The 56591-nt window shown below is 64.8% G+C and carries 51 protein-coding genes, 1 tRNA gene and 1 pseudogene (2 of these 53 only partly in view); 24 read left to right on the top strand and 29 right to left on the bottom strand.

What is annotated here, in order from left to right:
- Together K3F49_RS19005 and K3F49_RS19000 are read right to left on the bottom strand one after the other, a co-directional pair.
- On the bottom strand, nt 1–1113 hold the 5' portion of the coding sequence (locus tag K3F49_RS19005) for a CaiB/BaiF CoA transferase family protein (RefSeq protein WP_234682468.1). It extends 90 nt beyond the left edge of the window; 1113 of the gene's 1203 nt are visible here — the first part of the coding sequence; it begins with the start codon at nt 1111–1113; the stop codon falls past the left edge of the window.
- Nucleotides 1114–1284: 171 nt separating this feature from the next.
- The gene (locus tag K3F49_RS19000; protein WP_027531600.1) at nt 1285–1710 is read right to left on the bottom strand and encodes an organic hydroperoxide resistance protein; all 426 of its coding nucleotides are present in this window, start codon (nt 1708–1710) and stop codon (nt 1285–1287) included.
- A 156-nt stretch (nt 1711–1866) separates the two neighbouring features.
- On the opposite strand from K3F49_RS19000, the gene K3F49_RS18995 reads away from it, so the two are divergent.
- Nucleotides 1867–2325 carry a MarR family winged helix-turn-helix transcriptional regulator gene (locus tag K3F49_RS18995; protein ID WP_234682467.1) on the top strand — a complete coding sequence of 153 codons (459 nt, stop codon included), beginning with the start codon at nt 1867–1869 and terminating at the stop codon, nt 2323–2325.
- A gap of 3 nt (nt 2326–2328) precedes the next feature.
- On the opposite strand, the gene K3F49_RS18990 is transcribed toward K3F49_RS18995, so the two are convergent.
- The 3 genes from K3F49_RS18990 to K3F49_RS18980 all read right to left on the bottom strand — a co-directional run bounded on the left by K3F49_RS18990 (nt 2329) and on the right by K3F49_RS18980 (nt 3288).
- Nucleotides 2329–2571 (bottom strand): GIY-YIG nuclease family protein, encoded by a 243-nt coding sequence (locus tag K3F49_RS18990; RefSeq protein WP_234682466.1) that lies wholly within the window; start codon nt 2569–2571, stop codon nt 2329–2331.
- 142 nt (nt 2572–2713) lie between these two features.
- Nucleotides 2714–2789: transfer RNA gene (locus K3F49_RS18985), tRNA-Ala, on the bottom strand.
- A gap of 91 nt (nt 2790–2880) precedes the next feature.
- Nucleotides 2881–3288 (bottom strand): TIGR02300 family protein, encoded by a 408-nt coding sequence (locus tag K3F49_RS18980; protein ID WP_234682465.1) that lies wholly within the window; start codon nt 3286–3288, stop codon nt 2881–2883.
- A 111-nt stretch (nt 3289–3399) separates the two neighbouring features.
- Between K3F49_RS18980 and aroA the strand changes: the two genes are divergently transcribed.
- The 13 genes from aroA (at nt 3400) to K3F49_RS18915 (ending at nt 15910) form a co-directional block, all read left to right on the top strand.
- Nucleotides 3400–4785 carry a 3-phosphoshikimate 1-carboxyvinyltransferase gene (aroA, locus tag K3F49_RS18975; RefSeq protein ID WP_452101108.1) on the top strand — a complete coding sequence of 462 codons (1386 nt, stop codon included), beginning with the start codon at nt 3400–3402 and terminating at the stop codon, nt 4783–4785.
- Nucleotides 4782–5420, top strand: coding sequence for a (d)CMP kinase (gene cmk, locus K3F49_RS18970; protein ID WP_234682463.1), 639 nt, complete (start codon nt 4782–4784; stop codon nt 5418–5420). The genes aroA and cmk overlap by 4 nt, the downstream gene beginning before the upstream one ends.
- A 264-nt stretch (nt 5421–5684) precedes the next feature.
- Entirely contained in the window at nt 5685–7391 is a 1707-nt protein-coding gene (gene rpsA / locus K3F49_RS18965) for a 30S ribosomal protein S1 (RefSeq protein ID WP_234682462.1), read from the top strand.
- Between the two features lie 184 nt (nt 7392–7575).
- Nucleotides 7576–8556 (top strand): signal peptide peptidase SppA, encoded by a 981-nt coding sequence (gene sppA, locus K3F49_RS18960; RefSeq protein WP_234682461.1) that lies wholly within the window; start codon nt 7576–7578, stop codon nt 8554–8556.
- Nucleotides 8557–8739: 183 nt separating this feature from the next.
- On the top strand, nt 8740–9045 hold the full coding sequence (locus K3F49_RS18955) for an integration host factor subunit beta (protein WP_007598410.1): 306 nt from the start codon (nt 8740–8742) through the stop codon (nt 9043–9045).
- Nucleotides 9046–9116: 71 nt separating this feature from the next.
- Nucleotides 9117–9509, top strand: coding sequence for a LapA family protein (locus tag K3F49_RS18950; protein ID WP_234682460.1), 393 nt, complete (start codon nt 9117–9119; stop codon nt 9507–9509).
- Between the two features lie 64 nt (nt 9510–9573).
- Nucleotides 9574–10233 (top strand): phosphoribosylanthranilate isomerase, encoded by a 660-nt coding sequence (locus tag K3F49_RS18945; RefSeq protein ID WP_234682459.1) that lies wholly within the window; start codon nt 9574–9576, stop codon nt 10231–10233.
- Nucleotides 10230–11447 (top strand): tryptophan synthase subunit beta, encoded by a 1218-nt coding sequence (trpB, locus tag K3F49_RS18940; RefSeq protein WP_234682458.1) that lies wholly within the window; start codon nt 10230–10232, stop codon nt 11445–11447. The genes K3F49_RS18945 and trpB overlap by 4 nt, the downstream gene beginning before the upstream one ends.
- Entirely contained in the window at nt 11444–12280 is an 837-nt protein-coding gene (gene trpA, locus K3F49_RS18935; RefSeq protein ID WP_234682457.1) for a tryptophan synthase subunit alpha, read from the top strand. Before trpB ends, trpA begins: the two co-directional genes overlap by 4 nt.
- 110 nt (nt 12281–12390) lie before the next feature.
- A complete protein-coding gene (accD, locus tag K3F49_RS18930; RefSeq protein ID WP_234682456.1) occupies nt 12391–13332 on the top strand; it encodes an acetyl-CoA carboxylase, carboxyltransferase subunit beta in 942 nt (313 codons plus the stop codon).
- Complete coding sequence (locus K3F49_RS18925) at nt 13329–14672, top strand: bifunctional folylpolyglutamate synthase/dihydrofolate synthase (RefSeq protein WP_234682455.1); 1344 nt, start codon at nt 13329–13331, stop codon at nt 14670–14672. Before accD ends, K3F49_RS18925 begins: the two co-directional genes overlap by 4 nt.
- Before the next feature lie 37 nt (nt 14673–14709).
- The gene (locus K3F49_RS18920) at nt 14710–15450 is read left to right on the top strand and encodes a metallophosphoesterase family protein (protein ID WP_234682454.1); all 741 of its coding nucleotides are present in this window, start codon (nt 14710–14712) and stop codon (nt 15448–15450) included.
- A 37-nt stretch (nt 15451–15487) separates the two neighbouring features.
- Nucleotides 15488–15910 (top strand): SRPBCC family protein, encoded by a 423-nt coding sequence (locus K3F49_RS18915; protein WP_234682453.1) that lies wholly within the window; start codon nt 15488–15490, stop codon nt 15908–15910.
- Nucleotides 15911–15984: 74 nt separating this feature from the next.
- On the opposite strand, the gene trxA is transcribed toward K3F49_RS18915, so the two are convergent.
- The 11 genes from trxA to ubiE form a co-directional block, all read right to left on the bottom strand.
- Complete coding sequence (gene trxA, locus K3F49_RS18910) at nt 15985–16305, bottom strand: thioredoxin (RefSeq protein ID WP_007598398.1); 321 nt, start codon at nt 16303–16305, stop codon at nt 15985–15987.
- A 69-nt stretch (nt 16306–16374) separates the two neighbouring features.
- The gene (gene addA / locus K3F49_RS18905) at nt 16375–19887 is read right to left on the bottom strand and encodes a double-strand break repair helicase AddA (protein WP_234682452.1); all 3513 of its coding nucleotides are present in this window, start codon (nt 19885–19887) and stop codon (nt 16375–16377) included.
- Entirely contained in the window at nt 19881–23027 is a 3147-nt protein-coding gene (addB, locus tag K3F49_RS18900; RefSeq protein ID WP_234682451.1) for a double-strand break repair protein AddB, read from the bottom strand. Before addB ends, addA begins: the two co-directional genes overlap by 7 nt.
- Nucleotides 23028–23243: 216 nt before the next feature.
- The gene (locus K3F49_RS18895; protein ID WP_234682450.1) at nt 23244–23966 is read right to left on the bottom strand and encodes a nucleotidyltransferase family protein; all 723 of its coding nucleotides are present in this window, start codon (nt 23964–23966) and stop codon (nt 23244–23246) included.
- A 124-nt stretch (nt 23967–24090) separates the two neighbouring features.
- Entirely contained in the window at nt 24091–24408 is a 318-nt protein-coding gene (locus K3F49_RS18890; RefSeq protein WP_234682449.1) for a PilZ domain-containing protein, read from the bottom strand.
- 87 nt (nt 24409–24495) lie between these two features.
- Nucleotides 24496–26016, bottom strand: a complete 1521-nt coding sequence (tsaE, locus tag K3F49_RS18885) for a tRNA (adenosine(37)-N6)-threonylcarbamoyltransferase complex ATPase subunit type 1 TsaE (RefSeq protein WP_234682448.1) — start codon at nt 26014–26016, stop codon at nt 24496–24498.
- The gene (locus K3F49_RS18880) at nt 26013–28517 is read right to left on the bottom strand and encodes a sensor histidine kinase (protein ID WP_234682447.1); all 2505 of its coding nucleotides are present in this window, start codon (nt 28515–28517) and stop codon (nt 26013–26015) included. The genes tsaE and K3F49_RS18880 overlap by 4 nt, the downstream gene beginning before the upstream one ends.
- 352 nt (nt 28518–28869) lie before the next feature.
- Entirely contained in the window at nt 28870–29328 is a 459-nt protein-coding gene (gene dut, locus K3F49_RS18875; RefSeq protein WP_234682446.1) for a dUTP diphosphatase, read from the bottom strand.
- Entirely contained in the window at nt 29325–30773 is a 1449-nt protein-coding gene (gene coaBC / locus K3F49_RS18870) for a bifunctional phosphopantothenoylcysteine decarboxylase/phosphopantothenate--cysteine ligase CoaBC (RefSeq protein ID WP_234682445.1), read from the bottom strand. Before coaBC ends, dut begins: the two co-directional genes overlap by 4 nt.
- A 73-nt stretch (nt 30774–30846) precedes the next feature.
- Nucleotides 30847–32421, bottom strand: a complete 1575-nt coding sequence (ubiB, locus tag K3F49_RS18865; RefSeq protein ID WP_234682444.1) for a 2-polyprenylphenol 6-hydroxylase — start codon at nt 32419–32421, stop codon at nt 30847–30849.
- Complete coding sequence (gene ubiE / locus K3F49_RS18860) at nt 32418–33179, bottom strand: bifunctional demethylmenaquinone methyltransferase/2-methoxy-6-polyprenyl-1,4-benzoquinol methylase UbiE (RefSeq protein ID WP_234682443.1); 762 nt, start codon at nt 33177–33179, stop codon at nt 32418–32420. The genes ubiB and ubiE overlap by 4 nt, the downstream gene beginning before the upstream one ends.
- Nucleotides 33180–33260: 81 nt before the next feature.
- Here ubiE and mutM point away from each other — a divergent pair, with 81 nt between their 5' ends.
- From mutM to ggt, 3 genes are all read left to right on the top strand, one after another.
- A complete protein-coding gene (mutM, locus tag K3F49_RS18855) occupies nt 33261–34142 on the top strand; it encodes a bifunctional DNA-formamidopyrimidine glycosylase/DNA-(apurinic or apyrimidinic site) lyase (protein WP_234682442.1) in 882 nt (293 codons plus the stop codon).
- 6 nt (nt 34143–34148) lie between these two features.
- On the top strand, nt 34149–34703 hold the full coding sequence (locus K3F49_RS18850) for a GNAT family N-acetyltransferase (protein WP_234682441.1): 555 nt from the start codon (nt 34149–34151) through the stop codon (nt 34701–34703).
- A gap of 134 nt (nt 34704–34837) precedes the next feature.
- A complete protein-coding gene (gene ggt / locus K3F49_RS18845; RefSeq protein ID WP_234682440.1) occupies nt 34838–36517 on the top strand; it encodes a gamma-glutamyltransferase in 1680 nt (559 codons plus the stop codon).
- Nucleotides 36518–36596: 79 nt separating this feature from the next.
- Here ggt and K3F49_RS18840 read toward each other — a convergent pair whose 3' ends face one another.
- Nucleotides 36597–37958 (bottom strand): serine protease, encoded by a 1362-nt coding sequence (locus tag K3F49_RS18840; RefSeq protein ID WP_234682439.1) that lies wholly within the window; start codon nt 37956–37958, stop codon nt 36597–36599.
- Between the two features lie 91 nt (nt 37959–38049).
- Between K3F49_RS18840 and K3F49_RS18835 the strand changes: the two genes are divergently transcribed.
- A complete protein-coding gene (locus tag K3F49_RS18835; protein WP_234682438.1) occupies nt 38050–38853 on the top strand; it encodes a HesA/MoeB/ThiF family protein in 804 nt (267 codons plus the stop codon).
- A gap of 9 nt (nt 38854–38862) precedes the next feature.
- On the opposite strand, the gene K3F49_RS18830 is transcribed toward K3F49_RS18835, so the two are convergent.
- A complete protein-coding gene (locus K3F49_RS18830; protein ID WP_234682437.1) occupies nt 38863–39870 on the bottom strand; it encodes an aldo/keto reductase in 1008 nt (335 codons plus the stop codon).
- A 119-nt stretch (nt 39871–39989) separates the two neighbouring features.
- Between K3F49_RS18830 and K3F49_RS18825 the strand changes: the two genes are divergently transcribed.
- Nucleotides 39990–40892 (top strand): LysR family transcriptional regulator, encoded by a 903-nt coding sequence (locus K3F49_RS18825; protein ID WP_234682436.1) that lies wholly within the window; start codon nt 39990–39992, stop codon nt 40890–40892.
- A gap of 3 nt (nt 40893–40895) precedes the next feature.
- On the opposite strand, the gene K3F49_RS18820 is transcribed toward K3F49_RS18825, so the two are convergent.
- On the bottom strand, nt 40896–41897 hold the full coding sequence (locus tag K3F49_RS18820) for a 2-hydroxyacid dehydrogenase (protein WP_234682435.1): 1002 nt from the start codon (nt 41895–41897) through the stop codon (nt 40896–40898).
- Nucleotides 41898–42224: 327 nt separating this feature from the next.
- Here K3F49_RS18820 and K3F49_RS18815 point away from each other — a divergent pair, with 327 nt between their 5' ends.
- Nucleotides 42225–42755, top strand: coding sequence for an SH3 domain-containing protein (locus K3F49_RS18815; protein WP_234682434.1), 531 nt, complete (start codon nt 42225–42227; stop codon nt 42753–42755).
- Between the two features lie 125 nt (nt 42756–42880).
- Here the strand turns inward: K3F49_RS18815 and irrA are convergent, their stop codons facing one another.
- Nucleotides 42881–43372 (bottom strand): iron response transcriptional regulator IrrA, encoded by a 492-nt coding sequence (irrA, locus tag K3F49_RS18810; protein WP_234682433.1) that lies wholly within the window; start codon nt 43370–43372, stop codon nt 42881–42883.
- Nucleotides 43373–43723: 351 nt separating this feature from the next.
- On the opposite strand from irrA, the gene fabA reads away from it, so the two are divergent.
- The 3 genes from fabA (at nt 43724) to fabI (ending at nt 46423) form a co-directional block, all read left to right on the top strand.
- Nucleotides 43724–44245 (top strand): bifunctional 3-hydroxydecanoyl-ACP dehydratase/trans-2-decenoyl-ACP isomerase, encoded by a 522-nt coding sequence (fabA, locus tag K3F49_RS18805; protein ID WP_234682432.1) that lies wholly within the window; start codon nt 43724–43726, stop codon nt 44243–44245.
- A 41-nt stretch (nt 44246–44286) separates the two neighbouring features.
- Complete coding sequence (gene fabB, locus K3F49_RS18800) at nt 44287–45510, top strand: beta-ketoacyl-ACP synthase I (RefSeq protein ID WP_234682431.1); 1224 nt, start codon at nt 44287–44289, stop codon at nt 45508–45510.
- 112 nt (nt 45511–45622) lie between these two features.
- Nucleotides 45623–46423: an enoyl-ACP reductase FabI gene (fabI, locus tag K3F49_RS18795; RefSeq protein WP_234682430.1), complete on the top strand. Its 801-nt coding sequence runs from the start codon at nt 45623–45625 to the stop codon at nt 46421–46423.
- On the opposite strand, the gene K3F49_RS18790 is transcribed toward fabI, so the two are convergent.
- The 4 genes and pseudogenes from K3F49_RS18790 to K3F49_RS18775 form a co-directional block, all read right to left on the bottom strand.
- Nucleotides 46420–47016, bottom strand: coding sequence for a glutathione S-transferase family protein (locus tag K3F49_RS18790; protein WP_234682429.1), 597 nt, complete (start codon nt 47014–47016; stop codon nt 46420–46422). The genes fabI and K3F49_RS18790 overlap by 4 nt on opposite strands.
- 91 nt (nt 47017–47107) lie before the next feature.
- Nucleotides 47108–47935 carry a hypothetical protein gene (locus K3F49_RS18785; RefSeq protein ID WP_234682428.1) on the bottom strand — a complete coding sequence of 276 codons (828 nt, stop codon included), beginning with the start codon at nt 47933–47935 and terminating at the stop codon, nt 47108–47110.
- Between the two features lie 91 nt (nt 47936–48026).
- Nucleotides 48027–48482 (bottom strand): annotated as a pseudogene (locus tag K3F49_RS18780) (N-acetyltransferase family protein).
- A gap of 78 nt (nt 48483–48560) precedes the next feature.
- A complete protein-coding gene (locus K3F49_RS18775; RefSeq protein ID WP_234682427.1) occupies nt 48561–49487 on the bottom strand; it encodes a hydrogen peroxide-inducible genes activator in 927 nt (308 codons plus the stop codon).
- A gap of 114 nt (nt 49488–49601) precedes the next feature.
- On the opposite strand from K3F49_RS18775, the gene katG reads away from it, so the two are divergent.
- On the top strand, nt 49602–51767 hold the full coding sequence (gene katG, locus K3F49_RS18770) for a catalase/peroxidase HPI (RefSeq protein WP_234682426.1): 2166 nt from the start codon (nt 49602–49604) through the stop codon (nt 51765–51767).
- 77 nt (nt 51768–51844) lie between these two features.
- Here katG and pnp read toward each other — a convergent pair whose 3' ends face one another.
- The 5 genes from pnp to infB form a co-directional block, all read right to left on the bottom strand.
- Nucleotides 51845–54001, bottom strand: a complete 2157-nt coding sequence (pnp, locus tag K3F49_RS18765) for a polyribonucleotide nucleotidyltransferase (protein WP_234682425.1) — start codon at nt 53999–54001, stop codon at nt 51845–51847.
- 378 nt (nt 54002–54379) lie between these two features.
- Nucleotides 54380–54649, bottom strand: a complete 270-nt coding sequence (rpsO, locus tag K3F49_RS18760) for a 30S ribosomal protein S15 (protein ID WP_234682424.1) — start codon at nt 54647–54649, stop codon at nt 54380–54382.
- Between the two features lie 2 nt (nt 54650–54651).
- Nucleotides 54652–55770 (bottom strand): tRNA pseudouridine(55) synthase TruB, encoded by a 1119-nt coding sequence (gene truB, locus K3F49_RS18755; protein WP_234682423.1) that lies wholly within the window; start codon nt 55768–55770, stop codon nt 54652–54654.
- On the bottom strand, nt 55767–56198 hold the full coding sequence (gene rbfA, locus K3F49_RS18750; RefSeq protein ID WP_234682422.1) for a 30S ribosome-binding factor RbfA: 432 nt from the start codon (nt 56196–56198) through the stop codon (nt 55767–55769). The genes truB and rbfA overlap by 4 nt, the downstream gene beginning before the upstream one ends.
- A 155-nt stretch (nt 56199–56353) precedes the next feature.
- A protein-coding gene (gene infB, locus K3F49_RS18745; RefSeq protein WP_234682421.1) for a translation initiation factor IF-2 crosses the window boundary here: on the bottom strand, nt 56354–56591 show its 3' end. It continues 2444 nt past the right edge of the window; 238 of the gene's 2682 nt are visible here — the last part of the coding sequence; its start codon lies off the right edge, out of view; its stop codon occupies nt 56354–56356.

Raw genomic sequence — 56591 nt, 5'->3', positions numbered from 1 at the left:
CTGGGAGTGCTGGCTGAACTTCGGCGGCAGGCGGCGCAGGCTCGGCTTGCTGCGATCGAGCCGGATCGGCGAGGCCACGCCCTTGTACCAATCCTTCTCGATGACATCGCCGCGCGCGATCGTGTGCGGGTTGGTCAGCGCCTGGTCGATCTTCTGCACGGGACCTGCGGGCAGGCCCGCGGCCAGCAGGCGATTGCACAGCGGCTCGGCCTCGTGCTGGCTGAACACCGCGGCAAGCTCGGCGCGCAGCGCATCACGATTGGCGATGCGGTCCTTGTTGCGGGCAAAGCGCGGATCGGTGCCGAGCTCGGGCTTGCCGATTTCCTTGGCGAGCTTGCGGAACGTGCCGTCATTGCCGACGCCGATGAAGATGTTGTCGGTCTTGGTCGGGAAGATCGCGTAAGGCACGAGGTTCGGATGCTCGTTCCCGGTGAGGCCGGGCGGCTTGCCATGCATGAAATAATTCGCGGTGTGCGGATGCATGATGGCGAGGCCGGTTTCGTACAGCGTCGTCTCCAGGAACTGGCCTTTGCCCGAGCGCTGCCGCTCGGACAGCGCCATCAGGATGCCGATCGCCGCATAAAGTCCGGTGGTGATGTCGACCAAGGGCACGCCGATCCGCATCGGACCGCTTTCCGGCGAGCCGGTCGCCGCGATCATGCCGGTCATGGCCTGGATGATCGCGTCATAACCGGGATTGCCGCCGCGCGGGCCGTCGGCGCCGAAGCCGCAGATCCGGCAGTGCACGAGACGCGGATATTTCTTGCTGAGCACATCGTTGCCGATGCCCCATTTCTCCAGTGTGCCCGGCTTGAAATTCTCGATCAGGACGTCCGCCGTTTCCAGCATCTTGAGCAGCACGACACGACCGCCATCGGAAGCGAGGTCGAGGCCGATCGAGCGCTTGTTGCGGTTGATGCCGACGAAATACGCCGCGTCGTCCTCGTGGAAGGGAGGCCCCCAGTCGCGCACCTCGTCGCCCGCGGGCGGCTCGACCTTGATCACGTCGGCGCCATGGTCGGCGAGGATCTGGGTGCAGTAGGGACCGCCGAGCACGCGCGTGAGATCGATCACACGCAGTCCGCTCATTGCGCCGGTTGCGGCTTCAGTCATGCCTTCGCTTCCCCTGTGTCGATCGTCGACCACAGGCCTAGCGAGGTTCGCCCAGGCCAGCAATGGCTTGTCGCGTGGGGGCGTATGCGTCGCCGCGCAATCCCGCGGCGTGGCAAATCAAGCGGAAGCGGCCGGCCCGAGGGAGATCTCGGGCCAGCCGATCCACCGAGATCAGACGACCGTCAGGCGGACGTCGACATTGCCGCGCGTCGCGTTGGAGTACGGGCACACCTGGTGCGCCTTCTCGACAAGCGCCTCGGCGTCGGCGCGGGACAGCCCCGGCAGCGAGACGGCCAGATCGATGTCGAGGCCGAAGCCACCGGCCGAGCGCGGGCCGATGCCGACAGTCGAGGTGACGGAAGCGTCGGCGGGGACCTTCGGGCCACCCTGCGAGGACACGAACTTCATCGCGCCGATGAAGCAGGCGGCATAGCCGGCCGCAAACAGCTGCTCGGGATTGTTGCCGGCGCCGCCGCCACCGCCGAGCTCCTTCGGCGTGGTGAGCTTGACGTCGAGTGCGCCGTCGAGGGTCGCAGCATGGCCGTCACGGCCGCCGGTGGCCTTTGCGCTGGTCTTGTAGAGGACGTTCACGGACATTTTCGTCTCCTCAGGGTTTTGGGGTTGGGGTGCCACCTCTATCGCAAACAATTAGATTGTGCGCAATTGAAATTTGCATGCCTCACATTTAATTGTTCGCAATTGAATGTCGGCCCGCCCGGTCCCACAATGCGGGTCAATCTCGTGAGATTCTCTATGGCCCGGAAATTATCGACCCTGGATCCGCAACGCCTCGACAACCAGATCTGCTTCGCCGTCTATTCGGCCGCGCATGCCTTCAACCGCGTCTACAAGCCGCTGCTCGACCGGCTCGGCCTGACCTATCCGCAATATCTGGTGATGCTGGTGCTATGGGAGCGCGACGACGTGCCGGTCAAGGATATCGGCGAAAAGCTGTTTCTGGATTCGGGCACGCTGACGCCGCTGCTCAAGCGGCTCGAAGCCGCACACCTCGTCAAGCGCACACGCTCGAGCGAAGACGAGCGTCGGGTCCTGATCGCGCTGACGCCGCATGGGCACGCGCTGAAGGACAAGGCGCGCAGCGTCCCGCAGTCGATCCTGGCCGCGTCGGATTGCACGGTGCCGGAGCTGGTCGCGATGAAAGACGAGATCGTCGCGCTAAGGGATCGGCTGAATGCGGTGATCGGGGAGTAGGGGCTAGCAGAGCCGCTTTTTCGAGAAGGCGCGGCCCGAGTGCGATTTGAGATATTTATCGAATGCCAGGGCCTTCATCTTGTCAGGGAAGGCGCAATACCAAACCAGCTTCCACGGCTTGAACTTGGCGGTATGGGCGGATTTACCGGCGTTGTGCTCAGGCAGCCGTCGCTTCAGATCTTCCGTGGCGCCGATATATTCTTGGTCGGGAAATTCGATGCTGCTGAGGATGTAGACGTACCACATTGACGGCTCGCGTCTGGGCAGTCGGATGGGAGGGAGTAGGAAAACCACCAGTCCGTCTTCGCCCTGCGGGCTTCGCCGGACACCAGGCTTCGCCCTTCAGGCTACGCGTGGCGCAGCCACGGGGAGCCCGAAGGGCGAAGCGTGGTGGAGCCAGGCGGGATCGAACCGCCGACCTCTTGCATGCCATGCAAGCGCTCTCCCAGCTGAGCTATGGCCCCTTAAGTCTTGGGACGATCCTTGTGGATCACTCCCGACCGGCGAGCCTGGTGACTCGCGCGGTGCACCCTTTTTCACAGATCAGGGCTGATCTCAAGTCTCTTCATCACCTCCGACATCACCAATGATGTCGGTCACGTCCTCATCGCCCTCTTCTTCGTCGGCAATGAAGGTCGAATCATCGTCATCGTCGTCGTCGAGGGTCTCGTCGACCTCGATATCGTCCTCGGATTCGGGGACGACGGCCTTGACCTTGCCGGTGTTCTCTTCGGCATCGGCCTCCTCGAGCGAGACCTCCTCGACCTCGGCCGGCTCCGGCGTGGTGTCCGCGGCAGCCGCGTGACGGGCTTCGGCGCCGCGGGTCGCGCGGGCCGGCGCCACAGGCGCAATCGGGACCACTTCGCCGGTATAGGGCGAGATCACCGGATTCTTGTTGAGGTCGTAGAACTTCTTGCCCGTGGTCGGGCAAATACGTTTGGTTCCGAGTTCGGACTTGGCCACGGCAGAGGAATCCTGGGATGTCTGAAAAGCGGTGTTTCACTTGGCTAGTTGGCGGCCCGCTGTCAATAGCGCATTACGAGAGAAAGACATGCTCGTGACGGCGGGGAGACCATGTGGTACCTGCCCGCAGCCTCTTCGGACGCATTCAAGGACACAATCTTGACCCATTCCGACAAGCCGACGCCGCTGAAGTCGCGCGCAAGCGGTCCCCTGACCGGAAAAGTACGGGTGCCCGGGGACAAGTCGATCTCCCACCGCGCCCTCATCCTGGGCGCGCTTGCTGTCGGCGAGACCCGGATTGCGGGCCTTCTCGAGGGCGAGGACGTCCTCAACACCGCCCAATCCATGCGGGCGCTCGGCGCCAGGGTCGAACGCACCGGCGATTTCGCCTGGAAGGTGCAGGGCGTGGGCGTCGGAGGCTTTGCCCAGCCCAAGGCCGCGCTGGATTTCGGCAACTCCGGTACCGGCTGCCGGCTCGTCATGGGCGCCGTCGCCGGCTGCCCGATCTCGGCGATCTTCGACGGCGATGCCTCGCTGCGCAGCCGTCCGATGCGCCGAATCCTGGATCCGCTGGAAAAAATGGGCGCCAAGGTCGCTTCTGCCGCCGAGGGTGGCCGGCTGCCGCTGACCGTTCAGGGCGCGCGCGATCCGCTGCCGATCACCTACAAGACGCCGGTTGCCTCGGCCCAGATCAAGTCGGCGGTGCTGCTGGCGGGGCTGTCTGCGCCGGGCGCCACCACTGTGATCGAGAGCGAGGCCAGCCGCGACCACACCGAGCTGATGCTGAAGCATTTTGGTGCGGATATCATCTCGGTGGCGGAGGGCGCTCACGGCCGCCGCATCACGCTGGCCGGCCAGCCCGAGCTGCGTGGTGCCACCGTCATCGTGCCCGCCGATCCGTCCTCAGCGGCCTTTCCCGTCGTTGCGGCGCTGATCGTCGAAGGTTCCGATGTCGTCCTATCGGACGTGATGACCAATCCGCTGCGCACCGGCCTTTTTACGACGCTGCGTGAGATGGGCGCGTCCATCGAGGAAAGCGACGTACGCGGTGACGCCGGCGAGCCGATGGCGCAGCTGCGCGTGCGCGCATCAAAGCTGCGCGGCGTCGAAGTGCCTCCGGAGCGCGCGCCGTCGATGATCGACGAATATCTCGTGCTCGCGGTCGCGGCTTCGTTCGCCGAAGGCACGACCATCATGCGTGGTCTGCAGGAGCTGCGCGTCAAGGAATCCGATCGGCTCGAGGCGACCGCGGACATGCTCCGCGTCAATGGCGTGAAGGTCACTGTTTCCGGCGACGATCTGATCGTCGAAGGCCGCGGCCACGTCCCCGGCGGCGGCACTGTCGCCACGCATATGGATCACCGCATCGCGATGTCGGCGCTGGTGATGGGCTGCGCGTCCGATCAGCCGGTGACAGTCGACGACACCGCCTTCATCGCCACCAGTTTCCCGGACTTCATTCCGATGATGCGGTCGCTGGGAGCCGAGTTTTCATGATCATCGCCATCGATGGACCCGCGGCCTCGGGCAAGGGCACGCTCGGCAAGCGCCTCGCCCATCATTACGGCTATCGTCACCTCGATACCGGCGTGATCTACCGCGCGGTCGCTTACGCCTTGATGCAGTCCGGCCATGATCTCCGGGACGAGGCGGCTGCGGTGCAGGCCGCGCTGGAACTCGATCCCGAAAAGTTCGGCAATCCCGCCCTCAAGACCCAGACGGCCGGCGAGGGCGCCTCGATCGTTTCGGCGATCCCCAGGGTTCGCGAGGTCCTGCTCAATTTCCAGCGGCAATTCGCTGCCGATCCGCCCGGCGCGGTGCTGGACGGCCGGGACATTGGAACCGTGATCTGCCCTGATGCCGACGTGAAGATTTTCGTCGTGGCCGACCCAAGAGTTCGCGCCCGCCGCCGCACCATGGAGGCGAGGGCACGGGGCGAGGAGGCGGATGAGGCGGCGGTGCTCGCCGACATCATCCAGCGCGACGAGCGGGACAAGAACAGGCCGATTGCGCCGCTCAAACCGGCCGCGGATGCTTACTTGCTTGATAACTCCCAACTGGATATAGAAGGCGGCGTCCGGGCCGCCATCGACATTATCGAGGCCGTCCGAGCGGGCCGGTCGCGGGGTTAAGCCGCAGCCGTCATTGGAGGAAGCGCCCGCTCCCGCTCTTTGAGGTCGATACTCTCGATCCCTGTTTGGGGTCGACGCGATCCAGGCTCCGGACAAAGATTTTCTCGTATCGAACGTGCGGGCCCAGCCGGCCCGCTTCCGCTGTTCCGGTCGCAAATCGGAGCAACGAGCGGTCGCTAGAAGGTTTTGTGGACCTTCCGACACTGCGCGTCCGATACGCCCAAAAACCCAACGGCCGGCAAGACATCCGCAACTGGAGAACAAATGGCTTCGACTTCCGCTGATACTTATAGCCCCTCGCGCGACGATTTCGCCGCGATGCTCGACGAGTCCTTCGCAGGTGGCAACCTGCAGGAGAGCTCGGTCGTCAAGGGCAAGGTGGTTGCAATTGAAAAGGACATGGCCGTCATCGACGTCGGCCTGAAGACCGAGGGCCGCGTCGCCCTGCGCGAATTTTCCGGCCCCGGCCGTGAGAGCGAGATCAAGGTCGGCGACGAGGTGGAAGTGTTCCTCGATCGCATCGAGAACGCCCTCGGCGAAGCCGTGCTGTCGCGCGACAAGGCGCGCCGCGAAGAGAGCTGGGGCAAGCTGGAGAAGGCGTTCCAGAACAACGAGAAGGTCACGGGCGTCATCTTCAACCAGGTCAAGGGCGGCTTCACCGTCGACCTCGACGGTGCCGTTGCCTTCCTGCCGCGTTCGCAGGTCGACATCCGTCCGATCCGCGACGTTGCGCCGCTGATGAACAACGCGCAGCCGTTCCAGATCCTCAAGATGGACCGCCGCCGCGGCAACATCGTCGTGTCCCGCCGCACGGTTCTCGAAGAGACCCGCGCCGAGCAGCGTCAGGAGCTGGTGCAGAACCTCGAAGAGGGTCAGGTCATCGACGGCGTGGTCAAGAACATCACCGATTACGGTGCGTTCGTTGACCTCGGCGGCATCGACGGCCTGCTGCACGTCACCGACATCGCGTGGCGCCGCGTCAACCACCCGACCGAGGTGCTCTCGATCGGCCAGACCGTGAAGGTCAAGATCATCAAGATCAACCACGAGACGCACCGCATCTCGCTGGGCATGAAGCAGCTGCTGGACGATCCGTGGCAGGGCATCGAAGCCAAGTACCCGCTGGGTGCCCGCTTCACCGGCCGTGTCACCAACATCACCGACTACGGTGCGTTCGTCGAGCTCGAGCCGGGCATCGAAGGCCTGATCCACGTCTCCGAGATGTCGTGGACCAAGAAGAACATGCACCCCGGCAAGATCGTGTCGACCTCGCAGGAAGTCGATGTGCAGGTGCTGGAAGTCGATTCCGTCAAGCGCCGCATTTCGCTCGGCCTCAAGCAGACCATGCGCAACCCCTGGGAGGTCTTCGTCGAAGGTCACCCGACCGGTTCGACCGTTGAGGGCGAAGTCAAGAACAAGACCGAGTTCGGTCTGTTCCTGGGTCTCGAAGGCGACGTCGACGGTATGGTCCATCTCTCCGACCTCGACTGGAAGCAGCCGGGCGAGCAGGTGATCGACAACTACAAGAAGGGCGACGTGGTGAAAGCCGTGGTGCTCGATGTGGACGTCGAGAAGGAGCGTATCTCGCTCGGCATCAAGCAGCTCGAAGGCGACCCCTTCGCCGAGCCGGGCGATGTCAAGAAGGGCGCGGTCGTGACCTGCGAAGTGCTCGAAGTGAAGGAAAGCGGCATCGAGGTGAAGATCGCCGGTACCGACTTCACCACCTTCGTCAAGCGCTCGGAGCTCGCGCGTGACCGCAACGACCAGCGCGCCGAACGCTTTGCCGTCGGCGAGAAGGTCGATGCCCGCGTGATCCAGTTCGACAAGAAGGCCCGCAAGGTCCAGGTGTCGATCAAGGCGCTCGAAGTCGCCGAAGAGAAGGAAGCCATCGCGCAGTACGGCTCCTCGGATTCGGGTGCGACGCTTGGCGACATCCTGGGCACCGCGCTCAAGAACCGCGACAGCAAGTAAACGAAACGTTCGTTTCGCAAGCATCAAAGCCCCGGCGCGAGCCGGGGCTTTTTTGTTGCGGCTCCGTCCGGGCTGCGCGGGGCCTTGTTTTCTTCAAATTGCGCCGCAATTGATGTATCCAGACAAGCCATTGGTCACGTTGTGACGGCACAACGCCCGCGGCCCTTCATTTGGAGATATTCCGATGTCGCTCGATTCGGACATCATCGTCGATCGCCGCAGGATCCGCCGCAAGCTGACGTTCTGGCGCGTGATGGCTGCGCTGATCGCGATCGCGGCGATCGCGGGCTTCGCGCTGATCGCGACACCCGGCGCGCGCGGCAGCTTCGCCTCCGCAGGCTCGATCGCGCGCGTCCAGATCGACGGCCTGATCCGCAGCGATTCCGAGCGGACGCGGGCGCTGGAGCGGCTGGAGAATTCGCAGGCCGCCGCCGTGATCGTTCACGTCAACTCGCCGGGCGGCACCACTGCCGGGTCCGAGCAGCTCTACGATTCCTTGACGCGCCTGAAGGCGAAGAAGCCGCTGGTCGTCGTGGTTGAGGGGCTTGCGGCGTCGGGCGGCTACATCACCGCGATTGCGAGCGATCACATCATCGCCCAGCAGAGCTCGCTGGTCGGCTCGATCGGCGTACTGTTCCAGTTTCCGAACTTTTCGGAGCTGCTGAAGACCGTCGGTGTCAAGGTCGAGGAAGTGAAGTCCACGCCGCTGAAGGCCGCGCCCAACGGTTTTGAGCCGACCAGCCCCGAGGCCCGGGCCGCGCTGGATGCGCTGGTGAAGGATTCCTATGCCTGGTTCAAGGATCTGGTGAAGCAGCGGCGTGGCATGGATGACACGCAGCTCGAAAAAGTCGTCGATGGCCGCGTCTTCACCGGACGCCAGGCGATCGATCTAAAGCTGATCGATCAGCTCGGCGACGAGAAAGCCGCCGTGACCTGGCTCGAGGAGCAGAAGGGTGTCAAGAAGGGTCTCAGCGTGCGCGATTACAAGCTCGAGCCCCGCTTTGGCGACCTGCCGTTCCTCAAGACCGCCGCTGCCGTAACGCTGGAAGCGCTTGGATTCGGCTCGATTGCGCACCAAATCGCACAAACCGGCGTCGTGCAGGCGGTCGATCGCGTCGGGTTGGATGGAATGCTGGCCCTGTGGCAGCCGGCTGCGTCGAATTGACCGGGAATAAGCGGGAACAACGCGAGCCCAGGACCTTTTTCCCGTCCGGCGGGTAGCCGTGCAGCCCGCTTTTTCGGCAAATGTCACGCATTTTCACGACGCTCAACCTTCATTTAGCGTCTTGACAGATCAAGGCATTTTCACGGAAATGGTCATCCGCACGCTCCCGGGTCCTATCTCTCGATGATCAAATCCGAACTTGTTCAGCGTATCGCCGAGCACAACCCGCATCTGTACCAGCGGGATGTCGAGAACATTGTGAATGCGATTCTCGAGGAGATCGTAGCGGCACTCGCGCGCGGTGACCGCGTCGAGCTGCGCGGCTTCGGTGCTTTCTCGGTGAAGCACCGCCCTGCACGCGCCGGCCGCAATCCGCGCACCGGCGCCCATGTCCCCGTCGATCAGAAGAGCGTTCCGTTCTTCAAGACCGGCAAGGAAATGCGCGAGCGGCTGAATCGCGATCATCCGGATCCGGGCGCCCCGGACTAACGCTGTGGTCCGGGCTTGACCGAATGGCCGCATGATGCGGCAACGAGCTTGATTCAAGACGAGCGATCGCGATGCGAAAATTCCTGACCGCGCTGATCGTGATTCCGCTGGGCCTGATCCTGGTGACCTTTGCGGTGGCCAACCGCCACTTCGTCACCGTCTCCTTTGATCCCTTCATGGCGGCCGATCCGGCGCTGTCGATCACGCTGCCGCTGTTCCTGCTGCTGATCCTGGTGGCTGCCGTGGGCGTCATCGCCGGTGGGTGCGCCGTCTGGTTCGGCCAGCGGCACTGGCGACGCGCCGCCCGCCGGAATGAGGCGGATGCCCGGGCTGCCCGGGGTGAGCTGGCCGATCTGCGGGCCCAGACGGCTCCGGCCAAGCCCGAGCCCCGGCACCTCCCGGTGCCCTCCGGGGTGGGCCTCTACGGGCCCGTTGGGCGAGACAAGCAGCGCGCGACGTTGTAGAAGCGGCCCGACTGAAAAACCCGTTTCCCGGCCGCCGCTTGCGGCCTCCACCTGCTTTGTGACCATGTCCCTGCTCGTCAAAATCTGCGGCCTGTCCACGCGCGAGACGCTCGAAACGGCGCTCGACGCGGGCGCCGACATGGTGGGGTTCGTGTTCTTTCCGCCCTCGCCCCGGCATGTGTCGCTGGAGACGGGTCGCGATCTCGGCCGGCAGGTGAAGCGGCGCGCGCTCAAGGTCGCGCTCACGGTCGATGCCGACGATGCCACGCTCGACAACATCATGGATGCGCTGTCGCCCGATATTTTTCAGCTTCACGGCAAGGAGAGCGTGGCGCGGCTGCGCGACATCAAGCAGAGATTCGGCCGCCCCGTCATGAAGGCGGTGCCGGTCGCGACATCGGCCGATCTCGCCGTGCTGCCCGGCTATGCCGCGATCGCCGACCGCATCCTGTTCGATGCGCGTGCGCCCAAGGATGCGACCCGGCCCGGCGGCCTGGGGGCGCCCTTCGACTGGCACCTGCTGGAAAATCTCGACCTGAAATTGCCCTACATGGTCTCGGGCGGGCTTCACGCCGACAACGTCGCGGAAGCCCTCCGCGTCACCGGCGCCGGTGGTGCCGACGTGTCCTCGGGTGTCGAGAGCGCCCCCGGCGTCAAGGACCCCGAGCTGATCAAGGCCTTCATTCGCGCCGCGCGCGCCACTCAAGAGTTGAGCGTTCGATGAACATCGCCAAACCAAATTCCTATCGCAGCGGCCCCGACGAGCGCGGCCATTTCGGCATCTTCGGCGGACGCTTCGTCGCCGAAACCCTGATGCCGCTGATCCTCGATCTGGAGAAGGCCTACACCGCGGCCAAGGCCGATCCGGCCTTCCAGGCCGAGATGAACGGCTATCTCAAGAATTATGTCGGCCGTCCCTCGCCGCTCTATTTCGCCGAGCGCCTCACCGAGCATCTCGGCGGCGCCAAGATTTACCTGAAGCGCGAAGAGCTCAACCACACCGGCTCGCACAAGGTGAACAACGTGCTCGGCCAGATCATGTTGGCGCGGCGCATGGGCAAGAAGCGCATCATCGCCGAGACCGGCGCCGGCCAGCACGGTGTCGCCACCGCGACGCTGTGCGCGCGCTTCGGCCTCGAATGCGTGGTCTATATGGGCGCGGTCGACGTCGAGCGGCAGCAGCCCAACGTGATCCGCATGGAGATGCTGGGCGCGACGGTGGTCCCGGTGCAGTCGGGCACGCGCACGCTGAAGGACGCGATGAACGAGGCGCTGCGCGACTGGGTCACCAACGTGCACAACACCTTCTACTGCATCGGCACGGTGGCAGGGCCGCATCCCTATCCGACGCTGGTGCGCGACTTCCAGTCCATCATCGGCAACGAGACCAGGACGCAGATGCAGGAGGTCGAAGGCCGCCTGCCGGACTCTCTCGTTGCCTGCATCGGCGGCGGCTCGAACGCGATGGGCCTGTTCCATCCGTTCCTCGACGATTCCACCGTCGAGATCTTCGGCGTCGAAGCCGCGGGCCATGGGCTGACGCAGCTGCACGCCGCGTCGATTGCAGGCGGCCGTCCCGGCGTGCTGCACGGCAACCGCACCTATCTCCTGATGGATGCCGACGGCCAGATCCAGGACGCGCATTCGATCTCGGCCGGCCTCGACTACCCCGGCATCGGCCCCGAGCATTCCTGGCTGCACGAAATCGGCCGCGTCAATTATCTCTCCGCGACCGACGACGAGGCGCTCGCCGCGTTCCAGCTGCTTTCGAAGCTCGAGGGCATCATTCCGGCACTCGAGCCCGCGCACGCCATCGCCAAGGTGATGGAGCTCGCGCCGAAGCGGCCGAAAGACCACCTGATGGTCGTCAATCTCTCCGGCCGCGGCGACAAGGACGTCCCCCAGGTCGGCGACATCCTGAAGGGCAAGACCAAGTGACCACGCGTATCGACACCCGTTTCGCCGCATTGAAGAAAGAGGGCCGCGCGGCCTTCGTCACCTATGTGATGGCGGGCGATCCCGATCCGGCGACGTCGCTCGAGATCGTCAAGGCGCTCTCGAAATCAGGCGCCGACATCATCGAACTCGGCATTCCCTTCACCGATCCGATGGCGGACGGTCCCTCGATTCAGGCGGCAGGTCTGCGCGCGCTCAAGAACGGCATGACCTTGAGGAAGACGCTGGAGCTGGTGCGCGGCTTCCGCAAGGACGACAACGGCACGCCGCTGGTGCTGATGGGCTATTACAATCCGATCTACATTTACGGCGTCGACAAGTTTTTGGCTGATGCCAAGACGGCCGGCGTTGACGGCCTGATCATCGTCGATTTGCCGCCGGAGGAAGACGACGAGCTCTGCATTCCCGCGCTGAAGGCGGGCCTGAACTTCATTCGCCTCGCGACCCCGACCACCGACGACAAGCGCCTGCCCGCGGTGCTCGCGAACACATCAGGCTTTGTCTATTACGTCTCTATCGCCGGCATCACCGGTGCAGCGGCGGCGGACGCGAATGCCGTCGGTGAAGCTGTCGCGCGCATCAAGCGGCATACCAAGCTGCCGATCTGCGTTGGTTTTGGCATCCGCACGCCGGAGGCGGCGCGCGCCATTGCCGAGAAGGCCGATGGTTCGGTGGTCGGCACCGCGCTGGTCGATGCGCTCAAGAACAGTCTCGATGCCGAGGGCCGCGCAACCGCCAAAACCGTTAACGCCGTGGCCGAGCTGACGGCGGCGCTGGCCCAGGGTGTGAGGGCAGCGAAACAAGCGGCCGAATAGGCCATAATTCCGCTCTAGGGGCGGACGACATGGCGGCTTGCCGGGCAAGGGCCCGGCCGCCATATAGTTCTTCAGGCGATCCCCTGCGGGATCGCACATCGGAGCAAACCATGAACTGGCTTACCAATGTGGTCCGGCCGAAGATCCGCAACATGCTGCGGCGGGAGACGCCGGAGAATCTGTGGATCAAGTGCCCGGATTCCGGACAGCTCGTGTTCTACAAGGACGTCGAGGCCAACCAGTTCGTCATCCCCGGCTCGAACTACCACATGCGCATGGGCGCGGTGGCGCGGCTGAAGTCGATCTTCGACAACGAGACCTGGTTCGACGTCGCTCTGCCGGACGTCACGCCCGATCCGCTCAAGTTTCGCGACGAGAAGAAATACGTCGACCGCGTCAAGGACGCGCGCGCGCGCACCAATCTGAACGACGCGGTCAAGGTCGGCTACGGCAAGCTCGAAGGCGCCGGTGTCGTCATCGCCGTGCAGGATTTCGATTTCATGGGCGGTTCGCTCGGCATGGCTGCCGGTGAAGCCCTCGTGCGCGGGCTCGAGCTGGCGGTCGAAAAGAAGTCGCCGTTCATCGTGTTCGCCGCGTCCGGCGGCGCCCGCATGCAGGAAGGCATCCTGTCGCTGATGCAGATGCCGCGCACCACGGTCGGCGTGCAGATGCTGCGCGAAGCGAAACAGCCCTACATCGTCGTGCTGACCAACCCGACCACGGGCGGCGTCACCGCGTCCTATGCGATGCTCGGCGACGTGCAGATCGCCGAGCCCGGCGCGCTGATCGGCTTTGCCGGCGCGCGCGTGATCGAGCAGACCATCCGCGAAAAGCTGCCCGAGGGTTTTCAGCGTGCCGAATATCTGAAGGAGCACGGCATGGTCGACATGGTCGTGCATCGCCACGAGTTGCGTCCGACCTTGGCAAGGCTCTGCCGCCTGCTCACCAAGGCGCCGGCGCACGAGGGCGCCTCGAAATCGGTACAGCCTGTCGTCAGCCCGGCACAGATCGTATCGGCCGCTGAGACGGCGCCGGCTGCGCCCCACGCGTGAACGAATCCTCTGACAGCGCAAAGCTGCTGCTCGATGCATTGATCGGGCGGCTGTCGGCCCTGCATCAGAAACGCATCGATCTCGGGCTGACGCGGATGCATCGCCTGCTCGAGCGGCTCGGCCATCCCGAACGCAAGCTGCCGCCGGTGATCCATGTCGCCGGCACCAACGGCAAGGGCTCGACGGTTGCCTATCTGCGCGCGACGCTGGAGGCGGCCGGCCTGCGCGTCCACGCCTACACCTCGCCCTATCTGGTCCGCATCAACGAATGTTTTCGCATCGGCCGCGTCGGCGGCGGCGTGCTCGTCTCCGACGACGAATTGCGCGCGGCGCTGGAAGAGGTCGAGCGCGTCAATGCCGGCGAGCCTGCGACGGTCTTTGAACTGAAGACCGCCGCCGCCTTGGATCTGTTCGCGCAAAATCCTGCCGACGCCGTGCTGCTCGAAGTCGGCCTCGGCGGCCGGCTCGATTCGACCAATGTGGTCGATACGCCTGCGGCCTGCGTGATCACGCCGATCAGCATGGATCACATGGATTTCCTCGGTGACACGCTGACATCGATCGCCGGCGAGAAGGCCGCGATCATCAAGCGCGGCGTGCCCGTGGTGTGCGCGGAGCAGACACCTGCAGCGATGGCCGTGATCGAGGCCGAGGCCAAGCGCATGCGCGCGCCGCTGTTTGCCGCGAACGAAAGCTGGCATGTCAATGTCGAGCATGGCCGTCTGGTCTATTCCGACGAGCGCGGCTTGATGGATCTGGCGGCGCCGCGCCTGTTCGGCCGGCATCAGTTCGACAATGCCGGCCTCGCCATCGCGACGCTGCGGGCGATTCCGAACTTCAAGGTCAACCAGGCGGCCTTCGAGGCCGGCATCGTCAGCGCCGAATGGCCGGCGCGGATGCAGCGTCTCACCTCGGGCGAGCTGCTCTCCTGGGGGCCGCAGGGCAGCGAGATCTGGCTTGACGGCGGGCACAATGCCGATGGCGGCCGCGTCGCAGCCGCTGCGCTCGGCGATCTCGAAGAGCGCGTGTCGCGGCCGCTGGTCGTGATCTCGGGCATGATGGCCAACAAGGATGCGCAGGCGTTTCTGGCCAATTTCGCCGGCCTCACCCGCCACATCATCGCCGTGCCGATTCCGGACATCGAAAACGCGATGCCGGTCGATCGTCTTGCGGACGCGGTGCGCAGCCTCGGCATGCGCGTCGAGATCGCCCCCGGCGTCGAGGCCGCCCTGCGAGCTCTGTCGAAGCTCGCCTACGAAGTGCCGCCGCGCATCCTCATCACCGGCTCGCTCTATCTCGCCGGCCACGTGCTGAGGCTCAACGGCACGCCTCCTGCATAGAAAGTCTCGTGTCCTCCATGCGAGATTGGAAATGCCAATGCGTTTTGCCGCGATTGCCGACGTCCACGGAAACTATCTCGCGCTGGAGGCGGTGCTGGCCGACATTCGCGCGCACGGCATCTCCGACATCGTCAATCTCGGCGACATGCTGAGCGGCCCGCTCGATGCACGCCGTACCATCGAGATCCTGATGGAGCTCGATGCCGTGCATGTGCTCGGCAACCACGACCGCTATCTGCTCGATCGTGCTCCGGAGAAGATGGGCTCGTGGGACCGTCCCGCGCATGCGCAGCTCAATGCGGCGCAGCTCGACTGGCTGCGTGGGCAGCCGATGATTCGGGTGTTTCGCGACCAGGTCTTCCTCTGCCATGCGACGCCCGAGGATGACGAAGTCTACTGGCTCGACACTGTGCATCCCGACGGCACGGTGGCGCTATCGCCGCTCGACCGGATCGAGCAATTTGCGCAAGGCGTCGCGCAGTCGCTGATCCTCTGCGCCCACACCCATCTTGCCCGTGCCGTGCGGCTTCGCGACGGCCGCCTGATCGTCAATCCCGGCAGCGTCGGCAGCCCCGGCTATCGCGACGTGCATCCGTTTCCGCATCTGGTCGAAGCCGGTACGCCGCACGCGCGCTATGCGATCCTCGAATTCGTTGACGCTGCCTGGCAGGTCACGTTCCGCCAGATCGCCTACGACCATGAAGCGATGGCCGCGCTCGCACGCCGCAACAATCAGCCGGAGCTCGCCAACGCGCTGGCGACGGGCTGGATCGGGTAGCGTACGATATTAGCGCACATATCAGCAGGAGCGCGCGATGGATGACGGACGTGCCTGGAGAAGCGAATACGCCATCGAGACGTCGGCATCCCCGGAGACGATCTGGAGCATCTTTCGCGATGTCCCCGGCTGGAAGCACTGGAACGCGGGGATCGAACAGATCGTGATCGACGGGCCGTTCGCGGCCGGCATCTGGTTCACGATGACACCGCCAGGCGAGGAGGCGCTGCGCTCGCAATTGATCGATGTGCGCGAGAACGTGTGCTTCGTCGACGAAACCCGGGTCGGCGATCTCGCCATCAAGGTCGCCCATCGCATCGAGCGGCTTGGACCGGCCCGCACGCGCATCGTTTACGCCGTCGATGCCCAAGGCCCGCAGGCTGCCGAGATCGGTCCGGCGGTTTCCGCAGATTTTCCTGAGGTACTCGCGAGCCTGGCCAAGCTCGCGGAGGAGAAATAGGCCCCTTGCCGGGCTGCGCGCAAACAAAACGGCCGGCTATTCGCCGGCCGTTGCACAAACTCAAACGGCGTGGATCAGACCGCGGAGGTGATCCACTGCTGCAGCTTCGCCTTCGGCGCCGCGCCGACCTGACGGGAGGCCATCTCGCCGCCCTTGAAGATCATCAGGGTCGGGATCGACATCACGCCGTACTTCGACGCGGTCTTCGGGCTCTCGTCGACGTTGAGCTTCACGATCTTGACCTTGTCGCCCATCGCGCCGGCGATCTCGTCGAGAGCGGGTGCGATCATGCGGCAGGGGCCGCACCATTCGGCCCAGAAATCGACGACGACGGGGCCGTTCGCCTTGAGTACTTCGGCTTCGAAATCGGTGTCGGAAACCTTGCCAACGGCCATTGGAGTACCTCACTCGGTTGAAAGAGAATCGGCGCGACATGGAATCGCGCCCTGGATCATGGCCTCAACCTATGAACGGCCTCTTGCTGGGTCAAGGACGCTCACACTGAGATGAAGGGATGCCAGCGCCGCGTCCAGCGCGGGGGCTGAAATCTCCATATATTCAAGGGCCTCGGTCCAGAGCAGGACGGCTCGAACCGGCTTTTGGGGATAAAGCCGCGCCAGCACCGCCCGGTACAGCGCAAGCTGCCGGACATAGGCGGCGGGGGCATCCGCGGCGCTTTTGGGGGCGGTCTGGTTGGTCTTGAAATCGACGATCAAAACCTCGTCCGGACGAACGACCAGCCGGTCGATCTGCCCCGACACCAGCGCCGGCGGGTGGCCCGGCCGGTCGAGTTTCCCGACGATGGCGACTTCCGCCCGGCTGCCGGCGGCAAACACGGCTGCGAATCGCGGCTCGGCGATCAGGGCGAGCACCTTGTCGGCTAGCGCAACGCGATCGGCCTCAGTCCAGTCGCCGGCATTGCGGGTCATGAAGCCCAGCGCGGCCTCGCGCCGGCGGTCGGGTGCGATCTCGGGCAGAGACTGCAGCAATCGGTGCACCAGCGTGCCGCGCTGCAGCGCCAGTGCGCGCGACTGGACTGATTCGCCGGCCCGTACGCTGCGGCCGTCTTCGGTCGACTGGCCGGAGGGACGCACCGGATCGTCGTCGATGGTCTCACGCGGCGCCGGCGTCCGCAGCCAGTCCGGCAGCGTGATCGTCCGGTCCACGCTTGTCGCGGGCGTGCCCAGCGCTGCGACATCCTCCGGCCGGGCGAATCGGGTGACCTTGCCGAGCGGCGTTTCGATCGTCTGCTTGTCCAGGCCGGAGCCGGTGAGCCCGGTGTCGACGAGGTCGTACCAGCTCAGCTTGCGGACCGTCCTCATGTTGCCGGGCAGGCAGCCGCCCACGACCAGCCGGTCGGCCGCGCGCGTCATCGCGACATAGAGCAGGCGGCGATATTCGTCCTCGGTCTCCTCCAGCATCGCCTTGCGCGCGTCGGCGACCGGCTTTGGGTCATCGGCCTTGCGCCCGGCCCAGACCACGACCTCGCCGCCATTGCCGTGCGGCACGGGGATCAGCCGCACCCGCTGCGAGTCCGCGGGCGACGAGGTGGTGTCGACCATGAACACGACCGAAGCCTCGAGACCCTTGGCGCCGTGCACGGTCATCACCCGCACCTCGTCGCGCGTGATCTCCATGTCGCGCTTCACCTCGGTGTCAGCCGAGCGCAGCCAGGCCATGAAGCCCTGCAGCGAGGCCGGTGCCTTGCGCTCGCAGTTCAGCGCCAGCTCCAAAAATTCGTCCAACGCGTCATTGGCCTCGTGGCCGAGCCGGCGCAGGATGCGCGCGCGCCCGCCATCACCGCCGAGCAGCCAGGCATAGAAGGCGAACGGCGTCTCCTCGCGCGCGCGGATTTCGCAGGCCTCAAGGCGTCGCAGCGCTGTCGCGAACTTCTCGCTTTCGGCTGCGTGCTCGCCGAGCGCGCGGCGCAGCGATCCCTTGCGGTCATGGGCAAGCCTAAACAAATCGTCGTCGTCGAGACCGAACAGCGGGCTCTTCAGCGCCACCGCGAGCGCGAGATCGTCCTGCGGCAGCAGCAGTGCATCTGCGAGGTTCATCAGATCGATGATCGCGATGTGCTCGGTCAGCTTGAGCCGGTCGGCACCGGCGACGGGAACGTTGGCGTGCTTCAGCGCCTGGATCACTGCGTCGAATGCGTTGCCGCGCCGGCGCACCAGGATCAGCATGTCTCCATAGCGTAAGGGACGCCGCTCACCTTCGTGTCCCGTCAGCGTGCCGCTCTCGACCAGCCGCTTGATCTCGGCCTGGATGCGGCGGGCGAGCTTGACCTCCGGACTGGTGACGGCGACGCCGTCGAACGGCGCGCGCCAGCCCTCGATCTCCTGCCTGTCATCGGCCTCGGCAAGATCCCACAGCTCGATCACGCTCGGACCGGCATCGGCGAGTGCATTGTGCAGGGGATGGCCGATTTCGGCCGAATGGATGCTCTTGTAGATCGCGGGCTCGCGAAAGACGTGGTCGACCGAATGCAGGATCGCGGCGCCGGAGCGGAACGAATAGGTGAAGGCGACCGGATCGAATTTCAGCCCGGCCGCGGTGAACTTGCGGTGCAGCTCGCGGCGGCGCGCGTCGAATTCATGCGGGGCTGCGCCCTGAAATGAGAAGATCGACTGCTTCTCGTCGCCGACGGCGAACACCGTGCGGTTCAGCCCCTCGCGCGCGCCCTCGCCGGCCGTGAACTCCGAGATGATGTGGGCAACGATGTCCCATTGCCGCGGGCTGGTGTCCTGGGCCTCGTCGATCAGCACATGATCGACACCGCGGTCGAGCTTGTAATGCACCCAGCCTGCGGAGATGCGGTTCAGCATCGCCAGCGTCTTGTCGATGAGATCGTCGTAGTCGAGCAGCCCGCGCTCCTGCTTCTCGCGGCGGTAATTTGCGGCGGCGGCGGTGGCGATGTGCAGGAGAGCCGCGGTGCGGTCGCGTACGGTCAACGCGCGGCGCCTCTCGATCAGTACGTCGAGCCGCCGTGCTTCATTATCGAACAGGTGAGCGACGGATGGATGATCCTTGCAAAATTGCTTGGTCAACAACGTCTTACGCGGTTGCTTCTTATCATCAGTCAAGAACACGCCAAGATAGACATCAACTTGCGCGCCCCCCGAGAATGCCTTCGCCGACCTTAAGCAATCGGCTTGATCCTTTTCAGTCTTATTCCCATCATCAAGCGCAAACGCAATGTCGTCCCAGCGCCAGCGCGGCAGGAACGGGCCATCGAGAATCTCCGTCTCGACATCCTCGATGCGGTCGCTTGCATCGACGCCCAGCACGGTCGCCATTTGTTCGGCGGCCTCCCCTGGGTTGCCGGCCTCATCGGTCCAGGCCATGAAATGGTCGCGGCTTAAGCACGCCTCGCGCACGACCTCCTTGAAGGTGACGTCGGCGGCGCTCGCCATTGCGGTCAGCAGCGCGCGGCCGGTGACGGTCTCCGGATCGCGCGCGGCCTCCAGCAGAACCTTCAGATTGGCGCGCTCCATCATGTCGGTCTGGTCGCGGTCGTCCATCACGGCGAAGCGCGCCGGCACGTTGGCCTCGAACGGAAATTGCTGGAGCAGGCGCGTACACAGCGCGTGGATCGTCTGCACCTTCAATCCGCCCGGCGTCTCCAGCGCGCAGGCGAACAGTTTTCGCGCTTCGCGGCGCAGTTTTGTATTGGGGTGCGGAATGCCGACCGCGCGGATCGCCGCATCGAGCGCGGCGTCATCAAGCGTCACCCAATGACCAAGCGTGGTGAACACGCGCTCGGCCATGTTGGCGGCGGCAGCCTTGGTGAAGGTGATGCAGAGAATCTTCTCCGGCGGTACGCCTGACAGCAGCAGGCGGATCACGCGCTGCACCAGCACATGGGTCTTGCCCGAGCCGGCATTGGCCGACACGAAAGCCGAGGCGGTCGGATCGGAGGCACGCGCCTGCCGCGCGCGCACTTCATCCGGAATGGGGCGGGGCGCCTTCACCATTCCTCGATCCCCAGGCCGCCGGCCGCGGACCATTCCTTGATCCGGGCGAGATCGTCATAGGCGCCGTAGCGGTTGGTCCACATCGGCAGGTTCAGCGACGTGTAGGGCTGGTTCTCGTCGTCGAAGGCGCGGATCAGCGCCTCCAGCTTGGCCCGCGCTTCCGCTGCCGCAGTGTCAGGCGGCTGCGGCTCGTCGCCTTGCTTGTACTTGAGCTCGAGAATGCGCTCCTCGCCCGGTGGATTGTTGCCGCTCAGGCGGACATAGACGAGCTGGCTCACGGACGCGCCGGCGTCGATGTCGGGGAAGCCGCCCTCGCGCAGGATCGCGGCTTCCAGCGTGAGCTGCGGCGACAGGCCCATGCGGACCTGCTTGCCGGTCGGCGGCTGGCCGGTCTTGTAGTCGAGAATGGCGTAGCCGCCGCCCTGGCGCCGCTCGATGCGGTCGGCACGGGCGGAGAGAACGAAGCTGCGTTCGTTGTCGAGCCTGATCGAGATCTCGCCGCGGGTCTCCGCGGTGATGGCCTCGATGACGTCACGCCGCGCCGTTTCCCATTCGCCAAACCAGCGCGCGATGCGCTGGAAGCGCGGCCACCACAGCGCGCGTGCCTCGGGCCGCTCCATCAGCGGGGCAAAATACTTTTCGCCGATCGCGCGCAGCACGCGCGTGGGATCGTCGGGCAGGTGCGCGGCATAGGTCTCCGTGAATTCGCCAAGCGCATCGTGGATCGCCGAGCCGCGATCGGCGGCCGAGAGCGGCATGTCGACGGGATCGAGCGCATCGAGCTTCAGGATGCGTTTGGCGTAGATCGTGTAGGGATCGCGCAGCCAGTCCTCGATCGCGGTCACCGACATCTTCAACGGCCGCATCGCGCGCGGCGGCCGTGGCTCCGGTTGCTTGATCGGCGTGACTTCGGCGGGCTGGTCCAGAGCGCCGGCGAATTGCACGTATTTCTCGCCGGCGCGAATGGCGGTCTTCCAGAGCTCGTCGCCGGCGACAGCTTCTAGCCGGTGCAGGAAACGCGAAGCCACCGCCGGTGCGCCGCCGGCCTTGGCGGAATGGGTGAGGATCACCTCGTCGCCGCCGAGCAGTTGCGCGAAGTCGTGGGCGGAGAGGCCGATGCGGCGCTCCGGCAGATCGAGACCAAGCTCGTGCCGCATCGGGCGGCTGAGCCAGGGATCGATTCGCGGGGCTGGCGGCCAGACGCCTTCGATGAGGCCGCCGATGATGATTCGGTCGGTCTGCATCAGGCGCGATTCCAGCGGGCCGTAGATCTGCAGCCGCGCGCCTGGCTTGTCCCGTCGCCGCACCGCGCGGTCGCTGAACGCGGTCTGGAACAATTCGGCGTAGTCGGAGAGTGTCACCATCAATCCGCTGGTCGTGCCGCCGCGCAGGAGATCGTCGAAGGCGCCAGCGAGCGCGAGGCCTTCGCGCTCCTCGAAGGCGAGCGGAATGCCCTGCTCGTCGCGCGACAAGTCTATCAGGATCTCGCGATGGCGATGTGCAGGCTCGGCAAAGTCGAACGGCTTTGACGACACCAGGCTCTCGATCGGCGCCAGGGCCTTTTGCAAGGCATTGAGCAATGCCTGGATGCGATCGAGGTCATCCGCCTTCAGACGCGCGCGGGGCTCGGCGTGATGCAACGCGGAGACCTCGCTGCGCCACAGCTTTGCCAGCTCCTCGCGAAAGCGATTGAACTCACGCAACAGGCCGCCGGTGCCTGCAGGCGGACGCGTGCCGCGTAACACGGCGAGCTCCAGCCCCTCGATGGCGGTCTTCCAAGCACCCGGCGCGCGGCCGAGCCGGCACAACGGGTGTTTCAGCATCGCCAGCAGCGTCGGCGGCTCCAATCCCTTGGTCGCTGCCTCTGCCGCAAGGCGCGCAAATACGCCGGCGGAGGTTTCCATTAGGACGTCGCCGCCGGAATCGTCGAAGGCGAGATCCCATCGGGTCAGCGCGGCCATCACCCGTCGCGCCAGCGCGCGATCCGGCGTCACCAGCGCCGCCGATTTGTCGAGATGGCGCGCCTCGCGCATCGCAATCGCAATGGCGAGCGCTTCCATCTCGGGATTGGGAGCTTCGACCACCGCGAGATTGTTCATCCCGCCGACGATCTTTGTGGCGACATCGGGCTGCTTCAACCGGTCGTGCCAGACTTCCGTCTTGGCGGAGGGCCGCATCGATTCCGACGCCAGCAGATCGCGGCCGCCGTCGGCCGGCGGCTGAAGGATCTCGACGTCGCTGCGCTTGATGCCAAAACGATCCAGCAGCGCGTGCATGGCATATTGCGGATGGTTCGAGGCCGGATGCTCCGCGAACTTGCCGAGCGAATCGCGCACGCCGCCGATGCTTCGCCACGCGTCGTCGTCGAGATCGGTGTCGAGGCCCGGCAGCACCACGGCGCCATGCGGCAGCGAGGCGACTGCGTGCAAAAACTTGGCGGTGGCCGGCATCGAGCCGGTCGAGCCGGCTGCGATCACAGGGCCATGGGGATGCGCGGTCAGGCGCTTGGCTTCTGCAGCGATCAGGAGATCGCGCCGTGCCGCGGGCTCGATCCGGTTGATCTCGGCGAGATGACTGGGCCAGGCGATGCGGGCGATGCGCAAGAATTCGAGCGAGTGCTGCCAGTAGCGATCGAGCTGGTCGGGCACGAGGCCATCGAGCGCGCTCCAGTCGACGCCGCGCGTCACCATGTCGTCGATCAGGCGGGCGAGGTCGCCGGCCAGCGCCAGCGTCGAGGCGGGACCGCCGACCACCAGCGGCGCCAGCACCGGACCCTTGGCCCAGGCGGCAACGAGCTGCGCCAGCGTCAGCCGCCGTTCGAGCTCGCCGAGCCGCGGCGGAATCTCGAGCGGCGTTGTGCCGGAAAACTGTTCGCCTTCGTCGGTGAAGGCCAGCTCGTCCTCGTCGATGTCGCCGAGCGCGACGATGCGCGGCAGCACCACGGCGTCCGCCTTCATCTCGTCGAGGAATATCTCCCTGACGACGCGCATGGCACGGCGGGTCGGCAGATAGAGCGTGGCGTCCGCGAGTCGCGCCGGTTCCTTGCGTGCCTCGAACCCGTCGACCAGCCGGCCGTCGAGCAGGGCGGTGACGATGGTGCGCAGGAACGGAACTGAGAGGGGAACGCTGAAAACGCGCATGGGCCGCCTGATTCGGGAATCAGGCGCCAATATAGGGAGGCGTGCTCAAATGGATATGGGCCGGGACGAAATCGTCCCCGCTGTTCGCGGGGCTAGGACGGTTTCGTAGGGTGGGCAGAGCGAAGCGTGCCCACGCATTTTTTGCGATCGGGAGAGATGGTGGGCACGGCGCAAGTGCGCCTTTGCCCACCCTACGGCACCGTGTTGGGGTTGGCCCTACGCCACGCTCTCCAGAAACGCCTCTTCGGCGGCGTGGACCGCGTCGGGCGTGCCGACATGCATCCAGACGCCGTCGAGGCGGAGGCCGAACAGGCGCTCCTGGTCGTTGGCGCGGTCGAACATTTTCGTCAGCGAGAACTCGCCCTGCGGCGCATCGGCGAAGATCGTCGGCGACAGGATGGCCGCGCCCGCATAGACGAACGGGACGATCTCTTTTTCCTTGCGCTTGCGCAGCGCGCCGTCGGGCAGCATGCCGTAATCGCCGCGGCCGCCATAGCCGATGCTGGTGGCGGTCGGCGCCATCAGCAGCAGGATGTCCATGCGCTCGGGGTCGAAGTTTTCCGCAAGCCGCGTCAAATTGGAGCGCACGCCGTCGATCCACAGCGTGTCGGAATTGACGTGGTAGAACGGCGCATCGCCGAGCAGCGGCAGCGCCTTGACCACGCCGCCGCCGGTGCCGAGCACCTGGTCGCGCTCGTCCGAGATCGTCACGCGCGGATGCTGGCGCGTTGCGGTGTGGTCGATGATCTGGTCGGGCAGATAATGAACGTTGACCACCGCCTCGGTGACGCCGGCTTGGGCGAGCTTGTCGAGCACGTGGTCGAGCAGCGGCTGGCCGGCCACCGGCACCATCGGCTTCGGCATCTTGTCCGTCAGCGGACGCATGCGCAGGCCGAACCCTGCGGCGAGCACCATGGCTTTGGTCGGTTTGACGGACATGCTTCGCTTTCTCGAACCTCTGAAATTCGCGTTTGCAGCAATCCTAGCACGGGCCGGACTCGACCGCACCGCATCTCAACGGCCTTAACCACCCGCCGTGACGGTTGTACGACGTGTGTTGCCGTCACGCCCTGACGGCTGTGGAACGCATCTTTTTCTTCTTGTCGCCTTGCTTGAGGAAATTGACCCCGATCTGGTCGCCATTGACCCAGGCCAGTTCGCAGCGCCGGTACGCTAATCCGGTGGATGACAAGACGAGAAAAAATTCCTTCAGGTGCAGACCTTCGATCGAGCCATCGATGGTCAGCTTGGCGCCGCTCTCGGAGACGTCCTCCATCGTGCATTCGCGCCGCCAGGTGCCGTCGATCCCCATCATCTGGGCCGGCACCCCACGTTCGAAAACAACCCGACTGTTCCCGCGATGGTCCGTCTTGACCGCCATATGCCCTTGCTCCAGCCCCTATTCGCCCGGCTGCCTGCGGGCGATGATACCGGTGCGATGGCTAACAGCCGGTAAACCGGTTTCGGCTCAGCTTTGAGGCGGCGGGACGTTCGCGAGATACCAGTCGCGCAAATGCGCGAGCGCCGGATGTGCCAGCGAGCGCTGCAGATAGGTCCAGATCCGCGGCTGGTGCCGCAGATAATGCGGCTTGCCGTCGCGGCGGTTGAGCCGGGCGAAGGTACCGAGCAGGCGCGTGTTGCGCTGTGCCGACATGATGGCATAGAGCTCGGCAAAGCCGGCCGGATCGAAGCTTGCATCGTCAACGCGGCGCGCCTTGATGTAGCGCGACAGCAGCGTCAGCTCGAGGGTTTCGGGCACGTCGATGCGGGCATCCTGCAGCAGCGACACCACGTCGTAGGAGTGCGGTCCGAGCACGGCGTCCTGGAAGTCGATCACGCCGACGCGCGCCATGCCGGTACGATCGGCGAGCCAGATCAGATTCGGCGAGTGGTAGTCGCGGATGATCCAGGTTTTTGGTGCGGCCAGCGGTTTCTTCAGCAGCTCGCGCCACATCGCGAAGAACTCCGCACGCTTCTCGTCGCTCAGCGGCGCGTCGCGATCGGGCAGATACCATTCCGGCATCAAGCCGATCTCGATCAGCAGTGCGTCGGTGTCCCAAGCGGGAATGGCATGGGTTTGCCCATCCAGCGGGAGAGTCTCCGGCAGCGCCTTGCCGTGCAGCACGGCCAGTACGTCGGTCGCGGCTTCATAGCGCTCAGGGATCGGGCGCGGCGGATCGCCTTCGATCACGCCTTCACTGCCGAAATCTTCCGAGATCAGAAAACCGTGATCGAGGTCGAAATGGTGGATCGCGGGCGCCGAGATTCCTGCCGCGCGCAGGCCTTCGTCGATGGCGACGAATGGCTTGATGTTCTCCGCGAGATGCACCACGGCGCTGTAGGATTTGCCGTTGTAGATCGCCGCGCCATCAGGGCGCTGCGGCGAGTTCATGAGGATGACGACGCCATCATCGCGGATCAGCCGCGCATAGGAGCGTGTCGAGGCGTCACCGGCCATGCGCTTGCGCGTCGCATTCATGTAGCCAGATGCGTCGAGAAATTCTCGCAGCGTCTGCAGCCGCGCGACGACCGCGGCGCCCTTGCCATAGCCGGTGATGTCGGCGGCCCTTGCATTCGAGCCCAGCGCCGGGCGATGCGTCAGCGCGATGTCGATGCGGTCCGTGGGCATCGCCGAGGGCGCACGCTCGGGCCATTCGATCAGCACCAGCGTCGCATCCGGCAGCGGCGACAGTCCGATCTCCTCGAGCTCGCTCTCGTCCTCGACGCGATAAAGGTCGGCATGCATCACGGCAAACGCCGGCAGCTCGTAACCCTGCACCAGCGTGAAAGTCGGGCTCGGCACTTCCAGTTCGTCGTCGCCGGCGAGGTAGCGGATCAGGCTGCGCGCCGCTGCGGTCTTGCCGGCACCGAGATCGCCGGTGAGCGTGATGACATCGCCGGGGCCGACCAGCAGTGCGAGATCGGCCATTAATTGCGCAGTGGCCGTCTCGTTGTGGAGCGCGACGGAGAATGTGGTCGGCGCTGTCATTCGGCGGCGTCGCGATGCGCCGCCTGGTCGGTCGGGAAGTCGCAGATCACGACCGTGCCTTTGCCGACGACCGAATCCACCTGCACCTTGCCGCCATGCAGCTCGACGAAGGAGCGCACCAGCGAAAGCCCGAGCCCGGCGCCGCGATGACGCGAGCCCTGCGAGCGGCTTTCGAACCAGTTGAACACCTTGTCCTTCATGTCGGCGGGTATTCCAGGTCCGGAATCTGTCACAATGAAGACCACGCTGCGCTCGGTACGGCGCGCGCTGATTCCGACGGTGGAATCCTGCGGCGAGAAGCCCACGGCATTGGCGAGCAGGTTATAGAGCACCTGCACCACGCGCTTCTCGTCGCCGACGAAGCTGCCGACATCGGGCGCGATCTCGACCTTGAGGCGGATGCGGTCGGTGGCGAGCCGGTCCTGGATGCCTTCGGCGGCGAGCTCGATGGTTTTGCTGACGTCGACCGGGCCGAGTTCCAGCTTCATGGCGCCGGCGTCGATGGTGGCGAGATCGAGGATGTTGTTGGTCAGAGCCAGCAGCGCATTGGTCGATTTGGTGACGTAGTCGAGATATTCGGCCTGCTTCGGGGTCAGCGGCCCGGTCGAGGGGTCGCTGAGGAAATGCGCGAAGCCGATGATGGTGGTGAGCGGCGAGCGCAGCTCGTAGGAAACGTGGTGGACGAAATCCACCTTCATCTGGTCGGCGGTCTCCAGCGCCTCGTTGCGCTCGCGCAACGCGCGCTCGACGTTCTCGGTGTCGGTGATGTCGAGGAAGGTCAGCATGGTCGCGCCGTCAGGCAGCGGCCGGATCATGCCGTCGAGCACGCTGCCGTCCTTGCGCTCCAGCTTGATCGGTACGTCGGCGCGGTTCTCGATCGAGGTGATGGCCTCGCGGATCTGGCGCCAGACCACGGGGTCGTCGAACAACTGATGGCACCAGCCCTCGACGGTCTGGATATGCGGCTCCTCGCGCATGGAATCGTTCGACAGCTTCCACATCCGCAGGAACGCCGGATTGAACAGCTGCGCCCTGCCGTTGCTGCCGAACACGGCGACGCCCTCGGCGAGGCTGTCCAGGGTCTCGCGCTGGACCCGGATCATGCCGTCGAAGCGGCGGGCGAGCTCGAGGCTCTCGGTGACGTCGTCGAACAGATAGGTGACGCCGCCTTCGGGATTGGGCGTGGTGACGACCGACAACGCGCGGCCGTCGGGCAAATACCAGGTGTCCTTGGCGGCCTCGACCGCGCGATAGGCCTCGTGCAGCTTGGCCTTCCAGGCGCGGAAATCCGGCTGCTCCGGCAGTTTTCGTGCGGCGCGGAGCTTGTCGAGCACGCTGGAATCGTCGGGATTGGCATCCAGGAAGCTGCGATCGAGGTCCCACAGCCGCCGATAGGAATCATTGTAGAAGGCGAGCCGGCGATGGCCGTCGAACACGGCAACGCCGGAGGAGAGCTGGTCGAGCGTGCGGCGATGCGCCTCCGCCATCCGCACCAGGGCCGCGCTCAGCGCATCCGCCTCGCTGGCATCGATCGCGACACCGACGCTCGCATTGCCGACATTGACGGCGCGCACGTCGTACATGCGCCGCTCGCCGCCGGTCACGATCGGCAGCCGCGAGGTGAAGTGAGCTGCCTCCTTCAGGCTGCGCTCCATGGCGGTGCGGTCGGCGCTGTCGAGCAGCTCGAGCTTCCGATCGTGGGCATCCGCGACGCTGGTCGCTTCCGTCGCGCGCACATAGGCCGGATTGGCGAAGGTCAGCGCGCCGTTCTCGCCCTTGGCCCAGATCGGCCACGGCGCGGCGGCGGCGAAGCCGCGCAGCATCTCGGTTTCGTCGGACAGCGCCCTGTAGCGCAGATGGGTCTCGGCCAGATCGCGCCGAAGGCCGGAGAGTTCTCGAATCCGGACAATGGCCTGGCCGCCAATGGCGCGGCCGATCGCTTCCAGCGTGTGGCCGTTGGCGGTGGTCAGCGTGAGCTGGAAGCCGTCACCGCGCTCGCGCAGCGCGTCGACGGCGTGATCCATCTGCAGCGCCGGTTCCGGTGGCAGCCAGGTTCCGAAGGCGAGCACGCGCTGCGGCGACGAATCGCGCGGCAGCACCATGGAAATGTCGCCGGAGACCTGTGCGCGATGATCGCCGGCCGGCCAGGAGATCAGGACTTGCGGTTCGGCGAACAGCAGTGCGCCGAAGCGGTCGGACTGCAGCTGGAGTTCCCTGATTCGCGTGCGCAGCCCCGCCTCGTTCTTGGCCGTGCGCACGCGCGTGCGCATCAGCAGGATCGCGGCGACGACCGTGAAGCCGAGCAAAGCCAGCGCGGTGGCCAGCACCGCGAGCTCCTGCCGGTTGAAATCCAGCAATATCGAGAGTGTGTCGACGAGGTCGGCGGCTTCCGCCGGCTCAGCCGGCAGCAGCGCTGCGAGAGCGCCTCCGAATAGGCCGTTGCGCGCCAACGAAGTGCACGACAACAGCGTCCGACGCATCGACACGATCACGCCTGACATAGTTGCCCCAAGACCGCACGAATCTGCGCGCGGCGACCCCCGCCGCACGCGAATCAAACGACAATACCCTCACCGCGACTCCACCGGTAAGAGTCCAGACCGTGAACGCAAAGGCGGCCCCACAAAAATGCCGGGCGCGGGTTCCAGCCCACATAGGTCTTCGGGATGATTCGGTTGGATTTGGTGCGCGTTAGCGTCGTGCGGATACGGTGCGCTCCCTCCCCCGCTTGCGGGGGAGGGTTGGGGAGAGGGGTGTCTCCGCAACGGGACAACCCCCCAGAGGAAAGAGCCCTCACCCGCCACGCTCTGCGAGCGTGTCGACCTCTCCCGCAAGCGGGAGAGGTAAGAAAAACTAGCGTCCGGTCGAGCCAAAGCCGCCGGCGCCGCGATCGGTCGACGACAGCGTCACGACCGGAACCAGCGCGGCCTGGACCATTGGTGCGATCACCATCTGCGCGATGCGCTCGCCGCGCTTGATCACGAACGGTGCCGCGCCGTGGTTGATCAGGATCACCTTGATCTCGCCGCGATAGTCGGCGTCGATCGTGCCGGGTGAGTTCAGCACGGTGACGCCGTGCTTGGCCGCAAGCCCGGAGCGCGGCCGCACCTGGGCCTCGTGTCCGGGCGGCAGGGCAATCGCGAGCCCGGTCGGCACCAGCGCATATTGGCCGGGTGTCAGCGTCATCGGCTCGCTGTCCGCCACTGCCGCCATCAGGTCGAGGCCGGCGGCTTCCGTGGTCTGATAGGCCGGCAGCGGCAGGCCTTCCGCGTGCGCGAGGTGCTGCAGTTCGACCGTGACTTTGCTGCTCAAGATGCCGGCTCCAGGGATTTGTCGGTCACGCTTTTGGCGATATGCGCGACCAGTTCGATGGCGACCTGTTCCTTGGTCATCACCGGCCAGGAATCAACTGTGATCTCGCCGTTGTTCTCAGCATTCTTGCTGATGAGGTGCACGGTGTTGCGGTCGCCGCCCATCACGCCCGTGGCGGGCGAGACGTCGTTGGCGACGATCCAGTCGCAGCCCTTGCGGGCGAGCTTTGTCTTGGCGTTGTCGATGAGGTGCTCGGTCTCGGCGGCAAAGCCGATCACCAGCGGCGGGCGCTTGTCGGCGAGCTTGGAGATCGTGGCGAGGATGTCGGGATTCTCGACCAATTGCAGCGGCGGCATGCCGGCCGAGGTCTTCTTCAGCTTCTGCTCGCCCTCATTGGCCACGCGCCAGTCGGCGACCGCGGCGGCGAAGATCGCGATGTCGGCCGGAAGCGCTGATTGCACCTGCTCGAGCATCTGCCGCGCCGATTCCACGCGCTTTACCGTCACGCCCTGCGGATTGGCGAGGTCCACGGGGCCGCTTACCAGAATCACCTCGGCGCCGGCAGCCTGTGCTGCTGCGGCGATGGCAAAGCCTTGCTTGCCCGAAGAACGATTGGCGATGTAGCGCACCGGATCGATCGGCTCGTGGGTCGGGCCCGCGGTGATCAGCACGCGCTTGCCGGCGAGCGGTCGCGGTACCGGCGGCCGCAGCAGCCGCTCTGCAGCGGTGGCGATCTCGATCGCCTCGGACATACGGCCGATTCCGGCTTCGCCCGCTTCGGCCATCTCGCCTGAGTTGGGGCCGATCAGCAGGACGCCGTCACGCTGAAGCTGCGCGACATTGCGGCGGGTCGCCGGATTATTCCACATCAGCGGATTCATCGCCGGCGCGATCAGGATCTTGCGGTTGGTTGCGAGCAGGATGGCGCTGGCGAGATCGTCGGCATGGCCGTTGGCCATCTTGGCCATCAAATCGGCGGTCGCCGGCGCCACCACGATCAGATCGCAGTCGCGCGCGAGACGGATATGGCCGGCGTCGAACTCGCTCTGGGGATCGAACAGATCGGTGTAGACGCGCTCATGGGAGAGGGCGCTGACCGAGAGCGGCGTGACGAACTGCTCCGCCGCCTTGGTCAGCACGCAGCGGACCTCGATGCGGCGCTCCTTCAGCCTGCGGATCAGGTCGAGCGACTTGAAGGCGGCGATTCCGCCGCCGATGATCAGGGTAACGCTGGCCTCGGGGACGGCGCTGGTGCGCGCCGGCGCGGCCGCAGGGGATGCCTCGGGCGGCACCGCAAACGGCGTCAGCGGCTCCTCGCGGCCCTCGATCAGCTCCCGCAGGATGACCCGGACCTCTTCCTCGACCGATCTGCGGTTTCTGGCCGAGCGCAGCCGCAGATAGGCTTTGACGGTGTCGTCGAGCTTGCGGATGGTCAGGCTTGCCATGACGCCCCTCCAGCACGGAATGATAGCGATGCTATCACCCGCTTGATTGCACTGCAATCAAGTCTTTTGGCAATCATAGATTCCGGACGGCGATGAGGATCCCAATGAAGGTCGCGGCGATGATCCAGAGCGCGACGGTGCGCCAGCGGTTCTTGCGGCCCTCGCTGCGCCCCATCGCGGCGATGCTCTCCGGCGACAGCCGAAGGCCCTCCCGCGTCATGGTCTCGAGCTGCTCGATCACCGCGACCGAGCGCGCTGCAAGATCCGGGAGACGCATCAGGATGCGGGCGAGGTCGCCGCCGCCGGCGAGCGCGCCCTGCACCCGGCCGATCGGCCCGAGATTGCGCTCGATCCATTCGCGCACGACGGGATCGGCGACCTTCCAGATGTCGAGCCTGGGATCGAAGCCGCGCGCCACGCCCTCGACCACGACCATGGTCTTCTGCAGCAGGATCAACTCGGGCCGCGTCGTCATGTCGAACAGGCCGGTGACCTCGAGCAGCAGCGTCAGCAGACGCGCCATCGAGATTTCCTCGGCGGTGCGATTGTGGATGGGCTCGCCGATGGCGCGGATGGCCTGCGCGAAATTCTCGACCGAGTGATGCGCGGGCACGTAGCCCGCCTCGAAATGCACTTCGGCGACGCGGCGATAATCGCGGGTGATGAAGCCGAGCAGGATTTCGGCGAGGAAGCGCCGCTCCTTCATCCCGAGCCGGCCCATGATGCCGAAATCGACCGCGACGAGACGGCCGGCCTCATCGAGGAACAGATTGCCCGGATGCATGTCGGCGTGGAAGAAGCCGTCGCGCAGCGCGTGGCGCAGGAAACTCTGGATCACCTTGCGGCCGAGATCGGGTAGGTCGACCTGCGCCTCCGCCAGGCGCTTGTGATCGTTCAGCGCGATGCCGTCGATCCACTCCATCGTCAGCACATTGTGCGTGGTGCGGTCCCAGTCGACGGTCGGCACGCGGAAGTCAGGATCGCCCTGAGTGTTCTCCGCCATCTCCGACAGCGCAGCGGCTTCCAGCCGCAGATCCATCTCCATCGCGACCGAGCGCGACATCGTGTTGATGACTTCGATCAGGCGCAGCCGTCGCGCTTCGGCGGAATAAGCCTCGGCCTTGTGGGCGACGTAGAAGAAATCGGAGAGATCGCGGCGGAAGCGCGCGGACACGTGGGGCCTGAGCACCTTGACCGCGACAGGCTTGCGGATGCCATCGCGCTCGACCTCGCCGCGATGCACCTGCGCGATCGAGGCGGCGGCCACCGGCGCACTGAGGCTGACGAACACATCCTTCAGCGGCCGTTCCAGCGACGTCGAGATTGCGGCTTCGGCTTCCGCTTGCGAAAATGGCGGCAGGCGGTCCTGAAGGCTTTCGAGGTCGCGCGCCATCACGACGCCGACGACGTCGGGCCGCGTCGCCAGAAACTGTCCGAGCTTGAGATAGGCCGGACCCATCCGGGTCAGCGCACGCGACATCCGCGGACCATCCTTCGGGCCGCGCCGCTCGACGATGCGCGCGAGCTTCAGCGCAAGCTGTCCGGGCGGCGGCACCAGGCTCGGATCGACGGAGCCGAACACGCCCTCGCGCGCAAACACGAACGCGGCGCGGATCAGGCGCGAAATGTGGGTGATGGCAGAAATCACAAACGCCAACCCGAATGCAGTGCGACGATGCCGCCGGTCAGGGTCTGAAAGCTCACGCGGGAGAAGCCCGCGTCGCGGATCATGTCGGCGAAGGTGTTGGGCTTCGGAAACTTGCGGATGGATTCGACGAGATATTGGTAGGATTCGGCGTCGCCCGTCACCATACGCCCGAGCGGCGGGATCACCTTGAACGAGAACAGGTCGTAGATCTTGTCGAGGCCGGGCATCTCGACGGTGGAGAATTCCAGGCACAGGAAGCGGCTGCCGGGCTTAAGCACGCGATAGGCCTCGCGCAGCGCTTTGTCGATCTCCGGCACGTTGCGAATGCCGAAAGCGATCGTATATGCGTCAAAGCTGCGGTCGGCGAAGGCGAGCGCTTCGGCATTGCCTTCGACGAAATCGACCTGGGTTTCGAGGTGGCGTTTGGCGGCACGCGCGCGGCCCACCGCCAGCATGTCGGAATTGATGTCGCAAACGGTGGCATGGAAGCCCGGCCCTGCCGCTTTGGCGGCCCGGAACGAAATGTCGCCGGTACCGCCGGCAACGTCGAGCAATGCAAAGGGGCGGTCGCTCTTCGGCGGATTGAGCGCGTTGATCATGATGTCCTTCCAGACCCGGTGCAGGCCACCGGACATCAAATCGTTCATCAAGTCATAGCGCGACGCCACGCTGTGAAACACGTCGTTCACCAGCGTCTGTTTGTCCCCCAGGGGAACGTCTTTGAAGCCAAAATGCGTGGTTTCGCCCGGCCGATCCATTACTCTACTCCACGGCGCCGACCATAGCGCGGCCGCCGCAATGGCGCTATCACACCGCCCTCATAAGGTGAATGCCTGACCATGCCCGAATTGCCCGAAGTCGAGACTGTCCGCCGCGGCCTTCAGCCCGTCATGGAGGGTGCGAAAATCGTCGTCGCGGAGGCCCGCAGGCCCGATTTGCGCTTTCCGTTCCAGCCGGACTTCGTAGCCCGGCTGCAGGGGCAGATCGTCACGGGCCTCGGCCGCCGTGCAAAATATCTCATGGCCGATCTCGCCTCCGGCGACGTGCTGCTGATGCATCTGGGCATGTCGGGCTCGTTCCGCGTCGTCAAGCCGGATAACGAGGCCGCGCCCGGCGAGTTTCACTATCCCAGGGGGAAGGACTCCGCGCACGACCACGTGCTGTTTCGGATGTCCTCGGGCGCCGACATCATCTTCAACGATCCGCGCCGCTTCGGTTACATGAAAGTGATCGCGCGCAATGCGCTCGACGACGAGCCGCTGCTGCGCGGGCTCGGCCCCGAGCCGCTCGGCAACGAGTTCGACGCAGCGATGCTGGCGCACGCCTGCCAGGACAAGACCACGAGCCTGAAGGCCGCGCTGCTCGACCAGCGCGTCGTCGCCGGCCTCGGCAACATCTATGTCTGCGAAGCCCTGCACCGCTCGCATCTGTCGCCGCGCCGGATCGCGGCAACGCTGTCGACCAAGAAGGGCGAGCCGACGGACCATGCGACGCGACTGGTCGGAGCCATCCACACCGTCCTGAATGATGCGATCAAGGCCGGCGGCTCGTCTTTGCGTGACCACCGCCAGACCTCGGGCGAGCTCGGCTATTTCCAGCACTCATTCAAGGTCTACGACCGCGAGGATGAGAAATGCGCGACGCCCCGCTGTGGCGGCACGGTCAAGCGCTTTACCCAGAACGGCCGTTCGACCTTCTGGTGCTCGAAATGTCAGAAATAGAAGTCCATGCAGACGCCGCAGCTTGAGACCGAACGGCTGATCCTGCGTCCGCTGGCATTGTCCGACGCGCCGGCGATCCAGCGCCATTTCGACAACTGGAACATCATCCGGCAACTCGCGGCCCTCGTGCCCTGGCCGTATCCGGCAGACGGCGCGGATACTTTTGTCCGGTCGCAGCTCGGCAAAATCTCAGCCGGCGAGGAGCTCCACCATTGGGTGCTGGTCCTGAAGGGCGGCGATGGTGAGGCCATCGGGAACATTCATTTCCGCCCCTGCGCCGACGGCACCAAGGGCAATCGAAGCTTCTGGTTGGCTGAGCCCTACTGGGGGCGTGGCTTGATGACGGAGGCCACCACCGCGATGAACGACTTTGCCTTCCTCACGCTCGGCCTCGATCATTTCTATGTCTGCAACGCCGCCACCAACGAGGCCTCGCGCCGGGTCAAGCAGAAGACCGGCGCGGAGTTCGTCGGCTTTATTGAGCTCGCCCATCACGGCGGACAGTCGAAGTCCGAGAAGTGGATCGTGCGGCGTGAAACCTGGCTACGCGACAGGGTGTGAGTGTCGATGACGTCTCCTCGGCGTCACGGCCGGGCTGCCGGCAGAATCGCGAATGCCAGCTAATCCGTACCAATACTGGACCCGCAGTCCAGCGCATGATGTGCTCGCCGCCGTGCATGAGAGGAGCGAGCGGCATGGGCGGAAATTGGCGCGACCGGACGGCAACGAGCTTTGAATGCCAGAAGATGCCGGCGGTCTCGAGCCGCGGCATGGTGGTCAGCAACCACCCATTGGCCTCGATCGCCGGCGCCGAGATGCTGGCCGCCGGCGGCAACGCCGTCGATGCCGCGATCGCGACCCTGTTCACGCTGACGGTGGTCGAGCCGATGATGGTCGGCATCATCGGCGGCGGCATGGCGCACATCAGGCTCGCCGACGGCAGCCATCGCTTCATCGACGGCCAGAGCACGGCGCCCGCGGCGGTGCGCGACACCACCTACACGTCGAAGCCGGGCTCGGCGCACGACGTCTTCGACACCGTCGGTAACGAGAATCTCAACGGGGCGAAGGCCGTCGCTACGCCGGGCTCGTTGAAAGCCTGGTGCGAGACGCTGCGCCGGTTCGGCACCATGTCGCTTGCCGATGTCATGCAGCCCGCGATCAAGCACGCCGCGCGCGGCTATGCTGCGACGCCGTACTTGCACGAATGCATCAGCGAGAGCGCCGCCACGATGCGCAAGGACAAGCCGATCGCGGCGATCTATTTGCCTGATGGAGAACCCTTGAAAGTCGGCGAGCGCGTGGTGCAGGCCGAATATGCCGAGACGCTCCGGTATATCGCCGGCCACGGCGAGACGGCGCTCTACGAAGGGTCGCTCGGCGACATCCTCGTCGACTACATGGAAAAGACCGGCGGCTTCATCCGCCGCAATGATTTGACCAATTACAAGACCGTCGAACGGCAGCCGATCCGCGCCGACTATCGCGGCTGGACCATTTTGGGTCCGCCGCCGCCCGCGGCCTCCGGTGTGCACATCGCGCAGATTCTGAACATTCTGGAGGGTTTTGATATCGGCGGGCTCGGCTTCGGTACGTCGGAGACCATCCATTACCTCGCCGAAGTCCTGAAGATCGCCTTCGCCGATCGCGCCGCAGCCAGCGGTGATCCTGATTATGTCGGCGTGCCCGTGGAGAAGCTGACGTCAAAAGCCTATGCCGAGGAGCGCCGCCGCGCGATCGATCCGGCGCGTGCGCAGGCTTTTGGCGCCGGCGTGACGCAGCTCGAAAGCGCGCACACCACGCACATGACGGCGGCAGATTCTTTTGGAAACGTGGTCGCGACCACGCAGACCATCAATAATCTGTTTGGCGCCAAGATCATGATCCCGGGTTTGGGGGCCATCGCCAACAATTACATGAACCTGTTCGATCCGCGGCCGGGCCACGCGCTGTCGCTCGCGCCAGGCAAGCGCGTGACGACCTCGATGTCGCCAATGATGGCACTCCGCGACGGCAAGCTGCGCTATGCGCTGGGCTTGCCCGGCGGAAAGCGTATCTTCCCGAGCGCGATGCAGGCCCTGCTCAATCTGATCGACCACGGCATGAGCCTGCAGGAAGCGGTCGAAGCGCCGCGGGTCTGGACCGAAGGTAATGCGCTCGAGGTCGAGCAGGCGGTGCCGGAGAGCGTGCGTACCAAGCTCGCGGCGCTCGGCCACAAGGTTCAGCCCGTCGCGACGGTCGCCGGCGGCATGAACGGCATCGCCTTCCACGACGACGGCACCATGACCGGCGCGGCCTGCTGGCGCGCGGACGGCACGCCGGTCGGGATTTCGGGTGGGCTTGCGAAGAGCGGGATTCGATTTAGGCTCGCCTAGTCTCGCGCCCCGGCTCTGCGGCGCGTCACTTCGTGCCGCACCGCGTCCGGGACACGAGAGTTTGCGTTGACCGTTCGCCCTACTTCCGCACGCAGATCACGCGAACGACCGCTGCCTTCGCATCGGTCGATGTGCCGTTCGCGGCGACGCCGTTCGCTTTCAGGAAATCGCGGACCGCATCTGCGGAAACCATCACGGCTTGTGATGCCGGCGCCACCGTTGCAGGTCCCGCGACCATTGCCGGCTTCAACAGCGTCACGCCTGCGAATTTGCCCTCGCCATCGACTGCCGGCCCGCCGGAAAATCCAACGGCCGGCGGTGGCGACAGTGCGGCATCGCCGCCACCGACCGATGCCAGCGCGCCCTTGACGCTCGACACGCCCGCCGCGCCGCCCTGGCTCTGGGGATCGGCGATGCCGACGACATCGACGCTTGTCTTCGCTGCGTCGCTGGCAAGGTTGAGCGGCTTCAAGCCACGTGCGCCATAGATGTGCAGCAGCGCGAGATCGTGCTCCTTGTCCTCGGCGAGACGATCGGCATTGCCGTAGCCGCCGATGGTGATGGCGAGACAGGACTCCGTGACGAGACGGTCGGCCAGAATTGCACCGTCGTCGCTGACGACGATGCCGGTGCCATATTCGACGGCCTTGCGCGGCGGCGGTCCGGCTTGCGGCCCGGTCGGAAACGCGTTGAACGCGCTCGACATCGCGATCACGACCGGCTCGACCGTGTTCTCGGTCGCCTGGTCGTAGAGGATCGTCATGATGCGGACTTCGTCGCCCCTAGAGGTGCCGCGCACGTAAAATTTCTTCAGGCCCTGCAATCCCGACAGCACGAAGAAGTCGGGCTTGACCACGGTATAGTCGACCTTGCGTCCGGACGGCTCTTTCTTCTCGGCTTCCGCGAGTTTTGCCGTCGTCGGGTTCGCCTCCTTGTGACGGCTCAGCAGCACCTGCACCGTTCCGGTCGGCGAGCTCCATTTCGAGCCGTTGGCGTCGCTGGCCTGCTGCGGCACCAGCTTTGAGGGAATGCCGAGCCGTGCGCCGCTGGTCATTTCCGTCACGATTTTCCAACCGACGCTGTCTTGCTTGCGCCGGGCGGTTTCGGCGAGCGCGGCGCGCTCCTGCGGATTGAGCACGCCGGTCGGCTTGCCGCCCTTGGCCTTCTGGTACGCCTTGATGGCGTCGACCATGCGCGAGCTGACATCGCCGGTGATGGCGCCGTTATATTCGCCCACCCAGACGAGGTCGGACTGCAGCGACAGCCGCTCGGCCTGCGCCATCCCATCCGCGGTTTCCGACGGCGTCTGCAGGGCGGGCGGCTTGATCGGAACGGTCTGGACCACTTTCGGCTTGGTGCCGGGGACCTGTGGTGTCGTCATCTGGGCGCCGGCGCCTGTGGCAGACGCCAACATCAGTGTTGCCGCAAGCATCGATCTCATGACAAATCCAGCCAGCCCATTGAACGCGCTGCCATTGAAGCACATCTCGTTGGTCGCGAACAATCTCGGGGCGGTTCAGGAGTAACAGAAGGTGCTGAGCCCGGACGAACTCGAACGCTATGCCCGTCATATCGTCTTGCGCGATGTCGGCGGTCCCGGCCAGGCTGCGCTGAAGCGGGCCTCTGCGCTGGTGATCGGCGCCGGCGGGCTCGGCGCGCCTGCGTTGATGTATCTGGCAGCGGCCGGCATCGGCACGCTCGGCGTCGTCGATGACGACGTCGTGTCGCTGTCCAACCTTCAGCGCCAGGTCATCCATACCACGCCTGACATCGGCCGGCACAAGGTCGAGAGCGCGGCCGAGCGGATTACGGCGCTCAATCCGCATGTGCGCTTTGTCGGCCACGCCACCTGGCTCAATGCCGACAATGCGCTCTCGCTGATCGGCGACTACGACCTCGTGCTCGACGGTTCCGACAATTTCTCGACGCGCTATCTGGTCTCGGATGCCTGCTTCTTTGCGAAGCGGCCGCTGATATCAGCGGCGCTCGGCACTTTCGACGGCTCGCTCACCACCATCCGCGCGCATGAGACAAACGAGCGGGGCGAATTCAACCCGACCTATCGCTGTCTGTTTCCAGAGGCGCCCCCGCCCGGCACCGTACCGGCCTGCGCCGAGGCCGGCGTCATGGGCGCGCTTGCGGGCGTCATGGGCTCGATGATGGCGCTGGAGGCGATTCGCGAGATCGTCGGTTTCGGCGACGGCCTGGTCGGCCGCCTCCTGATGATCGATGCGCGCGCGATGCGCTTCGAGACATTGCGTTACGCGCGCGATCCGGCCAATCCGCTCAATGGCGATGGGCCGGTCATGACTGACCTCAGTGCCCATCGCACCTGATTGCAACAGTTACGCGGTGGCCGGCTTCTCGCTGTCGAGATGCGCCATCTGCTCGGCCGCATAGCGCGTGCCGGCGGCAACATTCGGCGGGAAGGCTTTTGCCAGCGCGGTCAGCTGAGCCGGCGTCAGCGTCACCCTGGTCGCACCCAGCGCTTCGCTGAGACGGGTGCGGGTTCTCGCGCCGATCAAAGGCACGATCTCCTTGCCCTGCGCGGCGACCCAGGCGATCGCGACCTGTGCCGGCGTTGCGCCGATCTCGGCGGCGATCGCGCGCAGCTGCTCCACCAGCGCGAGATTGGCATCGAGATTCGCGCCCTGGAAGCGCGGTGTCATCAGCCGGTAGTCGCGGCCAGTCTTGCCGGACTCCTTTGACCAATGGCCGCTGATCAGGCCGCGCGCCAGCACGCCATAAGCGGTGATGGCGATGCCGAGCTCGCGGCAGGTGTTCAGGATGTCGCGCTCGATGCCGCGTTCGATCAGCGAATATTCGATCTGGAGGTCGGCGATCGGATGCACCGCGTGCGCGCGGCGGATGGTGTCGGAGCCGACCTCGGACAGGCCGATATGCCTGACGTAACCGGCCTTCACGAGATCGGCGATGCCACCGATCGTTTCCTCGATCGGCACGGAGGGATCGAGCCGCGCCGGCCGGTAGACGTCGATGTAGTCGGTGCCGAGGCGTTGCAGCGAATAGGCCAGAAAATTCTTGGTCGCGGCCGGCCGCGTGTCCATTCCGATGAAGTCACCGGCGGGACCGCGCAGCGCGCCATACTTCACGCTGATCTGCACCTTTTCGCGCGCGACATTTTTAAGTGCCTCGCGCACCAGCATCTCGTTGTGACCCATGGCGTAGAAATCGCCGGTGTCGAGCAGCGTGATGCCGGCATCGAGCGCGGCGTGAACCGTGGCGATGCTCTCGCCGCGATCGGCGGGGCCGTAGACCTCTGACATGCCCATGCAGCCGAGGCCCAGGGCGGAGACATTGGGGCCGGTCGAACCGAGTTTACGCTGTTCCATGATGGCTCTCCTCGAAAAGCTGGCGGCTGATGGCGCCGCGTGACGAGACCAGATATGCGCCTTCCCGATTGCGCCGATAAGCTGGACAATCCGGAATAACTTGTTCACGCTGGCGAACAATGATCGATCTCGACCTGCGCGATCTCGACGCCTTCGTGGCCGTTGCCCGAACCCGCAATTTCCGGAGGGCGGCGGTCGAAATTCGCGTGTCGGTGTCGAGCCTTAGCCAGCGATTGCGGGATCTGGAGGAGCGCCTCGGCGTCCGCCTGATGAACCGCACCACCCGCAGTGTCGCGCTGACCGAGGCGGGTGAGCTGTTGCTATCGCGGGTGGCGCCGGCCTTGCGCGACGTCGGCGATGCCCTGGATCAGGTCCGGGGCCTGCGCGAGGTCGCCTCTGGCCGCCTGCGCATCAACGCGCCACCGCCGGCGGTCGATTTGGTGCTGGCGCCGATGGTCGGACCGTTTCTCGCTGCCCATCCGCAGGTCGATCTCGACATCGTCTCGGAGAGTGGTTTCGTCGATATCGTGGGCGGGGGCTACGATGCCGGTGTGCGCTATGGCGAGCATCTCGCGCAGGACATGGTAGCGATCCCGCTGAGCGGTCCGCAAAGCTATGTCGTCGTCGCGTCGCCGGCCTACCTCGCGCGACGCGGCTGGCCGGAGCATCCGAAGGATCTGCTCGCGCACGATTGTATCCGCGCCCGCTATTCGAGCGGCGTCATGCACGATCTGGAGTTCGAGAAAGCCGGCCAGGTCGTGAAGGTCGATCCGCCGGCAAAACTGATCTCGACCAATATGGGCCTTGCGATGCGCGCCGCGCTCGACGGCGCCGGCATCTGGGCAACGCTCGATGGCTATGTCGGTGATGCCCTGAAATCCGGTGCGCTGGTCAGCCTGATGGAGGATTGGTGCGAGCCGTTTCCGGGCCCGTTCCTGTACTACCCCAGCCGCCGCCAGCCGCCGCCCGCTTTGCGCGCCTTCATCGATTTCGTCGCCGACTGGCGCAAGCGCAGCAAATAAAACTCAGAGCATGCTCGGCAGCACGCGATCCGGCGGCTTGTGCGCATCGAGGAAGGTGCGGATGTTGATAATCACCTTCTCGCCCATCTCGACGCGGCCTTCGATCGTGGCTGAGCCCATATGCGGCATCAGCGTCACCTTGCCGGCCCTCGCGAGACGTACCAGCTTTGGGTTGACCGCCGGCTCGTGCTCGTAGACGTCGAGGCCGGCGCCGCCGATCTCGCCGCCTTCGATCAGCTTGATCAGCGTGTCTTCGTCGGTCACCCCGCCGCGCGCGGTGTTGACGATGTAGGCGTCCTTGCGGATCAGCTTCAGCCGTCGCGCCGACAGCAGGTGATAAGTCGCCGGCGTGTGCGGACAGTTCACGGAGATGATGTCCATCCGCGCCAGCATCTGGTCGAGGCTTTCCCAATAGGTCGCACCAAGCTCTTCGGCGATCTTCGGCGCGACGGGACGGCGGTTGTGATAGTGGATCTGCAAGCCGAAGGCGCGGGCGCGGCGCGCGACGGCCTGGCCGATGCGGCCCATCCCGATGATGCCGAGGCGCTTTCCGCCGATACGGTGGCCGAGCATCCAGGTCGGCGACCAGCCTGCCCAGGGTTTTCCCTCCGTCAGCACCGAAGCGCCTTCGATCATCCGGCGCGGCACGGCCAGGATCAGCGCCATGGTCATGTCGGCGGTGTCTTCGGTCAGAACCTTTGGCGTGTTGGTAACCGTGATGCCGCGGGCATGCGCGGCTTCGACGTCGATATTGTCGACACCGTTGCCGAAATTGGCGATCAGGCGCAGCCTGCAGTCGGGCTGATTGACGATGTCGGCGCTGATGTGATCGGTGACCGTCGGAACCAGGATGTCGGCGGTACGAGCCGCTTCCGCGAGCTGTTCGGCCGACATCGGCGAATCGTCGAGATTGATGCGTGCGTCGAACAGTTCGCGCATCCGGGTCTCGATCGAGTCCGGGAGCTTGCGCGTCACCACGACGAGGGGCTTTTTCTTCACCGACATGTCCTGCCCTCATGAGGCGTTGCAGACCGCCTCTGTCGCCAAAGGCCGGCCGTTGAGGCCTCATTAACCCGGTTGTCCGACACTGTCTTTGCCGTGTCGTCCCCGGCGTTTCCTTCAAGCTTTCCTCCCCACTTTCCGGCCGGAAAATCGGGGCAAACGGGTTGTTCAGATGTCCGTCCTCTCTAGCAGAAGGCCGGGCCAAGACAAGAACCACGGGTTTGGCTTGGGGAACACCGCGCGTGGCGCGGGAACGGGGTCTACAGGGCAGGCTTTGGATTTGGGGTGAGGACCGGGCTCAGGCCGAGGTCTTCGACAGGAGACGGGTTGATGGCGTTGGGGCGTTTTTGTTCGGTGATGGCGCTCGTTTGCACCTGGTTGAGCGCATCGGTCAGCCCCGGGCACTCCGCCAAGGACAACACCCCTCAGACGGCCAGCGGCCTTCCGGTGCCGCGTTATGTCAGCCTCAAATCGGATCATGTGAATGTCCGCGCCGGCCCGACCAAGGACAATGACGTGGCCTGGGTCTACACCCGTTCCGGCCTGCCGGTTGAAATCACCGCCGAGTTCGAGAACTGGCGCCGGGTGCGTGATTCCGAGGGCGCCGAGGGCTGGGTCTATCATTCGCTGCTGTCGGGCCGCCGCACTGCGGTGGTCACCATGAAGCACAAGGACGAACTCGCGCCGATCTATGACCGCGCCGATGCCGACAGTGCGGTGGCCGCAAAACTCCAGGCGGGCGTCGTCACGCAGGTGAAAAAGTGCACCACAAGCTGGTGCCACGTCACCGGCAACGGCTTTGACGGCTGGATCCAGCAGGAGCGCCTTTGGGGCGTGTACTCGGACGAGCAGGTGAACTGACCCGAAGGGCGAGTTGCAATCTCAGCCCGTCATGCCCGGGCATCCACGAGCTTCTTGCTGGCCAAAAACGTGGATGGCCGGGACAAGCCCGGCCATGACGACAAACTCAGAAATTCAGGACGATCTCAGCGCTTCTTGCGCAGGCGCACGACCATGTCGATGCGCGCGATCTCGTAGCCTTCCGGCACCTCCGGCATCTTGGACAGCGCCAGATGCGGATCCTCGATATCGACCAGCTCGTGGCTGTTCTCGAGGTAGTAATGGTGATGGGTCGTGACGTTGGTGTCGAAATAGGTCTTGGTGCCGTCGACGCTGACCTGACGCAGCAGGCCGGCATCGGTCAGCTGGTTCAGCGTGTTGTAGACGGTCGCGAGCGAAACCGGGACCTTGGCCAGCGTCGCTTCCTCGTAGAGCATTTCGGCCGTGAGGTGGCGTGCACCCTTGCCGAACAGCAGCCAGCCCAGAGCCATGCGCTGGCGCGTCGGGCGCAGGCCGGCAGACTGGAGCATTTCATTGACGTCGTGCCAGGGGCAGCCGGTCAGGGCCGGCTGGCGGCCGGACAGAAGGGCCGCCGCATGGGCTTCTTCGTCGTGATGAGTGGCGTTGTTTTCGTTCATTTCCAGAATTCGGGCACGCGTGAACACTATCTATCTGCAATATATGGACAGATAGATGCAGATGCAAGTTTCTCGCAACTAGAGTGGTTCTAATCAACGGAGGAACCGAGCCGTGTCCCGGTCATTTTACCTTCATGGGACAGCTTTGCCACCCGAAAAGGCCTGTGTTAGAGAGCCCGCGGTTCCGCTTAGCCGATCGCGGCGCGGCCAGGCATTGAGGCCAGGTTCGCAAGTCCATCCGGGCTCTCGGCATTCGCGCCTGACGACGGCAATTGGCGTTGCTTTCCGAATGAAAACGGGGCCCATTTTCGCCAGAAACGCCGCTCAATCGGGGTTCAAACAGAGGCTTCCATGCTGAACGGGCGCAACGGTTACGAATACGAAGATCTGCTGGCATGTGGCCGCGGCGAGATGTTCGGCCCGGGCAATGCCCAGCTGCCGTTGCCGCCGATGCTCATGTTCGACCGCATCACGGAAATTAGCGATAATGGCGGCGAGTACGGCAAGGGCGTGGTACGCGCCGAGCTCGACGTGAAATCCGACCTCTGGTTCTTCGGCTGCCACTTCAAGAACGATCCCGTGATGCCCGGCTGCCTCGGCCTCGATGCGCTGTGGCAAATGGTCGGCTTTTATCTGGGCTGGACCGGAGGCGAAGGTCGCGGCCGTGCGCTCGGCTTGAACGAATTGAAGTTCAGCGGCCAAGTGCTGCCCGAGGCCCGCAAGGTTGTGTACAACGTCGATATCAAGCGCGTGATGCGTTCAAAGCTCGTGCTCGGCATTGCCGACGGATGGCTTTCGGTCGACGACCAGATTATTTATCGCGCGAAGGATCTGAAGGTCGGCCTGTTCAAGCAGGGCACGAGCCTGAGCTAACGCGCATCACCAAGAAGACAACGATATAGGGCGAGGCTGTCATGAGGCGGGTTGTGGTCACCGGGATGGGTATCGTCTCGTCGATCGGAAACAACACCCAGGAAGTGCTTGCGAGCCTTCACGAGGCGAAGTCTGGCATTTCTCGGGCTGAGAAATATGCCGAGCTTGGCTTCCGGTCGCAGGTGCAGGGTGCGCCGACGCTCGATCCTTCGACGGTGGTCGACCGCCGCGCGATGCGCTTCCTCGGCCAGGGCGCGGCGTGGAATCATGTCGCGATGGAGCAGGCGATCCAGGACTCCGGTCTGTCGCCTGACGAAGTCTCCAACATCCGCACCGGCATCATCATGGGCTCCGGCGGCCCCTCGGCGCGCACCATCGTCGAGTCCGCCGACATCACCCGCACCAAGGGACCGAAGCGCGTCGGTCCGTTCGCAGTGCCGAAGGCGATGTCGTCCACGGCGTCGGCGACGCTCGCGACCTGGTTCAAGATCAAGGGCGTGAACTATTCGATCTCCTCGGCCTGCGCGACGTCGAACCACTGCGTCGGCAATGCCTATGAGACGATCCAGATCGGCAAGCAGGACGTCGTCTTCGCCGGCGGTTGCGAAGAGCTCGACTGGTCGCTGTCGGTGCTGTTCGACGCCATGGGCGCGATGTCCTCGAAGTACAACGACACGCCCGCCACCGCCTCGCGTCCCTACGACGTCAACCGCGACGGTTTTGTCATCGCCGGCGGCGCGGGAGTCCTCGTGCTGGAAGAGCTCGAGCACGCCAAGGCGCGCGGCGCGCGCATCTACGGCGAGATCGTCGGCTATGGCGCGACCTCGGACGGCTACGACATGGTCGCGCCGTCAGGTGAAGGCGCCGAGCGCTGCATGCGCATGGCGATGTCGACGGTGAAGACCAAGGTCGACTACATCAATCCGCACGCGACCTCGACGCCGGCAGGTGATCCGCCGGAAATCGACGCGCTCCGCCGCGTGTTCGGCGCCGGCGAGAAGTGCCCGCCGATCTCGGCGACCAAGGCGCTGACCGGTCACTCGCTGGGCGCGACCGGCGTGCAGGAGGCGATCTATTCGCTGCTGATGATGAACAACGGTTTCATCTGCGAAAGCGCGCACATCCAGGAGCTCGATCCCGTGTTCGCCGACATGCCGATCGTGCGCAAGCGCATGGACAACGTCAAAATCGGTACCGTGCTGTCGAACTCCTTCGGCTTCGGCGGCACCAACGCCACCCTGGTGTTCAGCCGGCTGGATGTGTGACGCCACTGTTGGCGCACTGTTGATTTTCTCGTCATGGCCGGGCTTGTCCCGGCCATCCACGTCTTAGCTTCTAGCTCTGATAGGCGTGACGAAAGCGGAGATTAATCGCGAGATGGAAGGTTTGATGAAAGGCAAGCGCGGTCTGATCATGGGCATCGCCAATGATCATTCGATCGCCTGGGGCATGGCGAAGACGCTGCATGCCCATGGTGCCGAGCTCGCCTTCACCTTCCAGGGCGAAGCCCTCGGCAAGCGCGTCAAGCCGCTGGCAGACTCGCTTGGCGTGGAATTGGTGCTGCCTTGCGACGTCGAGGACATAGCCAGCGTCGATGCCACGTTTGACGTCCTGCGCGAAAAGTGGGGCAAGCTCGATTTCGTGATCCACGCGATCGGCTTTGCCGACAAGAACGAGCTGAAGGGCCGCTACGCCGACACCAGCCGCGAGAATTTTTCGCGCACCATGGTGATCTCCTGCTTCTCGTTCACGGAGGTCGCAAAACGCGCCGCCGAGCTGATGACGGAGGGCGGCAGCATGATCACGCTGACCTTCGGCGCCTCGGAGCGGTCGATGCCGAACTACAACGTCATGGGCGTGGCCAAGGCGGCGCTGGAAGCCTCGGTGCGCTATCTCGCTTCCGATTTCGGGCCGCGCGGCATCCGCGTCAACGCGATCTCCGCCGGCCCCATCCGCACGCTCGCCGGCTCCGGCATCGGCGAGGCGCGCGCGATGTTTGCCTTCATGCAAAAGCACTCGCCGCTCCGCCGCGGCGTCACGCTCGATGAGCTCGGTGGCTCGGCGCTGTATCTGCTGTCGGATCTCTCCGGCGGCGTGACCGGCGAAATCCACTATGTCGATTCCGGCTACAACATCGTCCTGATGCCGAGGCCGGACGATTTGAAGACGCCGGACTAACCCGCCGCGATGCTCTCCGCGCGCTGGAACGCCGGCCGCGCCATGCAACGCGCGATATAGGCATCGAAGGCGGGGCGTGACGGCACCATCTTGAACAGGCGCACTGCGAAATTCAGGCCTGAGCCGATTGTGATGTCGGCCGCAGAAAATTCCTCGCCGAGAATCCACGGCCCCTTTTCGAGCGCCGCCTCCAGCACGTCGAACACCTGTGTCGCGCTACCCCAGGCCGCGGTCGAAGTGGGCACCTCGATCTTGGTGAAGATCTGGATGATCGCGGGTTCGATGCAGCTCGGTGAAAAGAACAGCCATTGCAGATATCGCGCGCGGCGCGGATCGGTCACGGCCGGCGCGAGCTTCGTCTCGGGATAGCGGTCGGCGATATAGGCGCAGATCGCGGCGGCTTCACCGAGCGCGGCATCGCCATCGGCCAGCGCCGGCACCTTGCCCATCGGATTGACCTTCAAATAGTCCGGCGCCTTTTGTGCGCCCGTCGAAATGTCGGTCAGCACGCGCTCATAAGGAAGCCCGCTCTCTTCCATCAGCCAGAGCGTCGAAAACGAACGCGAGCGGGGCGACCAATAGAGCTTGATCATGGGAGCGGACCTTTCATTGGCGAGAGGCGAGGAGGGGCGGATTCATGCCGCTTCTGCATCGCATCCGCAATGCACTACGCTCTGTTCCGACTCAGTCTTCCTTGAGATAGCCGGGTAGGCCCCGGTCGAGCCTGTCCGCGACGAGTGCCCGCGTCCTCTCGCGCAGCGCCGCATTGGACGAAGCTGCCGCGGGTGGATCTGGGAATAACGAGTTGTCGAGCTTGGTAAGCGGGTCTTCGGTCAGTCGCATGCTTGCAGCAAAGTTGGCGCCAAAATTCACAAAGGGGCGCTTGATCTCCTCGTAGCTGCGGCCGTCGACCAGCGTAATCGCAACATTGGCGAAAAGATGCGAGTGGCGGAGGATGCCGCCGATGCCCTGATTGTAGGTGCCGATGCCTTTCAGCTCCATGTGCGTGTTCGGCAGCTCCGCCTTGAAGGTCGTTGCGACAAGATAGCGCTCGCAATTCGCATTCGCGGTGAAGCTCCGCACAATCACCGGCAGGCGCTCTCCTGGATCGCGGATCAGGAAGGTTTTCGGATTATAGAAGGGCTCGAAGACGCCCTTGGGATAGGCAATCCTGCGCACTGCAGGATCGTTGTTCGTTGCCGCGCGCACCCGCGCAAAGACGAGATCATCGAGACCCCAGTCGATTGGGATCTCGCTTGCCTCATTCTCGAAGATCGTGAGGCCAAATTTCTGTACCGAGTAATGGTCTCCGATCACCGAGATCACGCCGAGCCGGCACGGGCCGCTCTCCACCGCGACCGGCTGCTTCGCAACCGGCTTGGCTTTCGGCGCCGCCTTCTTGGCAGCCGGTTTTGCCGGTGCGGGAGGTGCGGTGGTTGGGGGAGGGGTTTGCGCGACTGCCGAGCTCAAAAGGGACAGTAGCGCGATCAGCGAGACAGCAATTCGAAGCATGGATTCCGGGGGATCAGCAGCAGGAAGTTGTCGGACGCGCCACACTAGGGTGGGATCGCGACAACCGCAAGCTGCGTCCCGAACTCGGTGCCTACCCGGCGGGCCGCATCCACCGGTAGTACTTCATCATGAATCCATTCGACGGTTCGACCTCTTCCTTCTCGAACACAAAGCCCTCGCGCTCGTACCAGCGCCAGGCCTTTTCGTTCTCGCGGACGCAGCGCAAGTACATTTCCTCCGGCATCTTCGTGCGCGTGAAGGCGAGCACTTCCGGCCGAGCGATTGCCCCTGATAAGCGGGCCCGACGAACAGCATCGAGATAGAGCTTTGGCAGATGCAGCGCGAGCATCGCGGCGATGGTGCCGTTGTCGTCGGCGACGAACAGGCTCCAGCCGTTCTCCATCTCGCGCCGGATGCGCGCCCGCAGGTTTGCCAGCAGGAATTCGCTGGCCTCGGCGAGCCCGGTCGAGACCCAGCTCTCCATCCAGACACGGCCGATCTCGTCATATTCGTCGGCGCGGGCGGGGCGGATGATCAGATCAGGCATTGGCACTCCCAGCTCGGTGTGTCCGCTGTGCGCGGGAAGTCACGTCAATGATCCCGGCTGTCTCGGAAAATTCCCGCTTCAACCCCGCTGGCCGCGCAAAGCCTGCCGCGGGCGCTCCTTGCCGGCCGACAGACACACCACCTCGGAGATCTGCAGCAGCTGCCGCGCCAGGGGGCTGGTCTTGCGCCAGACCATGCCGATGGTGCGCGAGGGCTCGGGGTCGCGGAATCGCGACAGCGAGACCGAGGCCGATCGCGTCTCCACCGACACCGCCATCTCCGGAATCAGGGTGACGCCGATGCCGGCACTGACCATCTGGACCAGCGTCGACAGCGAATTCGCGTCCAGCATCTCGCGCGGTGGCGCCGACTGCATGTTGCAGAACGACAGCGCCTGGTCGCGGAAACAATGTCCCTCCTCGAGCAGCAACAGCCGCATCTCGCGCATCATCTCGCGCGACGGCACCGGCGTGCCCGCGTCCGTGCCCGGCCGCACCAGCAAAAACTTTTCCTCGAACAAAGCGACCTCGGTGAGCGAGGGTTCGGAGACCGGCAGCGCAACGATGGCGGTGTCGAGCCGGCCCTCGACCAGTTCCTGGATCAGCCGTGGCGTCATGGTTTCGCGCACCCGGACGTCGAGCTCGGGATGCAGGCGCGTGAGGTTCTTGGTGATCTTGGGCAGGAGATAAGGCGCGATCGTCGGGATCATGCCGATGCGCAGGCGGCCCGCAAAACGGTCCTGCGAGGCGCGCGCGAAATCGCCGAGCTCGTCGACCGAGCGCAGGATGTCACGGACGCGTTGTGCGAGTTCCTCGCCAAACCGGGTCAGCGCGACTTGGCGCGCGCTGCGCTCCAGCAGCAGCCCGCCGAGCGCTTCTTCCAGTTCCTTGATCTGCATCGACAGCGCCGGCTGCGAGATGGAACAGGACTCCGCAGCGCGGCCGAAATGACCATGGCGGGCCAGCGCGTCGAAATATCGCAGTTGGCGCAGGGTCACGTTGATCATCAGAAAATCCTATCGCAGCGATCACTAAAGTCAACTTCCCCTGATCGAACGCGACGCCTAGAGTGGTTCGACCTGGTCAATGGCGCGAGTGCGACGCCACCAGAGGAGGTATTCATGGACGACTCTTCGAAGTGCCCGTTTTCGGGCGGAAAACCCACGCCGGTGAACCGCGACTGGTGGCCCACCCAGCTCAGCATCGACATGCTGCACAAGAATTCCGGCCTGTCCGATCCGATGGGCAAGGCGTTCGACTACGCCAAGGAGTTCAAGACCCTCGACCTGAACGCGGTCATCAAGGACCTGACCGCCTTGATGACGGATTCGCAGGAATGGTGGCCCGCCGATTTCGGTCACTACGGCGGTCTGATGATCCGCATGGCCTGGCATAGCGCGGGTACCTACCGCATCACCGACGGCCGCGGCGGCGCCGGTGCCGGTCAGCAGCGTTTCGCTCCGCTCAACAGCTGGCCTGACAACGCCAACCTCGACAAGGCGCGCCGGCTGCTCTGGCCGGTCAAGCAGAAATACGGCCGCAAGATTTCCTGGGCCGATCTGATGGTGCTCGCCGGCAACGTCGCGCTGGAGTCGATGGGCTTCAAGACGTTCGGCTTTGCCGGTGGTCGCGCCGACGTCTGGGAGCCGGAAGAGCTCTATTGGGGTCCCGAAGGCACGTGGCTCGGCGATGAGCGCTACAGCGGCGAACGCCAGCTCGCCGAGCCGCTCGGCGCTGTGCAGATGGGTCTCATCTACGTCAATCCGGAAGGCCCGAACGGCAAGCCTGATCCGGTTGCTGCGGCCAAGGACATCCGCGAGACCTTCTTCCGCATGGCGATGAACGACGAAGAGACCGTCGCGCTGATCGCCGGCGGCCACTCTTTCGGCAAGACCCACGGCGCGGGCGATCCGTCGCTGGTCGGCCCGGAGCCGGAAGCGGGCGCGCTGGAAGATCAGGGCCTCGGCTGGAAGAGCAAGCACGCGTCGGGCATCGCGGGTGATTCCATCACCAGCGGTCTCGAGGTGACGTGGACGACGACGCCGACGAAGTGGAGCAACAATTTCTTCGAGAACCTGTTCAACTACGAATGGGAGCTGACGAAGAGCCCGGGCGGTGCGAACCAGTGGACCGCCAAGGGGGCTGACGCGATCATTCCGGATCCGTTCGACAAGTCGAAGAAGCATCGGCCGACGATGCTGACGACCGACCTCTCGCTGCGCATGGATCCGGCCTATGAGAAGATCTCGCGCCGCTTCCTCGAAAACCCCGACCAGTTCGCGGACGCCTTCGCCCGCGCCTGGTTCAAGCTCACCCACCGCGACATGGGTCCGATCGTACGTTATCTCGGCCCGCTGGTGCCGAAGGAAACGCTGATCTGGCAGGATCCGATCCCGGCCGTGAACCACGAGCTGGTCAACGATCAGGACGTGGCTGCGCTGAAGTCGAAGATCCTGGCTTCAGGTCTTTCGGTGTCCGAGCTGGTCTCGACCGCCTGGGCGTCGGCCTCGACGTTCCGCGGCTCGGACAAGCGCGGCGGCGCCAACGGCGCGCGCATCCGTCTTGCCCCGCAGAAGGACTGGGAGGTGAACCAGCCGGCTCAGCTCTCCAAGGTGCTCGGCAAGCTCGAAGCGATCCAGAAGGACTTCAACGCGACGGCCGGCGCCAAGAAGGTCTCGATCGCCGACCTGATCGTGCTCGGCGGCACCGCCGCGGTCGAGAAGGCTGCCAAGGATGCCGGCGTCGATGTGAAGGTTGGCTTCACCCCGGGCCGCATGGATGCTTCGCAGGAGCAGACCGATGCCGCCTCCTTCGCACCGCTGGAGCCGCGGGTCGATGGCTTCCGAAACTACATCGGCAAGAAGCATCAGTTCCTGCAGCAGGAAGAAGCTCTCGTCGATCGCGCGCAGCTTTTGAAGCTCTCGGGCCCCGAACTGACGGTGCTCGTCGGCGGCCTGCGCGTGCTCGGTGCCAATGCGAACGGTTCGAAGGCCGGCGTCTTCACCGCGAAGGTGGGCACGCTCTCCAACGACTACTTCGTGAACCTGCTCGACATGAGCACGCAGTGGACGCCGGTTGCTGACGGCTCCTACGAGGGTCGCGACCGCAAGACCAATGCGGTGAAGTGGACCGGCACGCGCGCCGATCTGATCTTCGGCTCGCACTCGCAGCTCCGCGCCTTCGCCGAGGTCTATGCCGCATCGGATGCGAAGCAGCAGTTCGTGCAGGACTTTGCCAAGGCCTGGACCAAGGTGATGAACCTCGATCGGTTCGACCTCGCGGCCTGACGCCCGCGCACAGCCAGCGACAAACAAAAAGGGCGGCCGCGAGGCCGCCCTTCGTGTTTCTGACGTGGCTAAAGCGATTACTCGCCGGCCGCTTCGCGCGGGGCTTTCTCGCCGTCGCCGCCCTTGCCTTCGAGGTCTTCGCCGGTGGTCTGGTCGACGACCTTCATCGAGAGGCGGGTCTTGCCGCGATCGTCGAAGCCGAGCAGCTTGACCTTGACCTTGTCGCCTTCCTTGACGACGTCGGAGGTCTTCTGCACGCGCGCCGAGGCGAGCTGGCTGATGTGGACGAGACCGTCCTTGGAGCCGAAGAAGTTCACGAAGGCGCCGAACTCCATCACCTTGACGACGGTGCCGTCATAGATCTGGCCGACTTCCGGATCGGATGCGATCGACTTGATCCACTTGATCGCGGCCTTCATCGCCTCGCCGTCGCTGGAGGCGACCTTCACGGTGCCGTCGTCCTCGATGTTGACCTTGGCGCCGGTCTTCTCGACGATCTCGCGGATCACCTTGCCGCCGGTGCCGATCACTTCGCGGATCTTGTCGGTGGCGATCTTGAAGGTCTCGATGCGCGGCGCGTATTCGCCGAGCTCGGCGCGGGCGTTGGTGAGCGCCTTCGCCATCTCGCCGAGGATGTGGATACGCCCATCCTTGGCCTGGCCGAGCGCGACCTTCATGATCTCTTCGGTGATGCCCTCGATCTTGATGTCCATCTGGAGCGAGGTGATGCCCTGCTCCGTGCCGGCGACCTTGAAGTCCATGTCGCCGAGATGGTCTTCGTCACCGAGGATGTCCGAGAGAACCGCGAAGCGCTTGTCTTCGAGGATCAGGCCCATCGCGATGCCCGCGGTCGGCCGCTTCAACGGCACGCCGGCATCCATCAGAGCGAGTGAGGCGCCGCACACCGAAGCCATCGACGAGGAGCCATTGGACTCGGTGATCTCGGAGACCACGCGGATCGTGTACGGGAACTCGTGATGCGGCGGCAGCACCGGGTGGATCGCGCGCCAGGCAAGCTTGCCGTGGCCGATCTCGCGGCGCTTGGTGCCGCCGAGGCGACCGGTCTCACCGACCGAGTAGGGAGGGAAGTTGTAGTGCAGCAGGAACGTCTCCTTGTACGTTCCCGACAGCGCGTCGATGTACTGCTCGTCCTCGCCGGTGCCGAGCGTGGTCACGACCAGGCCCTGGGTCTCGCCGCGGGTGAACAGCGCCGAGCCGTGAGCGCGGGGCAGCACGCCGACTTCGGCGATGATGTTGCGCACGGTCTTGGAGTCACGGCCGTCGATGCGCTTGCCGGTGTCGAGGATATTCCAGCGAACGATCTTCGCCTCGAGCTCCTTGAACACGGCGCCGATGCGCAGCTTGTCGTATTTCGGCTCCTGCCCTTCGGGGAAGTAGTGGGCGATCACCTTTTCCTTGACCTTGCCGACCGCGGCGTAGCGATCCTGCTTGACCGGAATGGCGTAGGCGGAGCGCAGCTCCTGCTCGACGATGCCGAGCATTTCCTTCTCGAGCGCGGAATTGTCGATGACGGTGACTTCGCGCGGCTCCTTGGCGGCCTTCTCGGCGAGCTCGATGATCGCGTTGATGACCGGCTGGAAGTGGCGGTGACCGAACATCACCGCGCCGAGCATGATGTCTTCGTTCAGTTCCTTGGCTTCCGATTCCACCATCAGCACGGCGTCGGCGGTGCCGGCGACGACCAGGTCGAGCTGGGTGTCGACCATCTCGTCGAGCGTCGGGTTGAGGATGAACTCGTCATTGGCGAAGCCGACGCGGGCTGCGCCGATCGGGCCCTTGAACGGCGCGCCGGACAGGGTCAGTGCGGCCGAGGAGGCCACCAGCGCGACGATGTCGGGATCGTTCTCCATGTCGTGCGACAGCACGGTGGCGATCACCTGGGTCTCGTTGCGCCAGCCGTCGACGAATAGCGGACGGATCGGACGGTCGATCAGGCGGGAGACCAGCGTCTCCTTCTCGGTCGGACGGCCCTCGCGCTTGAAATAGCCGCCGGGAATGCGGCCAGCTGCGTAGGTCTTTTCCTGGTAGTCGACGGTCAGCGGCAGGAAGTCGACGCCTTCACGCGGCGACTTCGCCGCGACGACGGTAGCGAGCACCACGGTCTCGCCATAGGTGGCGAGGACGGCGCCGTCGGCCTGGCGTGCGATCTTGCCGGTTTCGAGCTTGAGAGGGCGTCCGCCCCAGTCGATCTCGACTGTATGCTTATTGAACATAGAGGTTCTTCTTTCATGGTTTCTCGAAAGAAGGGACGGCTCGAAAAACAAAAACCATGTCAAGATTGCAGGACGCTGATCGGAGCGGGTGATCAGCGTCCTGCGATCCTGCCATGGTCTTTGGATGTCGGATGGCGTCCATCCTTTCGGGTCATACGGGCGCCTTGCCCGTTGCGCCCAGCCGCCGGATTGCTGCTGGACTGTCAGTCGGCACGCGCGCGAACACCGAACCGCGGTCTTCGCTCATCATGCCCCCGATGCGTAGCATCACTGGCCCGCACCGAACGTACGCCTGAGCCTCGAACAAAAACCTTAAACCAAGCGCTTTCGCTCGAAATCACGCGCAAAAACGCGCGCCGGTGGCGCGCGCAAGAACTCTTAACGACGAATGTTGTGCTTCTCGAGCAGCGCCTTGTAGCGCGCCTCGTCCCTCTTCTTGAGGTAGTCGAGGAGCGAACGGCGGGTCGAGACCAGCTTCAAGAGGCCACGACGCGAATGGTTGTCCTTCACGTGGGTCTTGAAATGGGCGGTCAGGTTGGTGATGCGTTCCGACAAGATCGCGACCTGAACTTCCGGCGAGCCGGTGTCGCCGACCTTGTTGGCATTCGTCTTGATGACTTCCGCTTTGCGTTCTGCGGCAATCGACATCGTCAATTTCTCTCGTTGCGACCGGTTGAGGCAGTCAAGCCGGTCAGGTTGAACACACGCTTGGGGATGATTTCGCCATTGCCAACTTCAGCAAGCGCCAAAAGACGGCCTGCTACCGTGACATAGACTGTGCCGCTACTTGTGGGCGCATCCCGTCCGCGCAACAAAACGGCTTGGCCCCGATGGAGCCTTGCCGCATCAGCCCGAGTGACGGCCAGTGCCGGGATGTCGTCCAGCGCGGTCTCAACGGGCATCAGCGCGTCGGCGAGGCTTCTCTCGCCGGACGCGGCTCTATCGCATAAAGCCTCCAGCTGATCCAGCGGAATCATGTCGTTTTCGCCAAACGGGCCGACCAGGGTCCGCCGAAGCGCGCAGATATGGCCAAAAGTACCCAAAATCCGGCCCATATCGCGGGCGAGCGCGCGGACATAGGTGCCCTTGCCGCACTCGGCCTCGAACACGGCCCGATCGTTATCCGGTTGATCCACAAGAGTTAAATGGTGAATTTCGACCGGGCGGGGCGCCAGTTCCACGACCTCGCCGTCGCGCGCAAGGTCATAGGCCCGCTCGCCCTGGACCTTGATCGCCGAATAGCGCGGCGGAACCTGCTCGATCACACCGGTAAACCGCGGCAGCAGGGCTTCGATGGCCTCTCGGGTCGGACGCTGGTCCGAGGTCGCGGTGACCTGGCCCTCGATATCGTCGGTGTCGCGCTCCTGGCCCCAGCACACGGTGAAGCGGTAGCGCTTGCGGCCGTCCATGACGAAGGGAACCGTCTTGGTGGCTTCGCCGAGCGCAATCGGAAGACCGCCCGAGGCGAGCGGGTCGAGCGTGCCGGCGTGGCCCGCGCGCTTGGCATTGAACAGACGCTTGAGCACGGCGACGGCCTGCGTCGAGGTCATCCCGATCGGCTTGTCGAGCACGACCCAGCCGTGCACGTCACGCCGGTCGCGGCGCGGCTGATTGCCCTTCTGCTTGCCCGCGCGCGGATCGTTGTTGACGCGACGCGCCTCCTGATGCGGCTGAGCATTGCCGCCGACATCTGCAAAATTATTTTGCTGCATGTCGCGCGTGTCGGCTTCTTCGCTGCCGATCGTGCCGTGAGCCGGGTCCATCATCATTGTTCTTCTTCCCGATCCGAGTCCGGATTCTGTTCCAGGTCCTTCTGCACCGCAGGTGTTCGCAAAAGCTTCTCGATCCGTTCCGCTTCGTCGAATCGCTCGTCGACGCGGAAGCGAAGGTCAGGTGCAAATTTCAGGTTAACGCGCCGCGCGACTTCGCCGCGCAGGAATTTCTTGTTGCGATCGAGCGCAGCGATGACGAGCTCGGTGTCACGGCCACCAAGCGGCATCACGTAGATTGTGGCGAGCTTCAGGTCGGGCGACATCCGCACCTCCGGCACGGTGATGATGTGACCTTCGAGGTGCGCATCATGCACGCTGCCTTGCGCCAGAATCTCGGCTATCGCGTGGCGAACCTGCTCGCCGACGCGCAGCTGACGCTGCGAGCCACCGGGCGCGGAACTTTTTTTCTGATGATGGCGGGGCATAGTCGAAAATCACCTTGTCGTGCCCGCGTTTGGGACACGAGCATTGTCATTTGTCCTGTTGAAACGAATGTGGCGCGGATGGCCGGAAAAATCCGGCCATCGCACTCCCGCAATTTCAGCTCAAAAAGATCCAGGCGCTTCGATAAGATTTGGACTTACAGGGAGCGCTGGATCGTCTCTACGCGATAACACTCGATCACGTCACCGGCACGCATGTCGTGATAGTTCTCGAAGGCCATGCCGCATTCCTGACCGGACTGGACTTCCTTCACTTCGTCCTTGAAGCGCTTCAGCGTCGACAGCTTGCCTTCGTGCACGACGACGTTGTCGCGGATCAGGCGCACATTGGCGCCGCGTTCCACGGTGCCGTCGGTGACGCGGCAGCCGGCAACC

It is taken from the genome of Bradyrhizobium monzae (genome assembly GCF_021458635.1).
Classification (GTDB): domain Bacteria; phylum Pseudomonadota; class Alphaproteobacteria; order Rhizobiales; family Xanthobacteraceae; genus Bradyrhizobium.
This window is presented reverse-complemented; position numbering and strand designations above follow the sequence as displayed.

What these genes read in the sequence shown, in the direction of transcription:
- K3F49_RS19000 (WP_027531600.1), bottom strand. Translation starts at nt 1,710, where the DNA reads ATGTCCGTGAACGTCCTCTACAAGACCAGCGCAAAGGCCACCGGCGGC.
- K3F49_RS18995 (WP_234682467.1), top strand. Translation starts at nt 1,867, where the DNA reads ATGGCCCGGAAATTATCGACCCTGGATCCGCAACGCCTCGACAACCAG.
- K3F49_RS18990 (WP_234682466.1), bottom strand. Translation starts at nt 2,571, where the DNA reads ATGTGGTACGTCTACATCCTCAGCAGCATCGAATTTCCCGACCAAGAA.
- aroA (WP_452101108.1), top strand. Translation starts at nt 3,400, where the DNA reads ATGTGGTACCTGCCCGCAGCCTCTTCGGACGCATTCAAGGACACAATC.
- cmk (WP_234682463.1), top strand. Translation starts at nt 4,782, where the DNA reads ATGATCATCGCCATCGATGGACCCGCGGCCTCGGGCAAGGGCACGCTC.
- rpsA (WP_234682462.1), top strand. Translation starts at nt 5,685, where the DNA reads ATGGCTTCGACTTCCGCTGATACTTATAGCCCCTCGCGCGACGATTTC.
- sppA (WP_234682461.1), top strand. Translation starts at nt 7,576, where the DNA reads ATGTCGCTCGATTCGGACATCATCGTCGATCGCCGCAGGATCCGCCGC.
- K3F49_RS18955 (WP_007598410.1), top strand. Translation starts at nt 8,740, where the DNA reads ATGATCAAATCCGAACTTGTTCAGCGTATCGCCGAGCACAACCCGCAT.
- K3F49_RS18950 (WP_234682460.1), top strand. Translation starts at nt 9,117, where the DNA reads ATGCGAAAATTCCTGACCGCGCTGATCGTGATTCCGCTGGGCCTGATC.
- K3F49_RS18945 (WP_234682459.1), top strand. Translation starts at nt 9,574, where the DNA reads ATGTCCCTGCTCGTCAAAATCTGCGGCCTGTCCACGCGCGAGACGCTC.
- trpB (WP_234682458.1), top strand. Translation starts at nt 10,230, where the DNA reads ATGAACATCGCCAAACCAAATTCCTATCGCAGCGGCCCCGACGAGCGC.
- accD (WP_234682456.1), top strand. Translation starts at nt 12,391, where the DNA reads ATGAACTGGCTTACCAATGTGGTCCGGCCGAAGATCCGCAACATGCTG.
- K3F49_RS18920 (WP_234682454.1), top strand. Translation starts at nt 14,710, where the DNA reads ATGCGTTTTGCCGCGATTGCCGACGTCCACGGAAACTATCTCGCGCTG.
- K3F49_RS18915 (WP_234682453.1), top strand. Translation starts at nt 15,488, where the DNA reads ATGGATGACGGACGTGCCTGGAGAAGCGAATACGCCATCGAGACGTCG.
- trxA (WP_007598398.1), bottom strand. Translation starts at nt 16,305, where the DNA reads ATGGCCGTTGGCAAGGTTTCCGACACCGATTTCGAAGCCGAAGTACTC.
- addA (WP_234682452.1), bottom strand. Translation starts at nt 19,887, where the DNA reads ATGGTGAAGGCGCCCCGCCCCATTCCGGATGAAGTGCGCGCGCGGCAG.
- addB (WP_234682451.1), bottom strand. Translation starts at nt 23,027, where the DNA reads ATGCGCGTTTTCAGCGTTCCCCTCTCAGTTCCGTTCCTGCGCACCATC.
- K3F49_RS18895 (WP_234682450.1), bottom strand. Translation starts at nt 23,966, where the DNA reads ATGTCCGTCAAACCGACCAAAGCCATGGTGCTCGCCGCAGGGTTCGGC.
- K3F49_RS18890 (WP_234682449.1), bottom strand. Translation starts at nt 24,408, where the DNA reads ATGGCGGTCAAGACGGACCATCGCGGGAACAGTCGGGTTGTTTTCGAA.
- tsaE (WP_234682448.1), bottom strand. Translation starts at nt 26,016, where the DNA reads ATGACAGCGCCGACCACATTCTCCGTCGCGCTCCACAACGAGACGGCC.
- K3F49_RS18880 (WP_234682447.1), bottom strand. Translation starts at nt 28,517, where the DNA reads ATGTCAGGCGTGATCGTGTCGATGCGTCGGACGCTGTTGTCGTGCACT.
- coaBC (WP_234682445.1), bottom strand. Translation starts at nt 30,773, where the DNA reads ATGGCAAGCCTGACCATCCGCAAGCTCGACGACACCGTCAAAGCCTAT.
- ubiE (WP_234682443.1), bottom strand. Translation starts at nt 33,179, where the DNA reads ATGGATCGGCCGGGCGAAACCACGCATTTTGGCTTCAAAGACGTTCCC.
- mutM (WP_234682442.1), top strand. Translation starts at nt 33,261, where the DNA reads ATGCCCGAATTGCCCGAAGTCGAGACTGTCCGCCGCGGCCTTCAGCCC.
- K3F49_RS18850 (WP_234682441.1), top strand. Translation starts at nt 34,149, where the DNA reads ATGCAGACGCCGCAGCTTGAGACCGAACGGCTGATCCTGCGTCCGCTG.
- ggt (WP_234682440.1), top strand. Translation starts at nt 34,838, where the DNA reads ATGGGCGGAAATTGGCGCGACCGGACGGCAACGAGCTTTGAATGCCAG.
- K3F49_RS18840 (WP_234682439.1), bottom strand. Translation starts at nt 37,958, where the DNA reads ATGAGATCGATGCTTGCGGCAACACTGATGTTGGCGTCTGCCACAGGC.
- K3F49_RS18830 (WP_234682437.1), bottom strand. Translation starts at nt 39,870, where the DNA reads ATGGAACAGCGTAAACTCGGTTCGACCGGCCCCAATGTCTCCGCCCTG.
- K3F49_RS18825 (WP_234682436.1), top strand. Translation starts at nt 39,990, where the DNA reads ATGATCGATCTCGACCTGCGCGATCTCGACGCCTTCGTGGCCGTTGCC.
- K3F49_RS18820 (WP_234682435.1), bottom strand. Translation starts at nt 41,897, where the DNA reads ATGTCGGTGAAGAAAAAGCCCCTCGTCGTGGTGACGCGCAAGCTCCCG.
- K3F49_RS18815 (WP_234682434.1), top strand. Translation starts at nt 42,225, where the DNA reads ATGGCGTTGGGGCGTTTTTGTTCGGTGATGGCGCTCGTTTGCACCTGG.
- irrA (WP_234682433.1), bottom strand. Translation starts at nt 43,372, where the DNA reads ATGAACGAAAACAACGCCACTCATCACGACGAAGAAGCCCATGCGGCG.
- fabA (WP_234682432.1), top strand. Translation starts at nt 43,724, where the DNA reads ATGCTGAACGGGCGCAACGGTTACGAATACGAAGATCTGCTGGCATGT.
- fabB (WP_234682431.1), top strand. Translation starts at nt 44,287, where the DNA reads ATGAGGCGGGTTGTGGTCACCGGGATGGGTATCGTCTCGTCGATCGGA.
- fabI (WP_234682430.1), top strand. Translation starts at nt 45,623, where the DNA reads ATGGAAGGTTTGATGAAAGGCAAGCGCGGTCTGATCATGGGCATCGCC.
- K3F49_RS18790 (WP_234682429.1), bottom strand. Translation starts at nt 47,016, where the DNA reads ATGATCAAGCTCTATTGGTCGCCCCGCTCGCGTTCGTTTTCGACGCTC.
- K3F49_RS18785 (WP_234682428.1), bottom strand. Translation starts at nt 47,935, where the DNA reads ATGCTTCGAATTGCTGTCTCGCTGATCGCGCTACTGTCCCTTTTGAGC.
- K3F49_RS18775 (WP_234682427.1), bottom strand. Translation starts at nt 49,487, where the DNA reads ATGATCAACGTGACCCTGCGCCAACTGCGATATTTCGACGCGCTGGCC.
- katG (WP_234682426.1), top strand. Translation starts at nt 49,602, where the DNA reads ATGGACGACTCTTCGAAGTGCCCGTTTTCGGGCGGAAAACCCACGCCG.
- pnp (WP_234682425.1), bottom strand. Translation starts at nt 54,001, where the DNA reads ATGTTCAATAAGCATACAGTCGAGATCGACTGGGGCGGACGCCCTCTC.
- rpsO (WP_234682424.1), bottom strand. Translation starts at nt 54,649, where the DNA reads ATGTCGATTGCCGCAGAACGCAAAGCGGAAGTCATCAAGACGAATGCC.
- truB (WP_234682423.1), bottom strand. Translation starts at nt 55,770, where the DNA reads ATGATGATGGACCCGGCTCACGGCACGATCGGCAGCGAAGAAGCCGAC.
- rbfA (WP_234682422.1), bottom strand. Translation starts at nt 56,198, where the DNA reads ATGCCCCGCCATCATCAGAAAAAAAGTTCCGCGCCCGGTGGCTCGCAG.